Here is a 55,928-nt window from a genome sequence, read left to right on the forward strand (position 1 = left end):
GCATGTATTAGGCACGCCGCCAGCGTTCGTCCTGAGCCAGGATCAAACTCTCCATAGTAGAAAAGCTTAATTGTACTCATTGACTTGCTAGCGAGATTTTGCAATCTCATTTATAGTCGATTACTCGACTGTGCTTACTCACTCATTGTTCAGTTTTCAAAGATCAATTTCTTTCGTTTTATCTTCACCGTCTGTTTAGCGGCGACTTTTTAAATATACCACATTCACCCAGAACATTGCAAGTCTTTTTTTCTATAACATTTCCAGTCATTTGACGTCTGACTTGCTTGTCCTTGTTTTCAAGGGGCGAAATATAAAATAACACATATGGAGAGGGTAAGTCAAGAACGTACCCCCTATTTTTTTTGAGCTTGGTAGTTGCGGTTTCTTGCATATTTCGAAATTTCTTTGGGAGTCGCTAAGCGAGCATACATCCTGAAGATAACTTTATATCTGGATTCTATTGCCCCTTTAATTTCTTGATCAATTCTTTTGTCATTCAAATCAAATAGCATTTCGTCTAACTCTTTACGCAGTACATAATCTAATTCTCTGCATTCCCGTTCATTGAACAAAAATCCGAGCATACATCCATCCAAACCCCTCTCGACTGTAGAGATTAATGGCACTAACAGTAGAATCGAAAGAAGCAGCCAACTAAACCTTCGTTTGCCCGCCACCCTACTGCTTTACTGTTATGCTCAGATTTTGCCATTTTTATGACAGGCTTCTGAAAATATTTTACAGATGAACCAACCAGTAGGTGAGAGTGCTCTCAATGATTGCCGCGAGTAGCAAAAGAACGACGATTACAACAATAAGAGGTTTGGTTAAGGTTAGTACTTTTTTAAGTTCAGAACTGGCCGTTCTATTAGAAACAGGAACAAATATCTGCGCAGCACTTTTCCAAACCAACATGCCTAATTTAAGCCCATAAGCACAGGCTAGCAGAATAACTGGTATTTCGATGATTCCATGCGGAAGAATACCTTTGAGTACGATTGACAACGTGCTTTCATGCGTTTGCAGGGATAACACATAGCCTAGAATCATGCCATTTGCAACTAACATGAAGAGCGGCAGTACACCTAAGGGAAGTCCCAGAAAAATAATGGCCACAGATTTGATGGCATTATTCAGGAAAATTATAAAGAAAAACCACATCTGTGGATTATCTTTATTGCTGAGGGACTGGCTTATCGACTTAAGCCCTTCCAGCTGATCTTTCAAAAAGTGTGAAAATTGATCAGAATTTGCCCAACCTAAGTAAAAACTAACACCAAATACTAAAACTACGACGATGAAATAGTGCTTCATTTCTTTAAAATGCTGCAATAATGGTTTAAATGTCATTTCTGATTTCCTCCAATTTCGGAAGCATAAGTACTGTGTACGAGCATACATTATTTATTAAAGAGTATACAAGCCTTACCGTTCGTAGGGCATAAGGAGGTACAGGCTGTAAATGAACTATTTCTTTGTACTAAATGCTAGGAAATTAAAACAATATGTATTTATTGCTCTTGCCATCGTATTCGCAGCAGCTATTGTCTATTCGGAGCAAAGCAACGTGTCTGTCTTTTCTAATGCTGAGCCTTCGGCGATTTATAGTGTACAGACAGAGAAAAAGGTTATTGCGTTAACCTTCGATATTTCCTGGGGAGAGAAACGGGCAGAACCGATTCTAAACATTCTCAAGGATAAAGGGGTAAAAGACGCAACTTTCTTCCTCTCCTCGCCCTGGAGCAAAAGTCATCCAGAGATTGTAGAACAAATCAAGAAAGACGGCTTCGAAATCGGTAGTCACGGTAACAAACACGATAATTACAGCACACTTAGCGACGAAGAAATACGCAAACAAATAACGACAGCTCATGGTATTTTGACAGAATTAATCGGAAAAGAGCCCAACTTAATCCGAATGCCTAATGGGGATTTCGACAAACGCGTGCTCCGAATCGCCAATGATTTAGGTTATTCCGTTATCCAGTGGGATACAGATTCCCAGGATTGGCTCAACAAGGGTGTTGATACAATTATAAACCGCGTTATTACAAAGGCACATCCTGGAGATATTGTTTTACTGCATGCCAGTGACTCTTCCCAACAAACCCATGAGGCCTTACCCATTATCATTGATCAGTTAAGAGCAAAAGGTTATGAATTTGTCACCGTTAGCTCATTAATTAAACAAACCGAAGTTCAAACAACCCCTGTCGAAGACAGAACGATGAAACAACTCAATTAATCTCTACAAAAAAAGAGCTAATTCAATTAGCTCTTTTTGTTTTCTAATATTTTATGTAAAATCAGAATTTGCCATGCATTACATACCAAAAGTGGAGCTAACATGAAAAAACTGGAGGCAGCATTGTCTAATTTTAGCGCGGGAACAGCTTCAAGCACTGATACTGCACACATAAAGAATAAAGTTGGGATAAAGGCGTTGCGATTCGTTAACTTGACTTTCCAGTAAGCAACTCCGAGCGAAATAATCAGTATGATCAGTGGCAATACGGAGTAACTTAATACGGAACCATTTCCTTCAAAATTCGTCATTCTGAGATACACAAGGTCGATCAACACAACAATGACAATCGTTAGTTGTAAAAGGTCCCACACTGTCTTGGATTTAATAATCCCCGCGGCAATAAATCTGACAATCAGATAGGCGAAAAAGCCCATTTGACTTAGGACGCTAATCGTCGCTCCCCCAAGCAGCATATTTACCACATTAAAGCCAACGGCTGACAATCCCATCACAGAAAATTCTTTATCGGAAAATTGTAGACTTAACCCGATTCCTATAGATACAATCATTCCTAATAATAGTGTTGTCCAAAATAAATGAAACCATTTGCGAAGCGTCACGTGCATTCCCTCCATCATAGACTCTAATTGTTAATTGTACCAACGATTGAGATAAAAAGCCAATGATTTGCCCTTATAATCTGTCCCTAACCACGCATACTAACATTACTAAGCTAGGGAAGGGAGCTTTTTCTCATGATAATAAGAAGGTTAAGCCCGATGATGGTTCTACCGCTCATTACTATCGCTTTACTTCTTTCTTCGTGTGGGACTGATAAATCATCGCAGGGTCAATCACAGGCTGGTACGTATAAAGAACAAAAGACAATGATCCTTGATATTCTAAAGTCAGAAGACGGTAAGAAAGCAATCAGCGCGGCGAATCGCAGCATAATGAATGGTGATGTAGGGACGACAGGCATAGCTGGTCAATCTCAAATCAAACTGCTATCAGCCAACGAATCCTTGCAATTGCAAATGGCTGTAAAAGATGTACTAACAGCAAAAGAGAATAATATGTTCCTTACAGATATGATGAAGGATCCGAAATTTGCGGGAGATTTTGCAAAAGCTATTCAAAAAGAGACGAAACAAATGTTTAAAGAACTGTTAAAGGATCCAGAATATCAAAAATCACTTGTCGATGTGATGAAAAATCCTGACTACGAGAAAATGATGCTCGATGTCATGAAAACGGCAGCCTATCGCCAGCAAATGATGACCGTGATGGAAGAATCAATTCAGAGCCCTCTTTTCCGAGCACATATGGTTGATTTGCTTAAATCTGCTATTGTTCAACAAAGCAAGCCTGATGAAATGCCTACGGCAAAAGAAGCTAAAAAGAAAGATGACAGTGGCGGAGATAGCAAGGATAAGGGTAGTGGAGACGAGAAACAGAAGGATGAGAAGAGCGATTCCGAAGACAGCGATAAGAAGAAAAAGGAATCCGGCTCATCTGATTCACAGTAAGACACAAAAAAGGGCTAACGGAGGGAATCTCCGCAAGCCCTTTTGTATTACTTTTCTAACTTTTCGATAATATTCGCGGCCATATCAAGATAGATTTGCCCTGTTTTAGAGTCTTGTTTATAAACGGACGGTGAATAATCAATTTCTGAAATGTGATTATCAGGAGCGCCTAGTGGAATCTGAGCTAATAATTCACTGTGCAGATCATCCGCCAGCCTTGCCCCTCCACCTTTTCCAAACACGTAATCTTTGCTGCCACAATCTTTGCACTCGTAGTAGGACATATTCTCTACAATCCCTAGTACTTCATGGTTCGTTTGAATCGCCATCGCGCCTGCTCTAGCCGCTACAAAAGCCGCTGTTGCATGTGGTGTAGTAACGATTACTTCTTTACTTTGGGGAATTAGCTGATGCACATCAAGTGCAACATCCCCTGTACCAGGAGGAAGATCAAGAAGGATATACTCCACATCTCCCCAATTTACTTCGTTGAAGAAGTTACGCAGCATCTTCCCAAGCATCGGTCCCCGCCAAATAACTGGCGCATTATCTTGAACAAAGAACCCCATAGAAATAACTTTGACACCGAATTTCTCTACCGGCATGATGACATTATCGACAATCTTAGGCTGATCTTCAATACCCATCATATCTGGGATACTGAAGCCGTAAATATCCGCATCTATGATACCTACTTTTTTCCCTTGGCGAGCCAAAGCAACAGCTAAATTGACGGTAACAGTGGATTTACCAACGCCACCCTTACCACTTGCTACAGCGATAAACTGCACCTTGGATGCCTCACCCAATATGGGCTGATCAATAGGAGGTTGTACGGGTTTAGTGTCCTTAGGTTCCTTAGGTACATCTGATGTACTTGAGGTTGGTTTATATAGCTCTTCAATCTGATTTCGTTCATAGTCAGTCATCAATCTAAATCGAATATGTACTTGTGCTACCCCTAGCTTCTCTATAGCTTCACGAGTAAAGTTCTTCGCCGTTTCTTTGTAAGCTTCATCTTCTGTTGCAAGAATCAAACTTAGCGAGACACTCTCTTCTTTTATTAAAATATCCCGAACTAAATTCAGCTCGACAACACTCTTGTTATATCGAGGCTCTTGCAGAGGTTTTAAAGCATCTAATAGCTGCTCTTTATTTATCATAGCCACTCACCTTTTTTAAGAGATCGTAATTATATTAGTGGCCTTTATTATAACACATTATGATTCAGATCCCACTTTCTCACCTGCATAAAATCTCAGAACGCCCTGATAAATGGCTGCCGCCACCATTTTTTGATATTTCTCGTCAGCTAGCAGTCTTGCTTCATCCGGATTTGAAAGGAATCCTACTTCTATAAGTGCACTTGGAATTTTTAATGTTTTTAACAAGTAAACCGTTTTGTCTGCAGGCTTGGCGATACGATCTGTATTCTCCAAATTTCTTTTTAATTCAAGTTGAATTAGCGTAGCAAGATTGGAGTTGTTGGGATTATTCGTGTAGTAGAACGTTTGTGCCCCTTTCCACTTGGGAGAAGGAATGCTGTTCAAATGAACACTCAAAAACATATCTGCATTTTTCTCATTTATCATATCCGCGCGATTGTGGAGATCTTCTGTTTTTCTTTTGCTATACCCTTTCGTACCTGGATCGGCTAGATCTGTATCTGTTTCTCTGGTCATTACAACGAGCGCCCCTGCTTGCTGTAAGTAGTCGCGTAATTGCAAGGTAATGGCTAAATTGATATCTTTCTCAATTACACCCTCTTTACTCGAAGCACCTCCGTCTGGACCACCATGTCCGGCATCCAGAGCAATGGTTTTACCCGATAACGGTAAAGTCCAATCTGACCATGTTTTCGTCGCCGGAAGCTCATAGGCATAGATAAAAACCACGAGTGCTACCAGTAAAGTCGAAAGTGCTAGCTTGAGGCTACTGTGAAAAGTCAGCCAGACGACCAACCGCTTCTTCCTTTTACGCATAAAAAATCCACCTCTGTTCCCCATAGACTCTGTAACATCTATATGGGACAGGGTGGACAAATATACCTTACTTACACTTGATAATCGGGATCTCTCAGACCTTCTATTAAAACTTGAGCAACCTCTGGACGAGTAAACTCTGGTGGCGGACACTGACCATCTCTGAGAAGGCCGCGTACCTTTGTACCAGAGAGGTGCATATGATGTGACTTATCATGTGGACAAGTTTTGCTAGAGGCCATGTTACCGCATTTGGTACAGAAGAAGCTGTGCTCAAAGAATAAAGGAATGATCCCAATTTCATCTGGTGTAAAATCACTGAAAATCTCTTGTGCCTCATACGTACCGTAGTAGTCACCTACGCCCGCGTGGTCGCGTCCTACGATAAAATGGGTACATCCATAGTTTCTACGGACAATAGCATGCAGAATCGCCTCACGAGGCCCTGCATAACGCATAGCAGCCGGGTAAACGCCGAGGAACCTACGATCCTCCGGATAGTAGTTCTCGAGCAGAACAAGGTAGCTTTTCATTCGGACATCAGCGGAAATATCATCGGATTTGGTCTCACCAACCAGCGGGTTGAGAAATAGAGCATCCACAATCTCCATGGCTGATTTCTGAATATACTCGTGTGCACGATGAACCGGATTACGGGTTTGGAATCCAACAACCGTTTTCCAGCCCTTCTCAGCAAAAATACGACGCGTCTCTGATGGGTCAAAGTAGAACTCTTCGAACTTCTTCGGTTTCGGACGACTCAGCATCTGAATCGATCCACCGATATTGGTAGAGGAACGTGAGAATAACTTATCTACACCTGGGTGCGCTATATCGTTAGTTTTAAAAACTTTTACAGCTTCATTCACATGGTCAACCTTGTAAATACTAGTCGTTTCTAAAATGGCATAAGGTACGCCATCTTCTTCGCCAACAAGCACCACTTGTTCACCAACTGTAATGGATGCAGCAACTTCTGGGGGAATGGACAATGTAATTGGAATACTCCAAACCGTCCCGTCTGTTAAGCGCATAGTTTCAACAACTGTATTGTAATTTGCTTCATCAAGAAAACCGATTAGTGGGGAGAATGCACCTACTGCAATAAGATCAAGGTCAGAAATGGTCCATGAGTTTACACGAATTTGTTTCAAGGATGCAGCATGTTTGAGCAGCAAATCTCTTTGCTCTGCCGAAACCAAGCGATTAATTAATTCGCCACCATGTGGTTTGATCCCCGTCATTGACGTAATCCCCCCATCAATTCACTATTCTTATTTGTGGAGTCCGCATTCAGTTTTCTCAATATTTGCCCAACGACCTGCGCGTGGATCTTCACCTTCAGCTACTTGGCGTGTGCAATGCGTGCAGCCGATGCTAGGATAGTTACGGTCATGCAGCGGATTATATATTACATTATTCTCCCGAATGTAATTCCATACATCTTCTGATGTCCAGTTAGCCAACGGGTTGAACTTTATTAGACCAAATTTCACATCATATTCTACTTTCTTAGCATTAGCACGAGTTGGAGCTTGATCGCGGCGGATACCGGTAATCCATGCGTCGTAATTGCCAAGAATGTCTGTGAGCGGATCAACTTTACGAATGTTACAGCATTGATTTGCATCGCTTTTCCAAAGCTCATCGCCAAATTTCTCTGCTTGTTCATCGAGAGTAAGTTTCGGCAACACTTGAACAAACTTAGTACCGTAATGCTGCTCTAGACGATCTCTAGTTTCATACGTTTCTGGAAAGTGAACATTCGTGTCCAAGTAAAAAATATCTACGTTTGGATTAATTTTTTGAAGCATATCAACAAGGACAACATCTTCAGCACCAAAACTACATGCAAGTGTTAATCTGGGGAAAGTATCGACAGCTAATTTCAAAACAGCTTCCGCGGATTGGTTCTCATATTCTTCAGCAGCTTTTGTAACAAAGGCTTCTTTTTCGAAAAGATTCATTGGTATATGACCTCCATTATTAATTCCGAGTGTTATTGTATGATTTATACTCAATTATAGCTGAGTTATCTTTCCTGTCAATGACTTTTTGCCATTTTGGTATTAACTTAACCGAAATTGTACGTTTAAATGAAAATCATCTAGCAGTTCGATGATAAATGAGAATACTTTTCAACGAAAAAGATAAAACCCATATATAAAGAAAAAAAACCTTCCCGGCATACAGCCAGAAAGGTTTCTTTGGAGCGCCGAGGCGCAAAATCTTAACGTTTGGAGAATTGAGGAGCACGACGAGCGGCTTTCAATCCATATTTTTTACGCTCTTTCATACGGGAATCACGAGTTAGGAATCCAGCTTTTTTCAAGGATCCACGGTACTCAGGATCAGCCTTCAACAAAGCACGGGAGATACCGTGACGGATTGCTCCAGCTTGTCCGCTGATTCCACCACCATTAGCAAGAACCAAAACATCGTATTTACCGACAGTTTCTGTTAATGCCAAAGGTTGTTTAACGATAAGTTTCAAAGTTTCTAGACCGAAATACTCATCTAGATCACGTTTATTGATGATGATGCGTCCTTCACCCGGTACAAGGCGCACACGCGCTACCGAATGTTTACGACGACCCGTTCCATAATATTGAACTTGTGCCACGAAACGTTCCTCCTTATATTAACCGCGAAGATTCCAAACTTCTGGTTGTTGTGCTAAATGTGGGTGTTCTGCTCCACCGTATACTTTAAGCTTTGTTTTCATGCTGTCGCCAAGACGGTTCTTAGGAAGCATACCGTGAACGGCAAATTCGATCATACGATCAGGTTTGCTGTTAAGCAAGTCCTGAGCGGAAGTCACTTTCAAACCACCTTGGTACAAAGAGTGACGGTAGTACATTTTGTTTTGCATTTTCTTACCAGTAAGCTTAATTTGGGAAGCATTGATAACAACTACGAAATCACCAGTATCTACGTGTGGAGTAAACTCCGGTTTGTGCTTACCGCGGATAATGCTAGCAACTTCACTTGCAAGACGGCCAAGTGTTTGGCCTGCAGCGTCAACAATGTACCATTTACGCTCTACTTCATTTGGCTTCGCCATATATGTCGTGCGCATGCTGAATCCTCCTAAAAATATATCTCAATTACATAATTATTATAGTTAACTTACATAAACGATGGATGGTTGTAGCAGTTAAGGATCAGGGGCTGTGGGGTAGCCGATCACGAAACGCCAAGTTATATTTTACACGAAACCTAGCGAAGAATCAAGTCATGTTTTAAGCTTTTTTAATAGTCAACTTTCCATAACATTAACCCCATCGCTTCGGCAGTAGGTCCTGCTTCAGCCCGGTTTCTGGCTTCAAGAATGCGCTGCATATCGCTGCTAGGTCTCTTACCTTCACCAATCTGAATTAGCGTCCCTACAATGATCCTAACCATGTTATACAGGAAGCCGTTCCCCGTCACTATGATCCGAATCCTCTCAACCTGCCCCCCGCCGGTCAGCTCATCGGTTTCAAGCACCATACGAGCCTCGTAGAGGGTTCTCACCTTTACTTCCTTATCCGTTCTCACCGTGCAAAACGAAGTGAAATCATGCTCTCCTAGCAAGCAAGGGAGCGCCTCTCTCATGGCTTCCACATTTAAATGCGTAGGGTGATGGTATTCATAATTGCGGTGAAAGACATCAGGGAAGCGCACCGAGCGAATCGTATAGCAGTATGTCTTGCGTTTCGCGGCTTTGCGGGAGTGAAAAGAAGGGGGGACCTCTTCCGCTGTATGAGCGACGATGTCCTTGGGTAGTCTAGCGTTTAGTGCTAGACACCAACGTTCCACAGGTATCTTGGAATTCGTGGTAAAATTAATAACTTGTGCTTTTGCGTGAACACCCGCATCAGTGCGCCCGGATGAAGCCACTTTTACTTGCTCACCAGTCAACAGATAAACAGCTTGTTCTAACCGTTGCTGGATTGTATCCGCATTAGGTTGAATCTGAAAGCCTGAATATGCTGTGCCATCATAACTTATGGTAAACCGTAGATTTCTCAAGGCTTGTTCCTCCATGAGTCATCCTTCCTACCTCTATAGATCAGGTAAAAGACTGCAAAAAAAGGGCTTCACCAGAATCTATGATTCCGTCCACCCTTTCCCATCCGTCTTATGCGCGATCTACTAGCTCTAGGTATACCATTGGTGCTGCGTCACCGCGGCGTGGTCCCAGTTTAAGGATACGCGTGTATCCACCTGGACGCTCGGAGTAACGAGTAGCCAAATCGGAGAAAAGTTTTTGAATCGCATCTTGATTTTCGTTAGCAGCCTCTCTACGAACAAAAGCAGCAACCTGACGGCGTGCATGAAGATCTCCGCGTTTCGCAAGAGTGATTAACTTCTCAGCGATGGAACGAATTTCTTTTGCTTTAGCTTCTGTAGTTTGAATACGTTCATGTATGAACAAATCTGTAACCAGATCACGGAATAATGCTTTACGATTACTGGAATCGCGGTTCAACTTCCTGTAGTTCATTGAATTAACCTCCTTCTGACAAGACTATTCCTCGGTACGAAGCCCCAAACCAAGCTCTTCGAGCTTTTCTTGAACTTCTTCAAGAGATTTGCGACCTAAGTTCCGAACCTTCATCATGTCTTCTTCTGTTTTGGTAATTAGCTCTTGTACGGTGTTAATCCCTGCACGCTTGAGGCAGTTGTAAGAACGAACAGATAGATCCAGCTCTTCGATAGTCATCTCTAGAACTTTCTCTTTCTTATCCTCTTCTTTCTCCACCATAATCTCAGCATCTTTGGCTTCATCCGTCAAACCGACGAACAAGTTCAGATGTTCAGTTAAGATTTTGGCGCCCAAGCTTACTGCTTCTTCTGGTCTGATACTTCCATCGGTCCACACTTCGAGGGTCAACTTATCATAGTTCGTCACTTGGCCGACGCGAGTATTCTCGATACTGTAATTTACTCGGGTAATAGGCGTGTAGATCGAATCAATTGGAATCACACCAATTGGTTGCTCTTCATGCTTATTTTTGTCCGATTGGACGTAACCGCGTCCTCTGCCCGCATGAATCCTCATGTGAAGACGCGCATCCGGAGATAAGGTTGCAATATGCAGATCCGGGTTAAGAATCTCCACATCGCTATCACCGCGAATATCTGCCGCAGTAATATTACCTTCTCCTTCTGCATCAATTTCAAGCACTTTCTCCTCGTCGGAGTGAATTTTCAACGAAAGTCCTTTAAGGTTAAGGATAATTTCCGTTACATCCTCAAGCACGCCAGGAATCGTTGAAAACTCATGCAAAACGCCATCGATCTGGACAGAGGTTACTGCAGCCCCGGGTAAAGAGGACAGTAAAATACGACGTAGTGAGTTACCTAATGTTGTACCATAGCCACGCTCCAAAGGCTCTATGATAAATCTTCCATAAGCGCCGTCTTCACTTAAAGCTACAGTTTCTATTTTTGGCTTTTCGATTTCGATCATGAAATGTACCCTCCATTCAATACGTCGTTTCCCTCTGGATACTTCGCTTCAAAATTTCATAGTATGCCTATCCTTCAAACCATTATTCACGTTTTTAAGATAATTATACTACAAAGTAATCCTGAATTATACGCGACGACGTTTTGGAGGACGGCAGCCATTGTGAGGAACCGGAGTCACGTCTTTAATCAGGTTTACTTCAAGACCTGCTGCTTGCAAAGAGCGGATTGCTGCTTCGCGGCCAGCGCCTGGACCTTTAACCATAACTTCAACAGTTTTCAAGCCGTGCTCCATAGCTGCTTTAGCTGCTTTTTCAGCTGCCATTTGTGCCGCAAAAGGAGTACTTTTACGGGAACCTTTGAATCCAAGGTTTCCTGAAGATGCCCAGGAAATTGCGTTACCATGAGGATCCGTGATCGTTACGATCGTATTGTTAAATGTTGAACGGATGTGTGCTACTCCGGTCTCAATATTTTTACGGTCACGACGTTTCGTACGGACTACTTTTTTAGGTTTTGCCATTAGCTCTAACCCCCTTTATTATTTCTTCTTATTAGCTACTGTACGACGTGGACCTTTACGTGTACGAGCATTAGTTTTAGTACGTTGACCACGAACAGGAAGACCACGGCGGTGACGAAGACCACGGTAGGATCCGATTTCGATTAGACGTTTGATGTTTAGGGAAATCTCACGGCGAAGGTCGCCTTCTACTTTAAGGGTTTTGTCAATTACATCACGGATTTTGCTCACTTCATCTTCAGTCAGGTCGCGAACGCGAGTGCTGCCGTCAATACCTGTTGAAGCAATGATTTTCTGAGCAGTTGTAGTGCCGATACCGAAAATGTAAGTCAACGCGATTACTACTCGTTTGTCACGAGGTAAGTCAACTCCAGCTAAACGTGCCATCTACAGATTGCACCTCCTTTTAACCTTGTTTTTGTTTGTGCTTAGGTGTTTCACAAATTACCATAACATTACCTTTGCGGCGAATAACTTTGCATTTCTCGCAAATCGGTTTAACCGATGGTCTAACTTTCATTTTTAAGCCCTCCTTATCATCGTAAGCAACCATGTTGCGTTTTCTGTTAGAAAACTTGCTTCGTAAGCATACGCCTTGAGAGAGTAACTTACATGTAAGCCAAACATTTATTTAAAACGGTAGGTTATACGGCCTCTCGTTAAATCATAAGGCGATAATTCTACGGTAACCTTGTCACCAGGCAAAATGCGAATAAAGTGCATTCTAATTTTACCGGATACATGGGCTAGGATTTTATGACCATTTTCCAATTCAACCTTAAACATTGCATTCGGAAGAGGTTCAATCACTGTACCTTCTACTTCAATTACATCTTCTTTGGCCACAGTCATTCTCCTTTCTCTTGTGCTTCATCTTGCATAAGTTCAACGAATTTGGCAATTGCGAAGCGCAACTTTCCATTAGTAACACGACCTGTTTCCCTAATGCTTGACTCCACTTCACTACTAATCGTTTCTTGTATTTGAAGATGATTCAGGTTCTTCTTCTTCGGCTGATCGAATTTACGATGCACACCGTCTGCAAGCCAGACAAAGCGCTCATCAACAATTCCAATCACGACCGCATATTCTCCGGGATCTCTGCCGCGAAGCACCTTTACGATTTGACCCACCTTCGGAATCAACCTATCCACTCATCATCACCTACGATCTAGGCAAAGTTAATATTTCATAACCAACTGCCGTAATAGCAACCGTATGTTCAAAATGAGCGCACAAAGTACGATCCGCAGTGACGACAGTCCAATCGTCTTCGAGTGTTTGGACAAATCTTTCGCCAACGACCACCATGGGTTCAATAGCTAGGACCATGCCTGGTTTGAGACGAGGACCCTTGTCAGGTACACCGTAATTCGGAATTTGTGGTTCTTCGTGAAGATCCGTTCCGATACCGTGACCGACATACTCTATAACCACGGAGAAGCCTGCTTCTTCAATACAAGTTTGGATTGCATGCGACAACGTGTAGAGTCTAGCATCCGGTTTAGCTTCTGCTATGCCTCGATACAGTGATTGTTCCGTCACAGCTAACAGACGTTTCGCTGTTTCCGAAATTTCACCGACAGGATAAGTCCAAGCAGAATCTCCATGATAACCTTTATACTGAGCACCGATATCAATCGAGATGATATCACCCTCAACCAGCTTTCTTGGACCAGGAATACCATGAACTAATTCTTCGTTGACTGAAGCACATATGCTTCCAGGAAAACCATTATAACCTTTGAAAGATGGAATCGCTCCCTGACTGCGAATGTATTCCTCTGCGATCTGATCAAGTTCTTTCGTTGTAATGTTCGGACGAATTGCCCTTGCCAATAAGCGGTGCGTTTCGGCTACGATTCGACCAGCTTCTCGCATTAGGTCTAGTTCAACCTCGGACTTACAAATGATCATTACGCTAGACCTCGTAGCAGTGAACTAATTTGTTCGGTTACCGCATGAATGTCTTGTTCCCCGTTAACCTCACGCAATAATTCCCTCTTTTGGTAGTAATCCAGCAGCGGAGCGGTTTTGTTGATGTACTCATCTAAACGCGTTCCGACTTTCTCTTCCGTATCATCAGATCGTTGGTACAACTCACCTGAACATTTATCGCATACGCCTTCTTGCTTTGGTGGGTTGAAGATTACATGATACGTAGCACCACAGGATTTACAAATTCTTCGGCCAGTTAGTCGTGCAAGCAAAAAGCTGCGATCAACGGAAAGATTGATAACTACTTCAATCTTCTTGCCTAAGGAATCTACAATTTCAGCCAAAGCATCTGCCTGAGCAACAGTTCTCGGGAACCCGTCAAGCAGGAAACCTTTATCGCAGTCCGGTTGAGCAAGACGTTCTCTCACAATACCGTTCGTGATTTCATCAGGAACAAGAAGTCCCTTATCCACATAACCTTTGGCTTCAACACCAAGTGGTGTTCCTTGGCTCATCGCCAGGCGAAATGCATCTCCAGTTGAAATATGAGGAATTTGAAATTCACTTACGATCTTTTCAGCTTGCGTACCTTTGCCTGCACCAGGAGGCCCCATAAAAATTACGTTCAACTTTAAAACCTCCCATCGCACTCGGCATTACGAACAGCACAATAGGTGCCGATGTCGCAAAACTTGCCCCATCAGAACCTATTTGCTATTTATTGATAAACCCTTTGTAATGCCGTTTAATCAATTGGCTCTCGATTTGTTTCATCGTTTCAAGACCAACGCCTACTACGATAAGTAAAGATGTACCACCAATCCGAACCGAACTTGGCAAGCCTGCAAGACCTCCGAAAAGCATTGGAAGAATTGAGATTGCTGAGAGAAACAGAGCTCCAGAAAGAGTAATTCTAGTCATTACACGAGTCAGATAAACAGAAGTTGTTTTACCAGGTCTGATCCCCGGTATGTAGCCGCCATTTTTCTTCATCTGATCAGCCATTTGAACTGGATTAATTTGTACGAAGGTATAAAAGTATGTGAATCCAACAATCAACAGTACATACAAGACAATCGCCAATGGAGCAGTTTGGTTAATACTCAAGTTGGTAATAATCCATTCTGCAACGACATTACCTCTCCAATAACTTGCAATGGTTGGAGGAAACATTAATAGCGAAAGTGCGAAGATAACTGGGATTACACCAGCAGCATTCACTTTAAGTGGAATGTGCGTAGTTTGACCACCATACATTTTACGACCAACTACACGCTTAGCATATTGTACAGGGATCTTACGAACCCCTTGCTGTACAAAGATGACACCAGCGATAATCAGCACAACAACGATAGCAATAATGATCAGTTTCACGATATTCAGGAACAAAGCTCCTTCGGTCGCAAACAGTGTTTTGTAAATTTGCTGTATGCTAGTAGGAATCGCCGCGACGATACCTGCAAAGATGATAATGGAAATACCGTTGCCAATCCCAAATTCAGTGATTTGCTCTCCGAGCCACATCAAGAAAGCTGTACCAGCAGTAAGAACGATAGCGATCAAAGCAAATGTTGCGAAACCCGGATCAATAACGAGGCCGCTATATAAGCGGTTGAACCCGATAGAGAGACCAAAAGCTTGCACAATACCTAAAACGATCGTACCGTACCGAGTAACTTGCGTCATCTTCTTTCTACCAACATCGCCTTCTTTCGCCCATTGCGCAAAGCGTGGAACTACATCCATGGACAAAAGCTGAACGATGATAGAAGCTGTGATGTAAGGCATAATTCCCATCGCGAAGATGGAGAATTGGAAGAGCGCACCGCCGGAAAACGTGTTAAGCAAGCCAAAGACATCGCTTTGATTCGCTTGGTCTTGAAGTTTAAGAACATCTGTATTTATGTTAGGCACTGGAATGAACGCACCTAAGCGGTAGACGATTAACAAGATGAGTGTAAATACAATCCTTCTACGTAAATCCTCTACCTTGAAGATGTTGGCTATGGTACTGAACATTAAATCACCTCGGTTTGACCGCCGGCAGCTTGGATTTTCTCAATCGCTGATTGAGAGAACTTATTCGCTTTAACGGTTAATTTTACTGTGATTTCACCGTTTCCTAAAATCTTGATGCCATCTTTAGGAGCTTTAACAATACCAGTCTCCATCAATACTTCTGGAGTAACCTCAGTACCAGCTGCGAAATTGTTCAAATCTTCAAGGTTCACGATTGCGTACTCCGTACGGAAACGGTTCGTGAAACCACGTTTAGGTAAACGACGGTATAACGGGTTTTGTCCACCCTCGAATCCAGGACGAACGCCTCCACCGGAACGTGCGTTTTGACCTTTGTGTCCGCGAGTTGATGTTTTACCCATACCACTACTTGTTCCACGTCCAACACGTTTACGAGTTTTACGAGCACCAGTAGTAGAACTTAGTTCATGTAACTTCATCGTTGTACACCTCCTCTAGATCTTTATATCGTGCAATTATGCTTCGATTTCTTTAACTTCTACCAAATGGCTCACTTGATTAACCATACCTCTGATAGCAGCGTTGTCTTGGTGAAGAACAGTTTGGTGCAGCTTGCGCAGACCAAGAGTTTTCACAGTAACACGTTGCGTTTCAGGGCGGCCAATCAGGCTGCGTTTTAGGGTAATTTGTAATTGTTTCGCCATGTTTACCCCTCCTAACCTAGTAACTCTTGAACAGTTTTGCCACGAAGCTTTGCAACTTCTTCCGCTTTTTTCAAGCGGCTCAAGCCTTCAAGCGTTGCGTTAACCATGTTCATAGAGTTCGATGAACCCAGGGATTTTGTCAAAATGTCGCCGATACCAGCAAGTTCAAGTACTGCACGAACTGGTCCGCCTGCGATAACTCCTGTACCTTGGGAAGCTGGTTTAAGCAGAACGCGTCCTGCACCAAACTTACCAGTTACAAGGTGAGGAATCGAAGTGCCTACGATTGGAACATGAATCAAGTTCTTTTTCGCATCTTCAATACCTTTACGGATTGCATCAGGAACTTCGGAAGCTTTACCGATTCCTGCGCCAACCCAGCCATTGCCATCGCCAACGACAACAAGTGCGCTGAAGCTGAAACGACGTCCGCCTTTTACTACTTTAGCTACGCGATTAATATTAACGACTTTTTCTGTTAGCTCTAAAGTATTAGGATCTACACGCAAGTCTTTTACCTCCTTATATATGTTTTTCCTAGAATTCTAGTCCAGCTTCACGAGCTGCGTCGGCTAATGCTTGAACACGTCCATGATAAAGGTATCCACCGCGGTCAAAAACCACTTGGTTAAAACCTTTTTCTTTCGCGCGTTGAGCGATTAATGCACCAACTTTACGAGCAGCTTCTACGTTACCACCGTTACCAATATCACTTTTAAGATCTTTATCTTGAGTTGATGCTGCAACGATTGTTACACCCGTTGTATCATCGATCAATTGAGCATACATGTGTTTGGAAGAACGGAAAATATTCAAGCGCGGACGAACAGTTGTACCTTCAATTTTCTTACGAACACGAAGGTGTCTTTTCAAACGTGCTTTGTTTTTATCGCTTTTAGTAATCATCTATACTTACACTCCTTTCATCATCTTATGATGCGAGGCTTATGCTTACGTAGCAAGTTCTCTCGAGAGAACTTTTAGCTATTACTCGCGATCTTACGATCTTATTTCTTCTTACCAGCTTTACCTTCTTTACGAAGGATGCGCTCGCCTTCATACTTGATCCCTTTACCTTTATACGGCTCAGGCTCACGTACGGAGCGAACTTTAGCTGCCATAGCACCAACGCGTTCTTTATCAATACCGCGAACGATAATTTTTGTATTCGAAGGAACTTCGAACTCAATACCGCTCTCTGGAGTGATTTCAACTGGATGGGAGTACCCAACGTTGAGAACCAATTTGTCACCGCTTTTGTTAGCACGGTAACCTACGCCTACTAGATCCAAAGATTTCGCAAAGCCTTCCGTTACACCACTTACCATGTTGGCAACAACACTACGTGTTGTACCATGCAAAGCACGGTGGAGTTTGTTGTCGGAAGGACGCTCAACGGAAATCTCGTTTTCTAGAACACTTACTTTCATATCTTTATGAAGTTCACGGGACAAAGAACCTTTAGGGCCTTTAACCGTGATTTGAGTATTCTCTAGTGTTACATTTACACCACTTGGAATGGTGATTGGTTTACGACCAATACGAGACATGTTTGCACCTCCATTCAATTACAATTGTATTACCAAACGTAGCAGATAACCTCTCCGCCAGCTTTGGATTGACGAGCATCTTTATCCGTCATAACTCCTTTAGATGTGGAGATGATGGCAATCCCTAATCCGCCCAATACACGAGGGACTTCTTGTGATTTTGTATAAACGCGTAGACCTGGTTTACTAATTCTTTTCAAACCAGAGATAACACGCTCATTGTTTGAACCGTATTTCAGGAACAAACGGATGATACCTTGTTTGCTATCTTCAACATACTCAGCATCACGGATAAATCCTTCTTTTTTAAGGATTTCAGCGATTTCCCTCTTCACTTTTGACGCGGGAATTTCAACTGTTTCATGACGTACGATGTTCGCATTACGAATGCGAGTTAGCATATCTGCAATTGGATCTGACATGACCATTTTGTGTAAACCTCCTTCCCGAAAATAGGGTGATTACCAGCTTGCTTTTTTAACGCCTGGAATCTGACCTTTATGTGCTAATTCGCGGAAACAAATCCGACAAATTTTGAACTTGCGAAGCACTGAATGCGGACGTCCGCAGCGCTCACAACGTGTGTATGCTTGCACTTTAAACTTCGGGGTACGTTGTTGTTTGACTTTCATCGAAGTTTTTGCCACTTAATATAACACCTCCTGATAGGTACGACCTGGAACCTATTTTACGAAAGGCGCTCCGAGTTGTGTTAAAAGCTCGCGAGCTTCCTCGTCGGACTTAGCCGTTGTTACGATAACGATATCCATACCACGAACTTTATCAACCTTATCATACTCAATTTCAGGGAAAATGAGTTGTTCTTTCAAACCAAGCGTGTAGTTTCCACGACCATCAAATGCCTTGTTGGAAATACCACGGAAGTCACGTACACGTGGAAGTGATACGTTGAAAAGTTTATCCAAGAAATGATACATGCGCTCGCCGCGAAGTGTAACCTTCACACCGATTGGCATGTTCTCACGAAGTTTGAAACCCGCGATTGCTTTTTTGGATTTAGTTACAACTGGTTTTTGACCAGCGATTTTTTGAAGATCTTCTACTGCAGTGTCAAGTACTTTGGAGTTCGATACAGCCTCACCAACACCCATGTTGATAACGATCTTCTCGACTTTAGGAACTTGCATAACTGTTGAGTAGTTAAACTTTTGGATTAACGCTGGAGTAATTTCGTTCAAATAACGATCTTTCATTCTTACTGCCATGACTCATTGGCCTCCTTTCCATGCTTGTTTGTATTAATCGATAACTTCGCCGGATTTTTTCGCGATACGAACTTTCGTTCCGTTATCCAATACTTTGTATCCTACGCGAGTAGGTTTGCCGTTCTTAGGATCAATCAGCATCACGTTAGAAACGTGGATTGCAGCTTCTTGATTCAAGATACCGCCTTGTGGGTTTTGTTGGGATGGCTTCGCATGTTTCTTAACCATGTTTACACCTTCAACCAATACACGGTTTTGACGAGGATAAGCAGCGATTACACGGCCCTTCTTACCTTTGTCTTTACCAGTGATTACAAAAACCGTATCGTCTTTTTTCACGTGCAGTTTATTGTTATGAGATTCTAATCTCTTTTTAGTTCTTGGCATTAGCTTCTACACCTCCTGAGGTTTCCCGTTAGGAAAACAAACATCGTAACTGTTCTTAGATAACTTCTGGAGCCAAGGATACGATCTTCATGAAGTCTCTGTCACGAAGTTCGCGCGCTACTGGTCCAAAGATACGTGTACCACGTGGGCTTTTATCTTCTTTCACGATAACAGCCGCATTCTCATCGAATGAGATATATGAACCGTCTTTACGACGAGCTCCGCTCTTCGTACGAACGATAACTGCTTTAACAACGTCACCTTTTTTGACAACGCCACCTGGTGTTGCTTCTTTTACTGAACAGACGATCAAATCACCAATGTGACCAACGCGACGACCAGTACCACCCAAAACGCGGATACACATTAATTGTTTCGCACCTGAGTTGTCAGCGACAGCCAAACGAGTAAATGGTTGAATCATCGTAGTCCCTCCTTTCGAGGTTCATGTCTATAATATTAGATAACAACTGCAACTTCAATTACTTCAACCAGTCTCCAAGATTTATCTTTGGACAAAGGTCTAGTTTCACTGATTTTCACAGTGTCACCAATTTTAGCTTGGTTGTTTTCATCATGTGCTTTAAACTTCTTCGTATGTTTGATTCTCTTGTGATAGAGATCATGTTTTTTGTAAGTTTCAACAGCAACAACAATGGTTTTATCCATTTTATCACTGACAACTTTACCGATCAGGACTTTACGATCGTTACGTTCAGCCATCTAAGGAACCCTCCCTTCTAGATTTGGTTACCCAATCCCCAATTCTCTTTCACGCAAAATAGTCTTGGCACGAGCGATCTCTTTACGCAAATCACGAATTTGAGTCGGGTTGTCCAATTGACCAGTAGCTAGTTGAAAACGGAGGTTAAAGAGTTCTTCTTTAAAACCATTAACTTTTTGCTCAATTTCAGCAGTGGTTAAGTTCCGGAATTCACTACCCTTCATTTGCTTCACCGCCTACTTCTTCTCTTTTCACGAATTTCGTTTTGATTGGAAGCTTGTGAGCAGCAAGACGCATCGCTTCGCGAGCGACCTCTTCACTAACACCAGCAAGTTCAAACAAAATTTTACCCGGTTTTACTACAGCAACCCATTTCTCCACGTTACCTTTACCACTACCCATACGAACTTCAAGCGGTTTTTGTGTAACTGGTTTAGCTGGGAAGATTTTAATCCAAACTTTACCGCCACGTTTGATATAACGTGTCATGGCAATACGTGCTGCTTCGATTTGACGGTTGGAGACCCAAGCCGGTTCTACCGCTTGCAGACCATATTCGCCAAAAGCTACTTCCGTACCGCCTTTAGCGCGACCCTTCATGTTACCGCGGTGTTCTTTACGGTGTTTTACACGTTTAGGTACTAACATGATTTAAATTCCTCCTTCCGGCTGAGCCTTTTTCTTAGCTGGCGGAAGTACTTCTCCACGATAAATCCATACTTTTACACCGATACGTCCATAAGTAGTGGCTGCTTCAGCAGTACCATAGTCGATATCCGCACGAAGCGTATGAAGTGGAACAGTTCCTTCGCTATATCCTTCCGTACGAGCAATCTCAGCACCGCCAAGACGTCCGCTAGTTGCTACTTTAATACCTTTAGCGCCAGATCTCATTGTTCTTTGCATAGCTTGTTTCATCGCACGACGGAAAGAAACACGACGTTCCAATTGAAGTGCAACTGCTTCAGCTACTAGAATAGCATCAAGGTCAGGGCTTTTGATTTCAGAAATGTTGATGTGAACTTTTTTATTGGACATAGCAGCAATGTAGTTGCGAATAACTTCAACTTCAGCTCCGCCTTTACCAATAACCATTCCTGGTTTTGCAGTATGAATCGTAACGTTCACACGGTTAGCCGCGCGCTCGATATCGAATCGGGAAACTGCGGAATCTTTAAGTTTATTCTTCAAGTATTCGCGGATTTTGACATCTTCAAGCAACAGAGTTCCGAAATCTTTCTCTGCGAACCATTTGGACTCCCAATCACGAATAATACCAATTCTAAAGCCTACCGGGTTTACTTTCTGACCCACACGTTATCCCTCCTTATTTTTCAGATACCACGATTGTAATGTGGCTGGTACGTTTTTTGATCGCGCTAGCACGACCCATTGCACGTTGTTGGAACCTTTTCATTGTTGGTCCTTGGTTAACAAACGTCTCAGAAACCACTAGGTTATTAGGATCTAATGAGTAGTTATGCTCTGCATTGGCAATTGCGGAGTTTAGAAGTTTCTCCAAGATTGGAGAAGCTGCTTTAGGCGTATGACGCAGAATTGCGATCGCTTCACCTACCGCTTTTCCCCGAATCAAGTCAACAACTAGCTTTGCTTTACGAGGAGCAATCCGAGCGTGGTTCAATATTGCTTTAGCTTGCATGGTAGTACCTCCTCTCGGTTAAAAATTGAAATTAGCGTTTACCGGTTTTCTTATCGTCATCGTGACCTTTGTAAGTACGTGTTGGAGCAAATTCACCAAGCTTATGTCCAACCATATCTTCAGTTACGTATACAGGCACGTGTTTTCTTCCATCGTACACTCCGAAAGTGTGACCAACGAATTGCGGGTAAATTGTAGAACGACGGGACCACGTTTTGATAACCAGTTTTTTACTGGATGTGTTCAAGTCTTCTACTTTTTTCAGTAAGTATCCATCAATAAATGGACCCTTCTTTAAGCTGCGACCCATGGGTGTTCCTCCCTTCCTTGAACCTTAAGAGAATTCGTATATCCTAGATTACTTTGTACGACGACGTACAATGTATTTATCGGATGCTTTACCTTTTTTACGAGTTTTGAAGCCAAGCGTCGGTTTACCCCATGGAGACATAGGTGATTTACGTCCGATTGGTGCGCGTCCTTCACCACCACCGTGTGGGTGATCATTCGGGTTCATTACGACCCCACGAACTTGTGGACGATTGCCTTTCCAACGATTACGTCCTGCTTTACCGATTTTCACGAGTTCGTGATCTTCGTTACCAACAGAACCGATTGTTGCGCGGCAAACTTTAAGGACTTTACGAACTTCACCAGATGAAAGGCGAATAGTTACGTAAGTTTCTTCTTTACCAAGCAATTGAGCTTCTGTTCCAGCTGCACGAACTAACTGTGCACCTTTACCAGGTTTCAACTCAATGTTGTGGATAACTGTACCAACTGGAATGTTTTCCAATGGAAGAGCGTTACCTACTTTGATATCGGATTGCGGGCCAGATACGATGCGATCGTCCACTTTAAGACCTTTAGGAGCGATGATGTATCTTTTCTCGCCATCTGCATAATGGATCAATGCGATGTTCGCGGAACGGTTAGGATCGTACTCAACTGTAGCAACGCGTCCTGGTATTCCATCTTTATTGCGTTTGAAATCGATGATACGGTATTTACGCTTATGTCCACCACCGTGGTGACGAACCGTAATTTTACCTTGGTTATTACGACCAGCATGCTTGAACAGAGGAGCAAGCAACGATTTCTCTGGTGTTGATGTTGTGATTTCTTCAAAAGTAGAAACCGACATCGCACGTCGAGCTGGTGAGGTTGGTTTATATTTTTTAATTGGCACTCTGATTTCCTCCTAACTTTTAGAAATGGGTTATACCGATTCAAAGAATTCCAATTCTTTGCTTTCTGCGCTTAGGGACACGATAGCTTTTTTCCAGATGGAAGTGTAGCCGGAGTGTCTGCCATAACGTTTAGGCTTAGCTGGCATTCTCAATGTGTTTACATTTGTAACTTTTACTTTGAAGATTGCTTCGATAGCTTGTTTAATTTCTGTTTTGTTAGCGCGAAGATCCACTTCGAAAACATACTTTTTATTAGCCATTAGGTCGCTTGTACGCTCAGTGATGATCGGGCGCTTGATAATGTCGCGTGGATTTTTCATTGTGCAAGCACCTCCTCAACTTTCTGTACAGCTTCCTGCGTAATGATCAATTTGTCATACAACATGACATCACGAACATTTACGCCATTAGCAGCAACGAATTTCACACCTGGGATGTTACGAGCGGACAAAGCAACGTTGGAGTCGTTATCTACGCCTACAACCAATACTTTGCGATCAATTTTCAGGTTGTTCAAGATTGCTACAAATTCTTTCGTCTTAGGAGCATTCAATTGAAGCTGATCCAATACGATCAAGTTGTTATCAAGAACTTTCGAGGACAAAGCGGATTTAATCGCTAAACGACGAACTTTTCTTGGCAATTTGAAACCATAGCTGCGAGGAGTTGGTCCGAATACGGTACCGCCGCCTTTCCACTGTGGAGCACGAATACTACCTTGACGAGCACGGCCTGTTCCTTTTTGTTTCCAAGGTTTACGACCACCGCCGCGAACTTCCGAACGACCTTTTGTTTTGTGAGTTCCTTGACGCACAGCTGCTTGTTGCAATAGAACAGCTTCGTGAATCGCATGAACGTGAGGCTCAATTCCGAAAACAACGTCAGACAGTTCAACTTCTCCTACCTGAGCACCTGTTACATTATATAAAGCTACTTTTGGCATCTGTCTTCCTCCTTTCTTACTTTTTAACAGCAGACTTCACGCTAACGTAGCTGTTTTTAGGACCCGGAATGGAACCTTTAACTAGCAATACATTACGCTCAGCATCTACTTTAATGATTTGCAAATTTTGCAAAGTTACTGTTTCGTTACCCATGTGCCCTGGCAATTTCTTACCTTTAGGAACTCGGTTTGCTTGAATGGAACCCATCGAACCTGGTCCGCGGTGATAACGTGATCCGTGTGCCATTGGGCCCGTGGATTGGTTATGTCTTTTGATGTTACCTTGGAAACCTTTACCTTTGGAAGTACCCGTTACATCAACGAATTCGCCCTCTGTAAACAGATCTGCTTTCAGTTCTTGACCAACTTCATAGTCACCCAACTGAATGCCACGAATTTCTTTAACGTAGCGCTTAGGCGTTGCCCCTGCTTTTTTCGCATGGCCAAGCTCTGGTTTAATGATTCTGCTAGCTTTAACATCATCAAAACCGATTTGGATCGACTCATAACCGTCGTTGTCCACATCTTTCTTTTGCAGTACCACACACGGTCCCGCTTGAATGACAGTTACCGGAACTACATTACCCTCCGGAGTAAACAACTGTGTCATCCCAAGTTTTTTTCCTAAGATACCTTTCATCGTTGACACCTCATTTCCTTCCTAAACGTTCATTCTATAGTTGTTTTACAGTTTGATCTCGATGTCAACGCCAGACGGTAAGTCTAGACGCATCAGAGCATCAACTGTTTGTGGTGTTGGATTCACAATATCGATAAGACGCTTATGCGTACGCATTTCGAATTGCTCACGCGAATCCTTGTACTTGTGCACCGCACGAAGAATCGTGATGATTTGCTTCTCTGTCGGAAGCGGAATCGGACCGGATACACCTGCACCGGAACGCTTGGCAGTTTCCACGATTTTCTCAGCTGATTGATCAATGATTCTGTGATCATAAGCTTTCAAACGGATACGAATTTTTTGCTTTGCCATATAAGTCCCTCCTTCTATCGCCCAATTTAGTATCGGACATACTCCGCGAAAATTCTCCAACAGCCTTCCCCATGGCAAAGGGGCCAGGTGTGTCGGCAACCTTTCGCATCATCGCAACGTCACAGACCAACGTTTTATATTATATAAAATTTAAAAACGAATTGCAAGTTTATTTTTAGGCATTCGCATAAAAAAACACTCACCGCCAAAACGATGAGTGTTTCTTCTATATAAAGGGATTACTTTTGAATTGTAGCAACCGCGCCCGCACCAACAGTACGTCCGCCTTCACGAATCGCGAAGCGTGTTCCTTCTTCGATTGCGATTGGGTTGATCAGTTCAACTGTAACTGTGATGTTATCACCTGGCATAACCATTTCAGTACCTTCAGGAAGGTTGATGATACCTGTTACGTCAGTTGTACGGAAGTAGAACTGTGGACGGTAACCAGTGAAGAAAGGCTTGTGACGGCCACCCTCTTCTTTAGTTAGTACGTAGATTTGAGCTGTGAAGTTCGTGTGTGGTTTAACAGAACCTGGTTTCGCAAGAACTTGTCCACGCTCGATATCTTTACGGTCAACACCACGAAGAAGGGCACCGATGTTGTCACCAGCTTGAGCGGAGTCAAGCAATTTGCGGAACATCTCAACGCCTGTTACTACGCATTTGCGAGTTTCTTCAGCGATACCAACGATTTCAACTTCTTCTTGAACTTTAACAGTTCCACGCTCAACACGACCTGTAGCAACTGTTCCACGACCAGTGATGGAGAATACATCCTCAACAGGCATAAGGAACGGTTTGTCAGTTTGACGCTCAGGAGTTGGGATATAAGTGTCAACTTGTTCAAACAACTCAACAATTTTATCAGCCCAAGGACCATCTGGGTTTTGAAGAGCTTCACGAGCAGCACCGCGGATGATTGGAGTATCATCGCCTGGGAACTCATATTCGTTAAGAAGGTCGCGAACCTCCATCTCAACCAATTCAAGCAACTCTTCGTCTTCAACCATATCACATTTGTTAAGGAATACTACGATGTAAGGTACGCCTACTTGACGGGAAAGCAGGATGTGCTCACGCGTTTGCGGCATTGGGCCATCAGCTGCGGATACAACCAGAATCGCTCCGTCCATTTGAGCAGCACCAGTGATCATGTTTTTAACATAGTCAGCATGTCCTGGGCAGTCAACGTGTGCGTAGTGACGGTTAGGAGTTTCGTACTCAACGTGAGCTGTGGAGATTGTGATACCGCGCTCGCGCTCTTCTGGTGCTTTATCGATTTGGTCGAAAGCTACTGCAGCTCCACCGTATCTTTTGGACAATACAGTTGTGATAGCAGCTGTCAAAGTTGTTTTACCATGGTCAACGTGACCGATAGTACCGATGTTAACATGCGGTTTGTTACGTTCAAATTTAGCCTTTGCCATTTTAAACGATTCCTCCTTAGAGTGACTATTAGTTTTATATTAAGCGCCTTTGCCTTTTGCAATAATTTCTTCTGCAATGGACTTAGGTACTTCTTCATAATGTGAAAGTTCCATGGAGTAAACACCACGGCCTTGTGTTCTCGAACGAAGTGTTGTGGAGTATCCAAACATTTCAGACAAAGGCACCTTAGCACGGATGATTTGTGCACCATGACGGTTATCCATACCTTCGATACGTCCACGACGGGAGTTAAGGTCACCCATAACATCGCCCATGTACTCTTCTGGTACAGTAACTTCAACCTTCATGATTGGCTCAAGAAGAACCGGTTTACATTTTTCTTTTGCTGCTTTAAGTGCCATGGAACCCGCGATTTTGAACGCCATTTCATTGGAGTCAACATCATGGTAAGATCCATCAACAACTGTAGCTTTGATATCCACGAGCGGGAATCCTGCGATTACACCGTTTTTCATGGACTCTTCGATACCAGATTGAATAGGTGCGATATATTCTCTTGGAATAGATCCGCCCACTACTTTGCTCTCGAAAATGAAACCTGTACCAGCTTCTTGAGGTTCAAACTCAACCCAACAATGTCCGTATTGACCACGACCACCGGATTGACGTACGAATTTACCCTCAACTTTTGCTGCTGCACGGAACGTTTCACGATAAGCAACTTGTGGTTTACCTACATTGGTTTCTACTTTGAACTCGCGAAGCATACGGTCAACGAGGATCTCAAGGTGAAGCTCACCCATACCTGCGATGATCGTTTGTCCTGTTTCTTCGTCTGTGGAAGCACGGAAAGTAGGATCTTCTTCAGCAAGCTTTTGCAATGCGATACCCATTTTATCTTGGTCGGCTTTCGTTTTCGGCTCAACAGCAAGCTGGATAACCGGTTCAGGGAAGACCATTTTCTCAAGAATAACTGGATTTTTCTCATCACAAAGTGTATCACCAGTCGTTGTATCTTTCAATCCAACGGCCGCGGCGATGTCACCAGCGTATACAATGCTGATCTCTTGACGGCTGTTCGCATGCATTTGCAGGATACGACCAACGCGCTCACGCTTGCCTTTCGTTGCGTTAACAACGTAGGAACCGGAGTTCAAGGTACCAGAGTAAACACGGAAGAACGTAAGACGACCAACGAAAGGATCTGTCATGATTTTGAATGCAAGAGCTGAGAAAGGTTGATCATCAGCAGACTTACGAACCACTTCAGTACCATCGTCAAGAACACCTTTAATGTCAGGTACATCAAGTGGTGATGGAAGGTAGTTAATAACTGCATCCAACATCAATTGAACACCTTTGTTTCTGTAGGAAGACCCTACGATAACTGGGAAGATTTTCACTTCGCAGACACCTTTACGTAGAGCTGCTTTGATTTCGTCAACAGAAATCTCTTCACCTTCAAGATACTTCATTGTAAGCTCTTCATCAAGCTCAGCAACTTTCTCAATCAGTTCCAATCTTAATTCTGCGACTTGATCTTTGAACTCAGCAGGAATTTCGATTTTCTCGATATCTTTGCCAAGATCATCTTTGTACATATACGCTACTTCATCAACTAGGTCGATGATGCCTTTGAAATCACTTTCAGCACCGATCGGAAGTTGAATAGCAACAGCATTTGCACCAAGTTTTTGACGCATGGATTCAACTACTTGCAGGAAGTCTGCACCGATGATATCCATTTTGTTTACGTAAGCAATACGAGGAACGTTGTATTTATCAGCTTGTCTCCAAACTGTTTCCGATTGAGGCTCAACGCCCTCTTTCGCACTAAATACACCAACTGCTCCATCCAACACACGAAGGGAACGCTCTACCTCAACGGTAAAGTCAACGTGTCCCGGGGTATCGATGATATTGATGCGGTGACCTTCCCATTGCGCAGTTGTAGCGGCGGAAGTAATCGTGATTCCACGCTCTTGCTCTTGCTCCATCCAGTCCATCGTTGCTGCACCTTCGTGCACCTCACCGATTTTGTGAACTTTACCAGTATAGTACAGAATGCGCTCTGTTGTTGTCGTTTTACCAGCATCAATATGAGCCATGATCCCGATATTACGTGTGTTTTTTAAGGAGAACTCTCTAGCCATAGGTCGTTATGTCTCCTTTCTGTAATCAGTTTTTTTATTCTACCAACGATAATGAGCGAATGCTTTATTAGCTTCAGCCATTTTGTGTGTATCTTCACGTTTCTTAACGGAAGAACCTGTGCTGTTGCTAGCATCGATAATTTCGTAAGCTAATCTTTCTTCCATCGTCTTCTCACCGCGTAGGCGGGAGTAGTTTACCAACCAACGCAAACCTAATGTCGAACGACGGTCAGGTCTTACTTCGATAGGTACTTGATAGTTTGCTCCACCAACACGGCGAGCTTTAACTTCTAGTACTGGCATGATGTTTTTGATAGCTGTTTCAAACACTTCCATCGGCTCTTTACCTGTACGATCTTTCACGAGGTTAAAAGCGTTGTAAAGAATAGTTTGTGCTACCCCTCTTTTTCCATCAACCATAATACGATTGATAAGACGAGTAACGAGTTTGCTATTATAAATTGGATCTGGCAATACGTCTCTGCGAGTAACTGGACCTTTACGAGGCATAGTTATCCCCCTTTCTTATAAGAATCATCCCTGATTATTATTTCTTATTTTTTAACTTTCGGACGTTTTGTACCGTATTTGGAACGGGATTGCTTACGGTTGTTAACACCGGAAGTATCCAGCGCGCCACGCACGATGTGATAACGTACCCCTGGAAGATCTTTAATTCTACCTCCACGGATCAATACAACGCTGTGCTCTTGCAGGTTGTGACCGATACCTGGAATGTATGCTGTCACCTCTACACGGTTCGTTAAACGAACACGAGCATATTTACGAAGTGCGGAGTTAGGCTTCTTAGGAGTCATAGTACCTACACGCGTGCAGACACCACGTTTTTGAGGTGCACTCAAATCCGTTGCTTCTCTTTTCAAAGCGTTAAAACCTTTTTGCAAAGCTGGTGATTTAGACTTATCCACCTTCGCTTGACGACCTTTACGTACTAGTTGGTTAATTGTTGGCATATCGCCACCTCCTCCCTACATTCATAACATGATAATCTTCTTGCAAGCCCACAGATCCAGGCGAGTCATAAATGAGCAAAGAGAAAGTCTTTGCCAAGGGCAGCAGCAAAAAGTTATGAAAACTTATGTACGCCATCCCACTAACAAAAACGTCTTGAGCGTTTATTCATTTACAACAGCTGCTACCGCAGCTCCAACTTCAATTCCACATGCTTTACCTAGCATCTTCATAGAATCTACGTAGGTTATTGGCACACCCTTTTGATTACAGAGAGCTACCAGCTTTATCGTCAATCGCGGATCTGCATCTTTAGAAACAAAAACTTCAACAGCCCTGTCTTGCTCGACCGTTTTAGTGACTTTCTTCGTCCCTACACTTATATTCTTTGCCTGTTTGACTTTATCATAAGACATAAGGCACCCCCTCCAGAGAAAGGAAAGAATATCAACTTAGGCACACTACGATATATTAGCATTTTGGTCTTCTGGTGTCAAGGAAGAACTTTATATCTTTTGACATAATCATAGATTCATAAAAAAACCAAGAGGGACAGCACATAAGGCCATCCCTCTCAGATGAATAGTCGTTATTCAACGGCTACTGTTTCTTTTTCGAGATCCTCATCTTGCACGAGCACTTCGTTAGGGTCCGTAATACGGATGTTCCGGTAACGAGGCATACCCGTACCTGCAGGAATGAGTTTACCGATAATAACGTTCTCTTTCAGACCAAGCAATTGGTCGACCTTACCTTTGATTGCTGCATCCGTCAAGACACGCGTTGTTTCTTGGAAGGACGCTGCAGACAAGAAGGAATCAGTCTCAAGAGACGCTTTGGTGATACCGAGCAAGATAGGTCTTGCAACTGCTGGCTCATTGCCGGCAAACAAAGCTACCTTGTTAGCTGCTTCATATTCATGAATGTCTACGAAGGAACCTGGAAGCAGAGTTGTGTCTCCAGCATCAACGATACGGATTTTCCGTAACATTTGACGAACCATAACTTCAATATGCTTATCGTTAATTTCTACCCCTTGGTTACGGTAAACACGTTGAACCTCTTGCAGAATGTAGTTCTGCACGCCGCGGATACCTTTGATGCGAAGCATTTCTTTCGGATCAATAGACCCGTCTGTCAGCTCATCTCCGGCTTCAACTTGTTGGTTCAGGGATACACGTACACGGGAACCGTAAGGAACTGCATACACCTTAGATTCCGCTTCACCTTGGACTTCAATTTCACGACGATCTTTGGCTTCACGGATTTCTTTGACCACACCATCGATCTCAGAAATAATCGCTTGACCTTTCGGATTCCGAGCTTCGAAAAGCTCTTGAATACGCGGCAAACCTTGCGTAATATCATCTCCGGCAACACCACCGGTATGGAACGTACGCATCGTCAACTGTGTTCCTGGCTCACCGATGGATTGAGCAGCAATAATACCTACTGCCTCACCAATCTCAACAAATTGACCAGTTGCCAAGTTACGACCATAACATTTCTTACATACACCATGATCTGTGCGGCAGCTTAATACTGAACGAATTTGCAGTTTCTCGATGCCTGCTTCAATAATCGCGTCTGCAATTCCGGATTCGATGAGCTCATTGCGTTGAACAATGACTTCACCTGTTTTTGGATGACGAAGCGTTTCATAAGCATAACGTCCTTCAATACGGTCATAGAGATCTTCAATAACCTCTTTACCATCTTGAATTTTGCTTACCATGAACCCTTTATCTGTTCCGCAATCGTCCTCACGAACGATTACATCCTGTGCTACGTCAACGAGACGACGAGTCAAGTAACCCGAATCCGCTGTACGAAGTGCTGTATCGGCAAGACCTTTACGCGCTCCGTGTGTGGAAATAAAGTATTCCAAGATTGTCAGACCTTCACGGAAGTTCGATTTAATCGGCAACTCCATAATCTTACCGGATGGATTCGCCATCAAACCACGCATACCGCCAAGCTGTGTAATCTGTGATTTGTTACCCCGTGCTTTGGATTCAACCATCATGCTAATGGAGTTGTATTTATCAAGGGACTTCATCAGAATATCTGTGATTTCGTCCTTCGCTTTACTCCAGATCGCAATAACGCGGTCATAACGCTCTTCATCCGTAATCAAACCACGACGGTATTGGTTCGTAACTACGCGTACTTTCTCTTCACATTCTTTAAGAATGGCTACTTTTTCAGTAGGAACGACAACGTCAGAAACGGCTACAGTAATACCTGCTTTGGTGGAATACGTAAATCCAAGCTCTTTAATTTTATCAAGGATCATGGACGTTTGTGTTGTGTGATACTTACGGAAACACTCAGCAATAATCGATCCAAGATACTCTTTACCTACCGCTTTGTTCTCATCACGTTCCAACATGATAGCTCTTAGATCTGCACCTTTTTCAAATACAAAATGCGCATCTGGAATACCATTCAGCAGGTTCGTTTTGGTCGGCTCATTAATGAACGGGAAATCAGCAGGATAGATTTCGTTCATAATGATTTTACCAATTGTTGTGATCAACATTGCGTTCTGTTGTTTTTCAGTAAAACTTGTTTTATTCAAAGCTCTAGCAGGGATAGCAACACGAGCGTGAAGTGCCATTTTGCCCGATTGGTAGGAAGAAACTGCTTCGTGAACAGTTCTAATAATAGAACCTGCACCTTTAGCAAATTTGTTGTCCGTTGTTAAGTAGAAGCTTCCCAGAACCATATCCTGTGATGGCGTAACAACCGGCTTACCGTCTTTCGGATTCAAAATGTTACCTGATGCCAGCATCAATAACCGAGCTTCAGCTTGCGCTTCTGAAGACAATGGTACGTGAACGGCCATTTGGTCACCGTCGAAGTCAGCGTTGTAAGCTGTACATACGAGCGGATGAAGTTTAATAGCGCGACCTTCAACCAGAATCGGTTCAAAAGCTTGAATACCTAATCTATGCAACGTAGGGGCACGGTTCAGCAGAACCGGGTGCTCCTTAATAACTTCTTCTAGAACATCCCAAACATCTGGACTTACACGCTCAACTTTACGTTTCGCACTCTTAATGTTATGGGCCAAACCTTTATTCACAAGCTCTTTCATAACGAAAGGCTTGAACAATTCAAGCGCCATTTCCTTCGGAAGACCACATTGGTACATCTTCAGGTTAGGTCCTACTACGATAACGGAACGACCAGAGTAGTCAACACGTTTACCGAGCAAGTTTTGACGGAAACGCCCTTGTTTACCTTTCAGCATGTGGCTGAGGGATTTCAATGGACGGTTACCAGGACCTGTTACAGGACGACCGCGGCGACCATTGTCGATAAGAGCATCTACTGCTTCTTGCAGCATACGCTTCTCATTCTGAACGATGATGTCCGGTGCCCCGAGGTCAAGCAATCTTTTGAGACGGTTGTTACGGTTGATAACTCGGCGATAGAGATCATTCAAGTCAGAAGTCGCGAAGCGTCCACCGTCAAGCTGTACCATCGGACGAAGCTCCGGCGGGATGACAGGAAGTACATCTAGAATCATCCAACCTGGAAGGTTCTTCGAGTTACGGAAAGCTTCCATAACTTCCAAACGCTTGATCGCACGATTACGGCGTTGACCTTGCGCTGTTTTCAACTCTTCTTTGAGCGTATCAACTTCACGTTCGATATCGATATCGATCAGAAGCTTTTTGACGGCTTCAGCACCCATACCTGCTTGGAACGCATAGCCATACTTCTCACGGTAGCTACGGTATTCTTTTTCGGAAAGCAGCTGTTTTTTCTCCAAAGGTGTATCCCCTGGATCAGTTACCACATAGGAAGCGAAATAGATAATTTCCTCTAAAGATCTTGGAGACATATCTAACGCAAGGCCCATGCGGCTTGGGATGCCTTTAAAGTACCAGATATGGGATACAGGAGCAGCAAGCTCGATGTGACCCATACGCTCACGACGCACTTTTTGGCGGGTTACTTCAACACCACAACGGTCACAAACAACGCCCTTATAACGGACGCGTTTGTATTTACCGCAATGACATTCCCAATCTTTGGTTGGCCCGAAGATCTTTTCACAGAAAAGACCTTCTTTCTCAGGCTTTAAAGTTCTGTAGTTAATGGTTTCCGGCTTCTTTACTTCCCCACGGGACCAAGAGCGAATTTTATCGGGTGATGCCAAACCGATTTTCATAAACTCGAAGTTGTTAACGTCCATCAAGGAGCAACCCTCCTTTAAGAATTTAAACCCACTATGCAGTGAATCGATCTCGATCTATTGTGGCGTTCTTTATTCGTTGACTCCTAATTCAGAGCCCTCTAAATTTAGGTTTAATTTATCGCTAGTGACTTCGTCGTCATCATCGGCTTCTCGCATTTCGATCTCTTCTTCGTCGCCGGAAAGGATTTTGACATCCATACCTAAGCTTTGAAGCTCTTTGATCAAAACTTTGAATGATTCCGGAACACCCGGTTCTGGAACATTCTCGCCTTTAACGATGGACTCGTATGTTTTCACACGTCCTACGACGTCATCGGACTTCACTGTAAGAATTTCTTGCAGTGTATAGGCAGCACCGTAAGCCTCAAGTGCCCATACCTCCATCTCCCCGAAACGTTGTCCACCAAACTGTGCTTTACCACCCAGCGGCTGCTGAGTAACAAGGGAGTAAGGTCCTGTGGAACGGGCATGGATTTTATCATCAACCATGTGTGCCAATTTGATCATGTACATGACGCCAACTGTAACTTCGCGTTCGAACGATTCCCCTGTACGACCATCGTACAGAATCGTTTTACCGCTGCGCTGCATGCCGGCTTCTTCCATGGCATCAAATACGTCATACTCACGCGCTCCATCGAATACAGGCGTAGCTGCGTGGATACCAAGGTACTTGGAAGCCATACCTAAGTGAACTTCAAGTACTTGACCGATGTTCATCCGCGAAGGAACCCCTAGTGGATTCAGTACAACTTCAACTGGCGTACCATCTGGAAGGAAAGGCATATCTTCTTCAGGGAGAATACGTGCTACTACCCCTTTGTTACCATGACGTCCTGCCATTTTGTCGCCTTCGGAAATTTTCCGTTTTTGCGCAATATAGACACGTACGAGTTGGTTAACACCTGGAGGCAGCTCATCGCCGTTCTCACGAGTAAATACTTTAACATCAACAACAATACCATCTGTACCATGCGGTACACGAAGGGATGTATCACGAACTTCACGAGCTTTCTCTCCGAAGATTGCATGCAGCAATCTTTCTTCCGCAGTAAGTTCAGTTACACCTTTAGGTGTTACTTTACCAACAAGGATATCGCCAGCGCCGATCTCAGCACCGACACGGATGATTCCGCGCTCGTCAAGGTTTTTCAAGGCGTCTTCCCCAACGTTCGGGATGTCACGCGTAATTTCTTCAGGTCCAAGCTTCGTGTCACGTGCTTCTGACTCGTATTCCTCGATGTGAATGGATGTGTAGACATCTTCTTTCACAAGCTTTTGGCTTAATAAGATCGCATCCTCATAGTTGTAACCTTCCCAAGTCATGAAGGCTACGACAACGTTACGACCCAAAGCTAATTCGCCTTGTTCTGTCGATGGTCCATCAGCAAGAATATCTCCCGCTTTAATCAGTTGACCCTTTTTCACAATCGGGCGTTGATTGATGCACGTACCTTGGTTGGAACGCATAAATTTGTGAAGCTTATATTTGACGATATTACCGCTGACCAATTTGCCGTCTACCATTTCTTGGCGGCGCAGCCAAATTTCATTTGCAGCAGCTTTCTCAATAATTCCATCAAATTTGGAGACAATACATACTCCCGAGTCCTTAGCGACTTTGTGCTCCATACCAGTACCTACTAGAGGTGCTTTAGGAATCAAAAGAGGTACCGCTTGACGCTGCATGTTGGAACCCATCAACGCACGGTTGGAGTCATCGTTTTCAAGGAACGGAATTAACGCTGTCGCTACGGAAACAACTTGCTTCGGAGAAACGTCCATGTAGTCGACACGTTCAACCGGCAGCGTTAAGTTATCATCTTTGTAGCGTACGATAATCGCTGAATCAACGAATTTGTTGTCTTCTGTCAATTCGGCGTTTGCTTGCGCGATAACATAATTATCTTCTTCATCCGCAGTCAGGTAAGCGATTTGGTCAGTAATAGTTCCTGTCTTCGGATCTACCCAACGGTAAGGAGCTTCAATGAAGCCATACTCATTAATACGGGCAAAAGTAGACAAGGAGTTGATCAAACCAATGTTCGGTCCCTCTGGGGTCTCAATTGGACACATACGGCCATAGTGAGAGTGATGCACGTCACGAACTTCCATCCCCGCACGCTCTCTCGTCAAACCACCGGGTCCGAGTGCAGATAGACGTCTTTTGTGCGTCAACTCAGCAAGCGGGTTCGTTTGGTCCATAAACTGAGAAAGCTGGGAACTACCGAAGAACTCTTTGATCGACGCGATAACTGGTCGAATGTTGATCAAAGCTTGTGGCGTGATGACATTCGCATCCTGAATGGACATACGTTCACGAACAACACGTTCCATACGGGATAACCCAATACGGAATTGGTTTTGCAGCAATTCACCAACAGAACGAAGTCTACGGTTACCTAAGTGGTCAATATCATCCGTATTCCCGATGCCATGCAGCAAGTTGATGAAATAGTTAATGGATGAAATGATATCGGCAGGCGTGATGTTTTTAACTTGTTTGTCGATAACCCCGTTAGAGATTACTTTAACAACCTTGCCTTCTTCTGTTGGTGAGTACACATTAATGCACTGAACAGGGATTGTATCCGCGCCAGTTACACCTTTTGGAATCGTAAACTCTTTGTAGCCTGCTCCCTTTTCGATAAAAGGAAGGATTTCGTCTAACACACGACGATCCAGCAATTGTCCAGCTTCTGCGATGATTTCTCCAGTTTCGGTATCTACCAAAGTTTCAGCCAAACGCTGATTAAACAATCTATTTTTAATGTGTAATTTCTTGTTGATTTTGTAACGACCTACGTTAGCCAAATCATAACGCTTCGGATCAAAGAAACGAGCAACGATCAAGCTTCTTGCATTATCAAGCGTAGGTGGCTCACCCGGACGAAGACGCTCATAGATTTCGATCAACGCTTTTTCCGTAGAATCCGTGTTATCTTTATCGAGCGTATTGCGGATATATTCATTATCACCGAGCAAATCCAAAATCTCTGCATCCGTGCCGAATCCTAATGAACGTAGCAGTACCGTAACTGGAATTTTGCGCGTGCGATCGATACGAACATAGATAATATCCTTCGCATCTGTCTCAAGCTCCAACCAAGCCCCACGGTTCGGAATGACCGTCGCCGTGTAAGTTTTTTTGCCGTTTTTATCCACTTTCGTGCTATAATAAACACTGGGGGAACGAACGAGCTGGGAGACGATTACACGCTCCGCACCGTTAATAATGAACGTTCCCGTATCGGTCATAATAGGGAAATCCCCCATGAACACTTCTTGTTCCTTGACCTCTCCGGTTTCCTTATTAATCAAACGGACTTTGACTCTTAACGGCGCCGCATAGGTTACGTCGCGTTCTTTGGATTCATCAACAGAATACTTAGGATCTCCTAAGCTATAGTCAATAAACTCCAGTACTAGGTTACCTGTGAAATCTTGAATCGGAGAGATATCCTGAAACATCTCACGTAATCCTTCTTCCAAAAACCACTCATACGATTTTTGCTGGATTTCAATCAGGTTTGGAATGCCCAGCACCTCATTAATTCGTGCATAAGTCCTGCGTTTACGTCGTCCAAATTGAACAAGATGTCCCGCCAACTTTCATTCACCCCTCAACTCTACTCAATAAATAAAAAGAAGAAGAAAAACTTCGACCGACGTACACTCAGGACGCCTCCGTTATTGGAGCCCGTCCGAATTAAGCGACTGTATGGATGAAGATTTTTCCCTGTAATCAATAAGACTTTCCAAATATTTCTTCCCATCCTGTTAGAGTTTCCTAAAATTCAAACATTATACGTTATAAGTTCAAATTTTATTCATCCTGGAGGAAAAAAATACTTGACATTTTTGTTAACTAAAGACATGTGTCCCATCTTAATACTGACATTTTCTAATAATATCACATATGAAAAGTCAAGTCAAACTAATTTCCTCGATTGTGAGAAAACCTCTATCGAGGCCATTCCAGGATGAGTGACCGCTTTTAAGATGGTTCTATTGCCAAATAGAACGCATTTTTCAGTTAAACCGAAACTTGATCTTTCTATATGTGGGAGGATATGCCTTCCACTTGCAACTCACTCAAACTCATCTTGTTGCCTTGAGTATTTTGTAGCCTTTATCCTTGGATACTTCAACAACTTCGCTATAAAGAGACTCCAGTTTCTTCATCGCTGAAGGCGCACCTTGTTTTTTCTGAATGACAACCCAAATCGAACCGCCATCAACCAAACAATCATAAGCATCTGTAAAAATGCGATGCACAACTTCCTTGCCGGCGCGAATCGGCGGATTGGTGAGTACAGCGTCAAAACGCTGTTCTTTCACCTGCTCCAAAAGATCGCTCAGTAGAATCGACACATTGGTAATTCCATTTCGCCGCGCATTTTCAGTGCTTAACTCAATGGCCCGTTCATTAATGTCGACCATTGTCACATGCCCCTTCGGGCACATCACCGCTGCTGATAAGCCAATTGGACCATAACCACAACCGACATCAAGTACTTTGGCATCCTCTTTCAACTGCATTGTTTCAATTAAGTGTTTGCTTCCATAATCCACACCTTTTTTCGAAAAAACGCCAGCATCCGTCAGGAATGTGTACTTTTTGCCACGCAGTTCCTCTTGCGCCACATTGATATCATGCTTAACCGTAGGACGCTGCGTATAATAATGCTCTGACACGTTAAGATTCCCTCCTCATTTTTACCAATAGGAAAATCAAATAACTGCGAGCGTTCCTAAGGCTTTCCTAAGGGTAAAAGCTTAGGTAAAAAAACCTCTTGAAGGCAAGCTTCAAGAGGTTTCCTGAAAAGAAATTACTTAACTTCTACAGATGCGCCAGCTTCAGTAAGCTTAGCTTTAACAGCTTCTGCTTCTTCTGCGCTAACTTTTTCTTTAACTGCTTTTGGAGCTCCGTCAACTAGGTCTTTCGCTTCTTTCAGGCCAAGACCTGTGATTTCGCGAACTACTTTAATTACGTTGATTTTGGAAGCACCAGCGCTAGTCAAGATAACATCAAACTCAGTTTGAGCTTCTTCAACTGCTACTGCTGCGCCACCGCCAGCTGCTACTGGAGCTGCTGCTGTTACGCCAAACTCTTCTTCAATTGCTTTAACCAGGTCGTTCAATTCCAAGATTGTCATGCCTTTGATTGCTTCTAGGATCGTTGCATTTGTGCTCATGGTTAAACCTCCATTATCATTAATAAATTAGTTTGTTGTTGTAAATCGTTTCGTACACTGAAATTAAGCTTGACCTTCAGCTTCTTTTTTCTCAGCAACTGCTTTAACAGCAAGTGCAAAGTTACGAACAGGAGCTTGAAGAACGCTAAGCAACATGGAGAGCAAACCATCTCTGGATGGAAGTTCAGCAAGTGCTTTGATTTGATCGTATCCAACTACGCGGCCTTCGACCACGCCACCTTTTACGCTCAATTGATCGTTCTTTTTCGCAAATTCAGTCAAGATTTTCGCCGGAGCAACTAGATCGTCTTTGCTGAAAGCAATAGCGGTTGGACCTGTTAGGTACTCATCCAATCCTAGTTCAGCATTTGCCGATGCGCGTCTAGCCAACGAGTTCTTGAGAACTACGAATTCAATACCAGCTTCGCGCAAAGTTTTACGTAGCTGTGTTACTTGAGCTACGTTCAAACCACGGTAGTCAGCGATGATTGTAGAAGCACTAGCTTTGAACTTTTCAGTTACTTCAGCTACTGCTTGTTCTTTCTCTGCAAGAATTTTCGCGTTTGCCATAGTACACCTCACTTCTTATGCATTTATGTTTCAATATCACAAACAGTAGGAGCATCAGCATTCCTTATAAAATAAGAAATGCCTTCGTAGACGCTACGAAGGCATGATGTGTTCACTTTTTCCCTGATCTACAAAGAAATCGCTATATATATCATAACACCTCGGTAGGAAATTAAGCACGCGGCACCTACTGTCTACGGTTTGCATATTCATTTTTATGACCTTTGATAGAGTATCACGCCCAGCAACCGAAGTCAACTGGAAGCTATTACTTATCTGAAGGAGCTTACGTTTACTCGAACACTTGGTCCCATTGTGGAGGATACAGCAATGTTTTTCAGGTAAACACCTTTAGCAGCTGCTGGTTTCGCTCTTACAAGCGCATCAACCAATGCTTTGAAGTTTTCATTCAACTTGTCTGCATCGAAAGATACTTTACCAAGTGGAGCATGAATTTGTCCTGCTTTGTCAAGACGGTACTCGATTTTACCAGCTTTGATCTCCTGAACAGCTTTCGTCACGTCGAAAGTAACTGTTCCTGCTTTAGGGTTTGGCATTAAACCTTTACCCCCGAGGATACGACCCAGTTTACCAACTTCGCTCATCATGTCTGGAGTAGCTACGCAAACGTCGAACTCGAACCAACCTTGTTGAATTTTGTTGATCATGTCAGCATCACCAACAAAATCTGCACCAGCTGCTTCAGCTTCTTTCGCTTTCTCGCCTTTAGCAAATACAAGTACACGTTTCGTTTTACCAGTACCGTGTGGAAGTACTACTACACCACGAACAGCCTGATCTTGTTTTCTTGGGTCTACACCCAGACGAACTGCAACATCTACAGTTTCATCAAATTTAGCAGGAGCTGTTTTCTTAACAAGCTCGATTGCTTCTGACGGATCGTACAAAGTTTCAGCATTAACAAGCTGAGATACTTCGCGGTATTTCTTACCGTGTTTAGGCATAATCTAAATCCTCCTTAGTGGTATTAGCGGATAATCCTCCCACCGAGCGACCTCAAAGTTTTCCGAGAAAACTTCTACGTAAACCGCGGTTTACACAGTCGCATTCCTTGCGGAATTAATCTTCGATGACGATTCCCATGCTGCGAGCTGTACCTTCAACCATACGCATTGCAGCCTCAACGGATGCAGCATTCAGGTCAGGCATTTTTTGTTCTGCGATTTCACGAACTTTTGCGCGTTTCACAGTTGCAACTTTCTTTTTGTTTGGTTCACCGGATCCTTTTTCGATACCAGCAACGACGCGAAGAAGAACTGCAGCCGGAGGCGTTTTAGTGATGAATGTAAAGGAACGATCCTCGAATACTGTGATTTCAACCGGAATGATAAGGCCTACTTGATCAGCAGTACGAGCGTTAAACTCTTTACAGAAAGCCATAATGTTCACACCTGCTTGACCCAATGCTGGACCGATCGGTGGTGCTGGATTTGCTTTCGCAGCTTGAACTTGAAGCTTCACGATTTTAATAACCTTTTTTGCCATGATAGACACCTCCTGTTTATAATATAGATCCCACTAACGAAGGTCTATCCCGAGGAATAGACCTGGTAGAAACCCTTGGTTGTCTTGTGTTATAGCTTTTCCACTTGGTCGAAATCGAGCTCAAGCGGGGTCTCTCTACCAAACATGTTGACATGCACCTTAAGTTTACCCTTGTCAGCCACAATTTCTTCAACAGATCCGACAAAGTTTGCGAAAGGTCCCACCTTGACGCGTACGGTCTCTTTGAGTTCGAAGTCGATTTTCTCCTTCGGCTCTTCCATTCCCATATGCTTCAAAATAGATTCAACTTCCTCAGGTAATAATGCAGTCGGTTTAGAGCCGGATCCCGTAGAACCTACGAATCCAGTAACTCCTGGCGTATTACGTACTACGTACCAAGAATCATCCGTTTGAATCATTTCTACGAGGACATACCCTGGATAAACTTTACGCATGACGACTTTCTTCTTGCCGTCTTTGTTCACCAGTTCCTCTTCCATAGGCACAAGCACACGGAAGATCTTGTCCGTCATTTCCATGGATTCAACACGTTTCTCCAGGTTGGCTTTCACTTTGTTCTCATACCCTGAATAGGTATGTACGACGTACCATCTTTTTTCCATGAATAAATTCACCTATAGTCCTGTTTATTTAAAAACAAGGCGCAGCAACTCAGAAATTCCAAGATCCAGCACAAAAAAATAAATAGCAACAAAAGCTACAGTACCCAACACAACAAGCGTATAGGTAGTCATCTCTTTGCGACTTGGCCACTTGACCTTTTTGAGTTCTGTCCAACTGTCGGTGAAGAAGGAAAAAGTGGATCCGAAGCTTTGTCTCATTCTAGCCAAGAACCCCACAAACTACACCTCCAAAGAACTACCTAGTCTCGCGATGAGCAGTATGTTCATTGCAAAATTTGCAATATTTCTTCAACTCAATACGGTCGGGATTGTTGCGCTTATTTTTAGTGGATGCATAGTTTCTTTGTTTGCAATTTGTGCACGCTAATGTGATGATGACCCGCATGATGTACACCTCCTACAGACACGTTCTAATTAAAGCCCTTCGAAGCGCGTCAAAAAGAAAGCGACTTTTAGGGCTACCTGAAATACTTTATCACAACCCGTCACAGAGTGTCAAGGCAGAAGTCTCACAATTGCAAGAGTAATATCAGTATAGACGCTCTGACAGTATAATAAACCTCGCACAAAGAAAAGGCCCGCGCAGCCAAGACCAAGCAAGGCAGCGCGGGCATATTCTACAAATCTCTGACTTCTAAATAGCGTTCAAGCTTGCGTTTCACACGTTGAAGAGCATTGTCAATAGACTTGACATGACGATCAAGATCCACTGCTATCTCTTGGTAGGATCTCCCATCGAGATAGAGCATAAGAACCCTACGCTCCAAGTCGCTCAATATCTCTCCCATTTTATCTTCAAGTCCCGTAAATTCTTCTTGATTAATCACAAGCTCCTCAGGATCTGTGACCCTGGAACCGCTGATAACGTCAAGCAGCGTACGATCAGAATCTTCATCATAGATAGGCTTGTCCAGTGACACGTAGGAATTAAGAGGAATGTGTTTCTGACGTGTTGCTGTCTTAATCGCCGTGATGATCTGTCGGGTAATGCACAGTTCAGCAAAGGCTTTGAAAGAAGCAAGCTTGTCTCCTCGGAAGTCGCGGATAGATTTATATAAACCTATCATGCCTTCCTGCACAATATCTTCTCGGTCTGCACCTATCAAAAAATAAGAACGTGCTTTGGCACGCACGAAATTCTTATATTTGTTGATAAGATATTCCAACGCTTCGCTACTGCCTTCACGGACTGCCTCGACAATGTCTTCATCTGGCTTGAGGTCATAATCATACATTCTCAGTTCTTTGAGGTCGACACTCACCAACAATCCCTCCGGCCTGCAGGACTACCCAGATTCACATTAAAAGTTTAGGTTAAGTATACATGATGAAATCTCACACCGTCAACGGGGAAGCCCACCATTTCTAGCATTTGGAGGATTACTCCCCTCTTCGCCATCGTTCGAACTGCGCCTTCAATTCATTGCTCAGTTTGCCTTCAAACGGATTGCGCTTCGTTGTTGTTTCTGGCTCAATGCGATCTCGAACTTCTTTGCGATTCTGTTTGATTTTGATGAGAAGTTCACCAGCCGGCAATCGAAGAGCTCCTTTACCGAAAATAACGTGCTGCTCAATCATATCGGAGGTGGCCACATAGATTTGTTTACGTCTTCCCATCAAATTCGTAACCAATCGTTCGATCCGTTCATCCGCGGTTTCCTTCTCTTTGGTGTAAAGGACGTTCAACTTGCTCTGTACATACTTCTTCCCAAGTCCAGGTACCATGTAAGCATCAAAAACTAGGTATACCTTCATGCCAGAATAAGATTGGTACTCAGCCAGCATATGAATTAACTTATCGCGAGCACCTTCCAAGTCGGTATCCTTCAGCTTACTTAGTTCAGGCCATGCCCCTATGATATTGTAGCCGTCTACGATTAGAAACTCTTCCATCTGCTTTAACTCTTATTTCGTTGGCGAACCACTTCGTACATCAAGACTCCCGCGGCAACAGAGGCATTCAGAGAGTTAACATTCCCGGCCATCGGCAGTTTAACTAAGAAGTCACATCTCTCTTTAATTAACCTTCCAACACCTTTGCCCTCATTGCCAATGACAAGAGCTATCGGCATACTGAAATTCGCTTTATATACATCTTGTGCTGCAGTTACATCCGTGCCCGCTACCCAGACTCCTTGCTCTTTGAGCTGTTCAATAGTCTGGGAGATATTCGTTACTCTAGCAACAGGAACATACTCAACCGCTCCTGCTGATGTCTTGGAAACCGTTGCCGTTAGCCCAACAGAGCGCCTTTTGGGGATAATGACACCGTGAACACCCGTGCAATCCGCTGTTCGCAGAATCGAGCCCAAGTTATGCGGATCTTCAATCTCATCAAGAATGAGGATAAAAGGATCCTGTCCGAGTGCTTTGGCTTTAGCAAGAATATCTTCCACTTCTACGTACTCGTAAGCCGCTACTTGCGCTATAACCCCTTGGTGCTGAAGTCCTTCCACCATTTGATCAAGCTTACGCTTATCCGTAAATTGTACAAGAATCCCTAAATTTTTGGCCTCCGCTACAATCGGGCCAGCGAATTGCTTTTGCGCATTTTCGGCAATCCAAATTTTATTAATTGTTCGACCGGCACGAATTGCCTCCATCACGGAGTGTTTCCCGCCAATATATTCCTCATCCATTTCGTACTTCCTCCTAAAAATTCCTCGTTTAACATAACTTACATCTATTTTGGGCTAAACTTTATTCTTGTGAGCAAGAACAAAATCCAATATTTCCTTTAATCGCTCAAAAGATTGCTTGTAATACAAATATCCGATTAAGCACTCAAACGCGGTGCTATGCCGGTATTCAAGCACATCCGCGTTCTTGGCTGTCGTTCCTGATTTGGCATTGCGTCCACGCTTTACCATGTCAATCTCTTCTTCCGTCAGCATCGGCATCAGCGCATCCAATAGCTTGGATTGCGCCTTAGCCGACACATAGCCGGTGGATGCTTTGTGCAAATGATTGGGCCTATGGTTTCCACCAGAAATTACATATTGCCGAATGTAAACCTCATAAACAGCATCGCCAATATAGGCGAGTACAAGAGGATTCAGCAAATGAGGGCTCTTGGACGGCGGAAAAACGAACAGATTCGCAGCATCTGTAAAAGTTTCACTCATTTGCGGCGCCAACGAATTCCTTGTGGTGTATCCTCAAGGAATATCCCTTTCTCTGTGAGCAGATCACGGATTTCATCCGCACGTGCCCAGTTCTTCGACTTCCTCGCTTCCGTCCGGTCGACAATCAGCTGTTCAATCTCTTCGTCCAACAATTCGTCAGCTTGTTTCGACAAAATCCCCAACGTTTGATCAAAGATTTGCAGCTGATCTAAGAACATTTGCAAAGCAGCAGCATTCACCCGCTCCTGCTGCAGGTACAGGTTCGCTTCTGCAACGAGATCGAACACAGCTGTAATCGCATCCGGGGTATTAAAGTCGTCGTTCATCTTCTCAACGAACTGACTGGCAGTCGCCGCTATACGCTCCGTAAGAGCAGAATCGATCTCGCCTATTACTGAGGCTGTGGCCAAACGATGCTTCAGGTTGTCATTCGCATTTTGAATGCGCTCCAAAGCATTAGCCGCTTGCTTGAGGCTCTCATCGCTGAAGTTCAGCGGATTGCGGTAGTGGGCGGATAACATGAAGAAACGGAAAACTTCCGGTTTGATTTGCTTCACAAGATCGCGGATGAGAATGCCATTACCCAGCGATTTGGACATTTTTTCATTATCAATGTTAAGGAATGCATTGTGCAACCAGTAATTAGCCATTGGATGGCCAGTCACCGCTTCCGTTTGCGCGATCTCGCACTCATGATGCGGGAACGTCAGATCTTGCCCGCCGCCATGAATATCAATGGTTTCACCCAAATATTTGCGCACCATGGCGGAGCACTCGATATGCCAGCCTGGACGGCCTTGGCCCCAAGGGCTATCCCAATAAATCTCTCCCGGTTTCGCTGCTTTCCAAAGAACAAAGTCCTGCGGATTCTCTTTGCGGTCATCCACCTCAATACGGATTCCGTATTGGAGTTCCTCCAGATTTTGATGGGAAAGCTTACCGTATTCGGCGAATTTGGTTGTTCGGTAATAGACGTCGCCGCGTGCTTCATAAGCGTAATCCTTGTCAACTAAAGCAGCGATGAAATCGATGATTTCCTGAATATTTTCCGTCACGCGCGGGTTCAAAGTAGCCTCATGTACGCCAAGTACTTGGATATCTTCCAAGAAGGCGGCAATAAAAGTTTCTGCCAGCTCCGGAACGGTTACAGCCATTTCCTCGGCTTTACGAATCATTTTGTCATCCACATCGGTAAAGTTTGTAATATAAGTGACTTCATAGTTCTGCGACTCCAAAAAGCGTCGTACGACATCAAAGAAAATGACCGGTCTGCCATTTCCAATATGGATATAGTTATACACGGTTGGGCCGCACACATACATCTTCACTTTACCCGGTTCAAGGGGTACAAATTCTTCCTTCTTGCGTGTTAGTGTATTATACATTCTGAGCGTCATGTTCTCTCGCTCCTCCATTCTTAACCCGTTCTAGTTCTAACTGTCTTCGCAATTCATTAATCTGCTGCTGCATTTCCTGGAATATATCAACAATGGGATCCGGTAAATTGCCGTGGTCCAACCGATTCACCCGCACACCATCCCGTTTCACAAGCTTAGCAGGCATAGTTACAACGGTACTGTTCGAAGGAACCTCGTGAATGACCACCGCATTGGAGCCAATCCGTGAATTCTCGCCAACAAGGAAGGAGCCCAAAATCTTGGCGCCTGAACCAATAACTACATTATTGCCAATAGTTGGATGTCTCTTACCTTTTTCTTTCCCTGTCCCGCCCAGAGTTACCCCTTGATACAAAATAACATCGTCACCAATTTCGCAGGTTTCCCCAATGACGACACCCATCCCATGGTCAATAAACAATCTTTTGCCGATCGTCGCACCTGGATGAATCTCGATGCCTGTCATGAAACGGCTCCACTGGGAAACAACACGGGCAACTGTGAACATCTTCCTTTTATAAAACCAATGACCAATTCGATGTGCCCATATCGCGTGAAGGCCAGAGTACGTAAACACAACTTCAAACCAGCTGCGCGCAGCAGGGTCGTTGTCGAATACGGCTGAAATATCAGATCTGATCGTTTGCCACATGCTCTCACCTTCTTTTGTAGGAAATCATACGCCTGCGTATAATAAAAAGCCCCCGCAGCCATATGGCTGCAGAGGCGTGATTAATCGCGGTTCCACTCTGCTTGGTGACTCGGAAGTCTCCCAACTCAAAACCCGTAACGTGGGCATTTCGGCTGCGCCTACCCTACTCTGAGTCCGAGTATTCGGCGCGGCAGCTCCCAGGTGCATTTCCGATTAAAGGGAATGGATAACTCACAGCCGAAGCCTGACGGCTCCGATTATCCTCTCTGATAAATCCCTAAATAAACGTACTCTCCTGATCATTGCATTCCTTATTGAACTTAGTATAGCGAAAAGAACCCTGTATTACAATAAGTTCCGTAGTCGTGCAGCGACTTTTTCTTTTCCAAGCAGGTAAAGCGACACATTTAGGTCAGGTCCATGCACTTGTCCTGTCAGTGCGGAACGGATCGACATAAACAATTGCTTCCCTTTATAACCCGTATCCTTCTGAACTTGTTTCAACAAAGCAGGGATAGCCTCTACTGTGAAAGACTCTGCTTGCTCAACTTGCCCCAAGAGGCTGGTCAATACGACAGGTACATGCTCTTCTTTCAGTATAGCCGCTGCTTCCTCGTCGATAACAAGCTCTTCCTTGAAGAAGATGCTGGACAATTCGACAATTTCCGCCGCGAAGCGCATTCTCTCTTGATTGAGGCCTATAAGGGCCGTCACCCACGCCTGACCCGCTTCATCCAACTGCGGCTCGATGTATCCAGCCTTCTGCAGATGCGGCACACAAAGCTCGACAACGCGCGAGAGCGGAGCTTTTTTCAAATAGGCGTTGTTCATCCAGTTCAATTTATCCATATCAAACACAGCTGGACTCTTCGATACACGATCGAGGTCAAACTGGGCGATCAATTCTTCCTTCGTAAACATCTCTTCTTCGCCGCCAGGAGACCATCCAAGCAGAGCGATAAAGTTCACAACAGCTTCCGGTAAATAACCTAACTCCCGGTACTGCTCGATGAACTGGATAATTGACTCATCCCGCTTACTCATTTTCTTACGGTCCTGATTGAGAATCAGCGCCAAATGCGCGAATTCCGGAACAGGCATACCGAGAGCTTCGTACATCAGAATTTGTCTAGGCGTATTGGACAGATGCTCTTCCCCGCGAATAACCAAATTGATTTTCATCATGTGGTCATCTACGATAACAGCAAAGTTATACGTAGGAATCCCGTCAGGACGCGCAATAATAAAGTCACCGATTCCATTCGATTCAAACTCAACGTGCTCGCGAACTTTGTCTTCGAAGCCAATGATCCGGTCTGCTGGCACAAGGAAGCGAGTTGAAGGCTTACGGCCCTCCGCTTCAAAAGCGGCAATTTGCTCAGGCGTCAAGTGACGGCACTTCCCGGAGTAACCGCCCATCTCCCCGCGTGCTTCCTGCTCTGCCCGCTCCTGCTCTAAATCTGCTTCCGAACAGTAGCAAGGATACGCATGACCGCTCTGAAGAAGCTGATTGAGATGAGTCTGATAAATATCGAGTCTTTCCATCTGACGATAAGGACCGTACGGACCTCCGATATCTACGCTCTCATCCCACTCTAACCCAAGCCATCTTAGGCCATTCAATTGATCCTCGATGCCGGATTCTTTATGACGGGTTTGATCCGTATCTTCAAACCGCACAACGAATGCTCCGCCATGGCGACGCGCCAATAAATAATCAAAAAGTGCTGTACGAGCACCGCCTATATGTAAATGTCCCGTTGGACTTGGTGCATAGCGCACGCGTAAAGGTTGGTTCATGACTGTACCCTCTCTCCCCAATAATACCTGCTATTCTAGCACATCTCGAATTAAACAAACAACCGATTGTGCTGCAATTCCTTCGCCTCGGCCCGTGAAACCTAGCTGCTCGGTCGTTGTAGCTTTCACATTGACTTGGTCCGGCTTCGCTTCTAAGGCATCGGCAATAATCTCAACCATTTGCGGGATGTACGGTGCCATCTTAGGCTTCTGAGCAATAATCGTGGAATCAGTATTCCCCAGACGATATCCCTTATCTTTTGCAAGCTGCCATACGTGTTTCAAAAGAACCAAGCTGTCCGCATCCTTGAATTCCGCAGCTGTATCCGGGAAATGCTTCCCGATATCCCCTAAGCCCAGAGCGCCTAGAATCGCATCGCTAACTGCATGCAAAAGCACATCAGCATCGGAGTGGCCGAGCAGTCCCTTTTCATAAGGAATCGTCACGCCTCCGATAATGCACATGCGGCCTTCTACCAACTGATGAACATCAAATCCTTGTCCTACGCGAATCATTGTTGTTCCTCTCCCCTTACGTTCTGTAGTATCCATTCTGCCCATGGCAAATCTTCCGGTGTAGTTATCTTAATATTGTAATAGTCCCCTTCAACAACATGCACCGTTGTTCCTATACGCTCCACTAACATAGCATCGTCTGTGCCCATAAAATCATCCTGAAGGGCGCACTCATGCGCCTCCTGCAAAAGAGAAAGCCGAAAAGCTTGCGGGGTTTGGATGGCCCACAAGCTTCGTCTATCTGGTGTAGATTGTATTCGCTTTGCAGAATCTACGACCTTGATCGTATCCTTCACGGGAACCGCCAGCACGGCCGCGTCCTGCTCTTTTGCCTTTGACAGGCAATCGAACACATGTTCCCTTTTGACGAAAGGACGAACACCGTCATGCACAAGTACCCAAGCGGTATCCTGCTCAAGGGCTGCGAGACCCCTTCTGACGGAATCCTGACGCTCTGCCCCGCCTGCCAGCACATGAGTGACCTTGGAAAGCGCGTAGCTCTGTACATAGCCTGTACAGCGCTCTACGTCATTTCCGCCAACAACTAGAATGATTTCATTCACTTCATGTATGTTTTGAAATAATTGCAACGTATGTACCAGAATTGGCTTCTGTCCCAGTTGTAAATATTGTTTACTTTCCGCCGTTCCCATGCGCGAGCCTTTGCCCGCTGCCACGATGATAACCCCTAGCTTCCCCATAAGCCTAAGTCCTCCAACTCAACTGAGCGCCTTCTATTCGAAAGCTTTCTGCGTAAGCATAGACCCTAGGATAAACAACTCCGTGCTATGTTACATCTCCCTATCATACTGGTTTTATTGCGCTTTTTCCAATAATTTCGGTTTCGCGAAAATCATTCGGCCCGCCGAAGTTTGCAGCACACTCGTTACCATCACTTCCAGCGTCATGCCAATGAATTCACGACCGCCTTCCACCACAATCATCGTGCCATCGTCAAGATAAGCGACACCTTGTCCATGCTCTTTGCCATCTTTAATGACTTGAACAATAATTTCTTCACCCGGCAGAACAACAGGCTTTACGGCATTCGCCAAATCATTAATATTAAGCACTGAAACACCTTGCAATTCACAGACTTTATTCAGGTTAAAATCGTTCGTAATTACTTTTCCTTGCAGCACCTTCGCCAAACGCACCAACTTGCTGTCAACCTCGGATATCTCTTCAAAATCGCCTTCATAAATCAGCACTTTCACTTCGAGTTCTTTTTGAATTTTGTTCAAAATATCGAGTCCGCGCCGTCCGCGATTCCGCTTGAGTAGATCCGATGAGTCCGCAATATGCTGCAGCTCTTCCAGGACAAACTCCGGTATAACGAGAGTGCCTTCGATAAATCCTGTTTTGCAAATATCTGCAATGCGCCCGTCAATGATAACACTTGTATCGAGAATCTTATGTTCCTCGTAAGGACGATGTGTCTGCTTCTCTGGAGCGACTACCCGACTCATGGCAATAATCTGAACCAGCTCTTCCCGCTTGCTGTAACCAATCCGAAATCCCATAACGGCTAGAACCCCTGAGACGACGAAAGGTAAAATAGGGCTTGCCCACTTCACCTGATCAAGCACAGGGAAGACCAATACTGATATAAGCAGTCCGATTACTAGTCCTAGTGTACCTGAGAGCAGATCGGACACAGGAATGTCCGCAACGTTTCTTTCCCCTTTGACAAGCAGCTTCATCCCCTTGCCTGCAATCCATGCTGAAAGAATGAACATAACTAGCGCGCATAAACTATTGATGGCTATTGCTTTTCCTGAATCATTCATGACACCTGTTGTACTAAGAATTGCTTCACTCCATCCAAAACCTAAACTACCACCCATGATGGCCAAAATGAACTGTACCCATTTCCTCATCATAGATTCACCCCCTGCATCAACATATTGATATAGCTTCATTACAATTATGTTCCAATTTATCCATCGTTAATCACTTCTTCAGATGTAAAATTGAAATATTAAGGGGCTTCCATTATAATGAAATTGGAAGTTACCAACACACCCGAGGTGGATGGAATGAGCTCCTTGACTTTAAAGCAGTTTCAAGATCAAGTATCCGAATTGTTGCTCCGTCACCGAAGTCTGCTTGACGTCTTATCCAAATTTCAACAGTCCGGCGCAGCTGCCAACCGTTCCGTGGTTAAATCCATTACGGAATGTGGATGTATTCAGGTCAACGCAGCGAAGCAAGAGTACCATCCAGAGATGACTTTGAATGAGGCTAAGGATGTGCTGGGCACTCATGTATCCGGTCACCTGTGTGAACAATGCATCGAGGTTGTCAGTAGTGAGTTGGGCAGGAACTTGTTCTATATGTCCGCACTAAGCAACATTCTTGATGTTAACCTGGAACAAGTCGTTGAGAATGAATCCAAGAAATGCACAACACTAGGACTCTTCAACATGTCATGAAAATGAAGATGAACAAACAAAAAAGCATTTATTTTCTCTGAGATGATCAGAAGAAAATAAATGCTTTTTATTTTAGAAACTTGCTGATTAAACGTCGGACTTAACGGAATTCGAATCGTCTACACCGCGTCTTTTGTTCTTTCTGCGAAGACGGATGAAAAACCCATCAACGTTTTTTTTTAAGCCATAAAGCGCGTACAATAGAAGAGGTACGAAGATCATTTTGGAAATGGACTCAGGCCATTTAATTGCAATCAAGACAGCAACGGCAACGATAACTGGTGTAATCCAGATTGCTGCTTTAGGAATACCCGCTTTCTTGAAGTTCGGGTACTTCACTGTACTTACCATCAAGTAAGAAAGCATAATTGTACTTACCAAAAGCACATAGACATTAATTTCGTTCACAAACAACGCTAATGTACAAAGCACACCACCAGCAGCTGGAATCGGCAAACCGATGAAATAGCCAGGTGTACCAGCAACAACATTGAAGCGAGCCAAACGAAGTGCTCCACAAATGGGGAAGATCGCCGTGACGATCCAAGCAAATGCCGGACTGATCACACTCGGATCATTAAAAGCTACTACATACATGATAAAGGCAGGTGCTACACCGAAAGAAATAACGTCGGACAGCGAGTCTAGTTCTTTACCGAATTCACTCTGTGCATTCAATGCCCTTGCTACACGGCCATCAAGACCATCAAGCAGCATTGCAACAATGACAAGTACAGCTGCGATACCATGCTCACCACTGAAAGCGAGAATGATCGACAGAACACCTAGGAATAAGTTCCCTACTGTAAAAAGACTGGGAATTGATTTCGTTAACATATTTTTTTGTCCACCTCTGGATTTACTATGCCCTAAACTTGACTTTATAAAACCTCAACATTAGATACTTTATGATTGTATCCAGTTTAAATATGTCTGTCAATGAACACTTGTTCTTGAATTCTTTTGAGGCCCTCTTTAATTGCGCGCGCCCTCACTTCTCCGATTCCGTCAACTTCATCCAATTCTTCAATGGTCGCCATCATCATGTGCGGCAGGTAGCCAAATTTCTCTACAAGATTCGCAATAATGATCGAGGGAAGCCGCGGTATTTTCCCAAGAACCCTGAATCCTCGCGGGGAAACTGGTTCTTCAACGATTGAATTTGTATGCGGATAGCCGAGTAATCGAATGATTTGGTGCGGTTCTAGCAATTCGTCCGAAGATAACCGCTTCAAACCAGCTTGCATTTCTTTGACTCGGTCTTCGGATAATTCCCTTACATAATCTTTTACGAGCAAACGCGCTTCAAGTTCCGCATTGCCAACAAGTTCTTCCAATTGCATGCTAATTAATCGGCCTTCGTTCCCCAACTCGTTAATATAACGGTTGATTTCTGCCTTGATGCGCAGCACCATTTCAAAACGAGCAATGACATTGGTGACATCGTGCAGCGTAACTAGCTCTTCAAACTCCGACGCACTCAGGTTCGTCAGCGACTGATCCAAAACAACTTTGTACCGTTCCAACGTTTGGATAGCTTGATTAGCTTTCGTTAATATAACGCCTATATCTTTGAGCGCATAGCGCAAGTTGCCTTGATAAAGGGTGATAACATTGCGTCGTTGCGAAATCGAAACAACCAGCTTATTCGTTTGTTTCGCAACACGCTCAGCTGTCCGATGGCGGATTCCTGTTTCCGACGATGAGATCGAGGAATCCGGGATTAATTGTGTATTCGCATAGAGAATACGTTTGATATCCTCGCTGAGGATGATCGCTCCATCCATTTTGGCCAGCTCATATAAATAATTGGGTGAAAAATCACAATCGATCGAAAAGCCGCCGTCGACGATTTCCCTTACTTCCGCGCTATATCCAACAACAATAAGTCCGCCCGTTTTGGCGCGCAAAACATTCTCCAAACCGTCACGGAACGGTGTGCCAGGGGCTACCATTTGCAGCAATTGGCTCATGACGTCTCGCTTTATCTCTTCTTTACTCATATTGTCCTCCTGAAGGCTTGCAGGTTGAATGATTCAAGAGCTACTCCAGTGCCGCTTTCAATGCTTCCGACACCGTGTTCACCCCAATAATCTCCATACCGGGCGGATGCGTCCACCCCTTCAAACTTTTCTCTGGCATAATGACTCTGCGGAATCCTAACTTCTCCGCTTCCTTCACCCGTTGATCAATCCGGGATACACCGCGGACTTCTCCAGTCAACCCGATCTCACCGAACACGACGTCAAAAGGTCTCGTTGCGTGATCCCGGAAGCTGGATGCAATACTAATCGCAATGGCTAAATCTACAGCAGGCTCATCAAGCTTGACGCCGCCAGCCACGTTCAGATAAGCATCTTGATTCTGAAGGAACATCCCCATACGTTTCTCTAAAACGGCAATGATCAAAGAAAGTCGATTATGATCGACACCAGTCGCCATTCTTCTGGGAGATGGGAAATTCGTCGAAGAAACCAACGCCTGAATCTCTACGAGAACTGGACGCGTTCCTTCCATACTCGCAACCACGGTAGAGCCGGCAACACCGAGCGGCCTTTCGGACAGGAACAGTTCGGATGGGTTACTTACTTCGACAAGTCCTGCTTCTTGCATCTCAAAAATCCCGATTTCATTCGTAGACCCGAATCGATTCTTGACTGCGCGGAGCACGCGGTAGGAATGATGCCGCTCTCCTTCGAAGTAAAGGACGCAATCGACCATGTGCTCCAGCATCCTAGGTCCCGCAATGGCGCCTTCCTTCGTCACGTGGCCGACAAGGACCGTTGCAATACCTTTCCCCTTAGCTATTCTCATAAAGTGACCCGTACATTCCCGAACTTGCGAAACGGTTCCTGGGGCCGATGTAATGGCAGGATGGTAGACAGTCTGAATGGAGTCAATCACTAAGAAATCCGGTTCAATTTCTTGAATGGCTTCCTCAATAAGTTCCAGGTTCGTTTCACAAAGAACATAGAGCAGCGGAGATGATGCATTCAAGCGGTCCGCACGAAGTTTCGTCTGTTTAACAGACTCTTCCCCCGATATATAAAGCACTTTCTGATGTGCTTGCGTCAGCTCGAAAGAAGTTTGGAGCAATAACGTTGATTTCCCGATTCCCGGATCCCCACCTACGAGAATCAAAGATCCAGGCACAATACCTCCGCCTAAGACGCGATTCAGTTCTTTATTGCTGGTCACAACCCTAGGCTCTGGGCTACTTTCTATATGTATGATGGGGGTCGGTTTTTCTTTCGTGCGAGGGGCAGAAGAATTCATACCCTTTGTACGTACAACCGTTTCGACTTCTTCCACCATCGTGTTCCAAGATTGACAACCTGGGCATTTGCCCATCCATTTTGGCGATTCATAACCGCATTCTTGACAGCAAAATTTCGTTTTCTGTTTACTCATGACGTAAGTGACTCCTTAGATGTTTCAATTCAATATTTGGCTATCCTTACCAATAAAGTTTACCATTTTTACGAAGCCCATGAAAGGTCATCTGAAAATAAAAAAGCATTTTACTACACCCAGAACCGGATGCAGCAAAATGCTTCTTTGCTTGCTTTATTTAGCTGCTACGCCTTCGCCCTTCAGGACAACAAGCTCGCCCTCATTCTCATCAATCGTTAAGGAATCGCCCTTAGCGATATTGCCTCTGAGAAGTTCCTCAGATAGACGATCCTCAATATGCTTCTGGATCGCTCTGCGAAGTGGTCTTGCGCCGTAAGTCGGGTCATACCCTTCTTTGGCTAAGAATGCTTTGGCTTTGTCTGTCAGCAAGAAATCAACTTCTTGTTCTTTCAGACGTTTGCGAAGATCATCCGCCATCAGAGTAACGATTTCAGCGATATGCTTCTCATCCAAGGAGTGGAAGACGATGATTTCGTCGATCCGGTTCAGGAACTCAGGACGGAAGCTTTTCTTAAGCTCGCCCATCACTTTATCTTTCATGTTGGTATAATCTCTACCAGCATCAAGAGCAGCTGTGAAGCCAAGTGAGGAGTTTTTCTTAATCATATCCGCGCCTACGTTGGAAGTCATGATGATCAATGTGTTGCGGAAATCGACCGTACGTCCTTTGGAATCCGTCAAACGACCGTCTTCCAACACTTGCAGCAGAATATTGAAAACTTCTGGATGTGCTTTCTCGATCTCATCGAGCAATACAACCGAGTATGGTTTACGACGAACTTTCTCAGTCAGTTGGCCGCCTTCTTCATAGCCAACATACCCTGGAGGCGCTCCGACCAGACGAGAAGTCGAGTGTTTCTCCATGTATTCCGACATGTCGATCCGGACTACTGCGTTATCGTCACC

Annotated in this window: 73 protein-coding genes and 1 other annotated feature (1 of these 74 running past the window's edge); of the genes, 3 read left to right on the forward strand and 70 right to left on the reverse strand. The window is 44.0% G+C overall.

The features are described 5' to 3' along the window. Positions 1-356: 356 nt before the first annotated feature. Together AC58VC_RS36255 and AC58VC_RS36260 are read right to left on the reverse strand one after the other, a co-directional pair. Positions 357-587: a hypothetical protein gene (locus AC58VC_RS36255; RefSeq protein ID WP_056618222.1), complete on the reverse strand. Its 231-nt coding sequence runs from the start codon at positions 585-587 to the stop codon at positions 357-359. A gap of 154 nt (positions 588-741) precedes the next feature. Further along, the gene (locus AC58VC_RS36260; protein ID WP_497376365.1) at positions 742-1,353 is read right to left on the reverse strand and encodes a stage II sporulation protein M; all 612 of its coding nucleotides are present in this window, start codon (positions 1,351-1,353) and stop codon (positions 742-744) included. Between the two features lie 112 nt (positions 1,354-1,465). On the opposite strand from AC58VC_RS36260, the gene pdaB reads away from it, so the two are divergent. Then, a complete protein-coding gene (gene pdaB / locus AC58VC_RS36265; RefSeq protein WP_497376366.1) occupies positions 1,466-2,248 on the forward strand; it encodes a polysaccharide deacetylase family sporulation protein PdaB in 783 nt (260 codons plus the stop codon). Between the two features lie 26 nt (positions 2,249-2,274). Here the strand turns inward: pdaB and AC58VC_RS36270 are convergent, their stop codons facing one another. Beyond that, positions 2,275-2,871, reverse strand: coding sequence for a KinB-signaling pathway activation protein (locus AC58VC_RS36270; RefSeq protein WP_497376367.1), 597 nt, complete (start codon positions 2,869-2,871; stop codon positions 2,275-2,277). A 135-nt stretch (positions 2,872-3,006) separates the two neighbouring features. On the opposite strand from AC58VC_RS36270, the gene gerD reads away from it, so the two are divergent. Further along, positions 3,007-3,780, forward strand: coding sequence for a spore germination lipoprotein GerD (gerD, locus tag AC58VC_RS36275; protein WP_497376368.1), 774 nt, complete (start codon positions 3,007-3,009; stop codon positions 3,778-3,780). Between the two features lie 47 nt (positions 3,781-3,827). Here the strand turns inward: gerD and salA are convergent, their stop codons facing one another. From salA to AC58VC_RS36590, 63 genes are all read right to left on the reverse strand, one after another. Continuing rightward, positions 3,828-4,943, reverse strand: a complete 1,116-nt coding sequence (gene salA / locus AC58VC_RS36280) for an iron-sulfur carrier protein/transcriptional regulator SalA (protein WP_497376369.1) — start codon at positions 4,941-4,943, stop codon at positions 3,828-3,830. Positions 4,944-5,000: 57 nt separating this feature from the next. Next, positions 5,001-5,762 (reverse strand): N-acetylmuramoyl-L-alanine amidase CwlD, encoded by a 762-nt coding sequence (gene cwlD, locus AC58VC_RS36285; RefSeq protein WP_497376370.1) that lies wholly within the window; start codon positions 5,760-5,762, stop codon positions 5,001-5,003. Between the two features lie 71 nt (positions 5,763-5,833). Continuing rightward, positions 5,834-7,006, reverse strand: a complete 1,173-nt coding sequence (sat, locus tag AC58VC_RS36290; RefSeq protein ID WP_497376371.1) for a sulfate adenylyltransferase — start codon at positions 7,004-7,006, stop codon at positions 5,834-5,836. 30 nt (positions 7,007-7,036) lie between these two features. After that, positions 7,037-7,729 carry a phosphoadenylyl-sulfate reductase gene (locus tag AC58VC_RS36295; RefSeq protein WP_497376372.1) on the reverse strand — a complete coding sequence of 231 codons (693 nt, stop codon included), beginning with the start codon at positions 7,727-7,729 and terminating at the stop codon, positions 7,037-7,039. Between the two features lie 263 nt (positions 7,730-7,992). Further along, entirely contained in the window at positions 7,993-8,385 is a 393-nt protein-coding gene (rpsI, locus tag AC58VC_RS36300; protein ID WP_090826682.1) for a 30S ribosomal protein S9, read from the reverse strand. Positions 8,386-8,403: 18 nt separating this feature from the next. After that, on the reverse strand, positions 8,404-8,841 hold the full coding sequence (gene rplM, locus AC58VC_RS36305; RefSeq protein WP_315955985.1) for a 50S ribosomal protein L13: 438 nt from the start codon (positions 8,839-8,841) through the stop codon (positions 8,404-8,406). A gap of 173 nt (positions 8,842-9,014) precedes the next feature. After that, a complete protein-coding gene (gene truA / locus AC58VC_RS36310) occupies positions 9,015-9,776 on the reverse strand; it encodes a tRNA pseudouridine(38-40) synthase TruA (RefSeq protein ID WP_497376373.1) in 762 nt (253 codons plus the stop codon). 109 nt (positions 9,777-9,885) lie between these two features. Then, a complete protein-coding gene (rplQ, locus tag AC58VC_RS36315; RefSeq protein ID WP_057304263.1) occupies positions 9,886-10,251 on the reverse strand; it encodes a 50S ribosomal protein L17 in 366 nt (121 codons plus the stop codon). Positions 10,252-10,275: 24 nt separating this feature from the next. Further along, positions 10,276-11,220 (reverse strand): DNA-directed RNA polymerase subunit alpha, encoded by a 945-nt coding sequence (locus AC58VC_RS36320; RefSeq protein WP_029196443.1) that lies wholly within the window; start codon positions 11,218-11,220, stop codon positions 10,276-10,278. 126 nt (positions 11,221-11,346) lie between these two features. After that, a complete protein-coding gene (rpsK, locus tag AC58VC_RS36325) occupies positions 11,347-11,742 on the reverse strand; it encodes a 30S ribosomal protein S11 (protein ID WP_079417968.1) in 396 nt (131 codons plus the stop codon). 18 nt (positions 11,743-11,760) lie between these two features. Next, positions 11,761-12,129: a 30S ribosomal protein S13 gene (gene rpsM, locus AC58VC_RS36330; RefSeq protein WP_145669519.1), complete on the reverse strand. Its 369-nt coding sequence runs from the start codon at positions 12,127-12,129 to the stop codon at positions 11,761-11,763. Between the two features lie 19 nt (positions 12,130-12,148). After that, entirely contained in the window at positions 12,149-12,262 is a 114-nt protein-coding gene (rpmJ, locus tag AC58VC_RS36335; RefSeq protein WP_145669517.1) for a 50S ribosomal protein L36, read from the reverse strand. A gap of 107 nt (positions 12,263-12,369) precedes the next feature. Beyond that, positions 12,370-12,588, reverse strand: a complete 219-nt coding sequence (gene infA / locus AC58VC_RS36340; protein WP_009676800.1) for a translation initiation factor IF-1 — start codon at positions 12,586-12,588, stop codon at positions 12,370-12,372. 2 nt (positions 12,589-12,590) lie between these two features. Next, positions 12,591-12,896, reverse strand: coding sequence for a hypothetical protein (locus AC58VC_RS36345; protein WP_497376374.1), 306 nt, complete (start codon positions 12,894-12,896; stop codon positions 12,591-12,593). Between the two features lie 10 nt (positions 12,897-12,906). Then, entirely contained in the window at positions 12,907-13,659 is a 753-nt protein-coding gene (map, locus tag AC58VC_RS36350; protein ID WP_497376375.1) for a type I methionyl aminopeptidase, read from the reverse strand. Continuing rightward, the gene (locus tag AC58VC_RS36355; protein WP_167067689.1) at positions 13,659-14,309 is read right to left on the reverse strand and encodes an adenylate kinase; all 651 of its coding nucleotides are present in this window, start codon (positions 14,307-14,309) and stop codon (positions 13,659-13,661) included. Before AC58VC_RS36355 ends, map begins: the two co-directional genes overlap by 1 nt. An 85-nt stretch (positions 14,310-14,394) precedes the next feature. Continuing rightward, on the reverse strand, positions 14,395-15,699 hold the full coding sequence (gene secY, locus AC58VC_RS36360; protein ID WP_497376376.1) for a preprotein translocase subunit SecY: 1,305 nt from the start codon (positions 15,697-15,699) through the stop codon (positions 14,395-14,397). Next, positions 15,699-16,139: a 50S ribosomal protein L15 gene (rplO, locus tag AC58VC_RS36365; RefSeq protein ID WP_497376377.1), complete on the reverse strand. Its 441-nt coding sequence runs from the start codon at positions 16,137-16,139 to the stop codon at positions 15,699-15,701. Before rplO ends, secY begins: the two co-directional genes overlap by 1 nt. A gap of 36 nt (positions 16,140-16,175) precedes the next feature. After that, positions 16,176-16,364 (reverse strand): 50S ribosomal protein L30, encoded by a 189-nt coding sequence (gene rpmD, locus AC58VC_RS36370; RefSeq protein WP_079417994.1) that lies wholly within the window; start codon positions 16,362-16,364, stop codon positions 16,176-16,178. A gap of 11 nt (positions 16,365-16,375) precedes the next feature. Next, on the reverse strand, positions 16,376-16,873 hold the full coding sequence (gene rpsE, locus AC58VC_RS36375) for a 30S ribosomal protein S5 (RefSeq protein ID WP_029196451.1): 498 nt from the start codon (positions 16,871-16,873) through the stop codon (positions 16,376-16,378). 28 nt (positions 16,874-16,901) lie between these two features. Continuing rightward, a complete protein-coding gene (gene rplR, locus AC58VC_RS36380; RefSeq protein ID WP_145669503.1) occupies positions 16,902-17,270 on the reverse strand; it encodes a 50S ribosomal protein L18 in 369 nt (122 codons plus the stop codon). A gap of 101 nt (positions 17,271-17,371) precedes the next feature. Continuing rightward, a complete protein-coding gene (gene rplF, locus AC58VC_RS36385) occupies positions 17,372-17,914 on the reverse strand; it encodes a 50S ribosomal protein L6 (RefSeq protein ID WP_145669501.1) in 543 nt (180 codons plus the stop codon). 29 nt (positions 17,915-17,943) lie between these two features. Then, positions 17,944-18,342 carry a 30S ribosomal protein S8 gene (gene rpsH / locus AC58VC_RS36390; protein WP_056834171.1) on the reverse strand — a complete coding sequence of 133 codons (399 nt, stop codon included), beginning with the start codon at positions 18,340-18,342 and terminating at the stop codon, positions 17,944-17,946. Between the two features lie 33 nt (positions 18,343-18,375). Beyond that, on the reverse strand, positions 18,376-18,561 hold the full coding sequence (locus AC58VC_RS36395) for a type Z 30S ribosomal protein S14 (RefSeq protein WP_029196455.1): 186 nt from the start codon (positions 18,559-18,561) through the stop codon (positions 18,376-18,378). A gap of 36 nt (positions 18,562-18,597) precedes the next feature. After that, a complete protein-coding gene (gene rplE, locus AC58VC_RS36400; protein ID WP_497376378.1) occupies positions 18,598-19,140 on the reverse strand; it encodes a 50S ribosomal protein L5 in 543 nt (180 codons plus the stop codon). A 33-nt stretch (positions 19,141-19,173) separates the two neighbouring features. After that, on the reverse strand, positions 19,174-19,527 hold the full coding sequence (gene rplX, locus AC58VC_RS36405) for a 50S ribosomal protein L24 (RefSeq protein ID WP_497376379.1): 354 nt from the start codon (positions 19,525-19,527) through the stop codon (positions 19,174-19,176). Between the two features lie 55 nt (positions 19,528-19,582). Next, positions 19,583-19,951 (reverse strand): 50S ribosomal protein L14, encoded by a 369-nt coding sequence (rplN, locus tag AC58VC_RS36410; RefSeq protein ID WP_028557485.1) that lies wholly within the window; start codon positions 19,949-19,951, stop codon positions 19,583-19,585. Between the two features lie 35 nt (positions 19,952-19,986). After that, positions 19,987-20,250, reverse strand: coding sequence for a 30S ribosomal protein S17 (rpsQ, locus tag AC58VC_RS36415; RefSeq protein WP_079418009.1), 264 nt, complete (start codon positions 20,248-20,250; stop codon positions 19,987-19,989). A 27-nt stretch (positions 20,251-20,277) separates the two neighbouring features. Further along, complete coding sequence (gene rpmC / locus AC58VC_RS36420; protein WP_028557487.1) at positions 20,278-20,475, reverse strand: 50S ribosomal protein L29; 198 nt, start codon at positions 20,473-20,475, stop codon at positions 20,278-20,280. Beyond that, positions 20,465-20,899 (reverse strand): 50S ribosomal protein L16, encoded by a 435-nt coding sequence (rplP, locus tag AC58VC_RS36425; RefSeq protein ID WP_029196459.1) that lies wholly within the window; start codon positions 20,897-20,899, stop codon positions 20,465-20,467. The genes rpmC and rplP overlap by 11 nt, the downstream gene beginning before the upstream one ends. A gap of 3 nt (positions 20,900-20,902) precedes the next feature. Continuing rightward, a complete protein-coding gene (gene rpsC, locus AC58VC_RS36430) occupies positions 20,903-21,565 on the reverse strand; it encodes a 30S ribosomal protein S3 (protein WP_079418013.1) in 663 nt (220 codons plus the stop codon). Between the two features lie 13 nt (positions 21,566-21,578). Continuing rightward, positions 21,579-21,911: a 50S ribosomal protein L22 gene (gene rplV, locus AC58VC_RS36435; protein ID WP_145669494.1), complete on the reverse strand. Its 333-nt coding sequence runs from the start codon at positions 21,909-21,911 to the stop codon at positions 21,579-21,581. Positions 21,912-21,942: 31 nt separating this feature from the next. Next, positions 21,943-22,221: a 30S ribosomal protein S19 gene (gene rpsS, locus AC58VC_RS36440; protein ID WP_029196461.1), complete on the reverse strand. Its 279-nt coding sequence runs from the start codon at positions 22,219-22,221 to the stop codon at positions 21,943-21,945. Positions 22,222-22,269: 48 nt separating this feature from the next. Further along, positions 22,270-23,100 carry a 50S ribosomal protein L2 gene (rplB, locus tag AC58VC_RS36445; protein WP_161407566.1) on the reverse strand — a complete coding sequence of 277 codons (831 nt, stop codon included), beginning with the start codon at positions 23,098-23,100 and terminating at the stop codon, positions 22,270-22,272. 30 nt (positions 23,101-23,130) lie between these two features. Beyond that, complete coding sequence (gene rplW, locus AC58VC_RS36450) at positions 23,131-23,421, reverse strand: 50S ribosomal protein L23 (protein ID WP_127457540.1); 291 nt, start codon at positions 23,419-23,421, stop codon at positions 23,131-23,133. Further along, a complete protein-coding gene (gene rplD / locus AC58VC_RS36455; RefSeq protein ID WP_477498644.1) occupies positions 23,418-24,044 on the reverse strand; it encodes a 50S ribosomal protein L4 in 627 nt (208 codons plus the stop codon). Before rplD ends, rplW begins: the two co-directional genes overlap by 4 nt. Before the next feature lie 16 nt (positions 24,045-24,060). After that, positions 24,061-24,684 carry a 50S ribosomal protein L3 gene (gene rplC / locus AC58VC_RS36460; protein WP_029196463.1) on the reverse strand — a complete coding sequence of 208 codons (624 nt, stop codon included), beginning with the start codon at positions 24,682-24,684 and terminating at the stop codon, positions 24,061-24,063. A 45-nt stretch (positions 24,685-24,729) separates the two neighbouring features. Next, positions 24,730-25,038 carry a 30S ribosomal protein S10 gene (rpsJ, locus tag AC58VC_RS36465; protein WP_028557496.1) on the reverse strand — a complete coding sequence of 103 codons (309 nt, stop codon included), beginning with the start codon at positions 25,036-25,038 and terminating at the stop codon, positions 24,730-24,732. 239 nt (positions 25,039-25,277) lie between these two features. Beyond that, on the reverse strand, positions 25,278-26,468 hold the full coding sequence (gene tuf, locus AC58VC_RS36470; RefSeq protein WP_497376380.1) for an elongation factor Tu: 1,191 nt from the start codon (positions 26,466-26,468) through the stop codon (positions 25,278-25,280). 39 nt (positions 26,469-26,507) lie between these two features. Next, positions 26,508-28,583 carry an elongation factor G gene (fusA, locus tag AC58VC_RS36475; RefSeq protein ID WP_497376381.1) on the reverse strand — a complete coding sequence of 692 codons (2,076 nt, stop codon included), beginning with the start codon at positions 28,581-28,583 and terminating at the stop codon, positions 26,508-26,510. A gap of 39 nt (positions 28,584-28,622) precedes the next feature. Next, complete coding sequence (gene rpsG / locus AC58VC_RS36480) at positions 28,623-29,093, reverse strand: 30S ribosomal protein S7 (protein ID WP_189018540.1); 471 nt, start codon at positions 29,091-29,093, stop codon at positions 28,623-28,625. 44 nt (positions 29,094-29,137) lie between these two features. Then, complete coding sequence (gene rpsL / locus AC58VC_RS36485; RefSeq protein WP_028557500.1) at positions 29,138-29,557, reverse strand: 30S ribosomal protein S12; 420 nt, start codon at positions 29,555-29,557, stop codon at positions 29,138-29,140. A 162-nt stretch (positions 29,558-29,719) separates the two neighbouring features. Continuing rightward, complete coding sequence (locus AC58VC_RS36490; protein ID WP_145669483.1) at positions 29,720-29,971, reverse strand: ribosomal L7Ae/L30e/S12e/Gadd45 family protein; 252 nt, start codon at positions 29,969-29,971, stop codon at positions 29,720-29,722. Between the two features lie 173 nt (positions 29,972-30,144). Beyond that, a complete protein-coding gene (gene rpoC, locus AC58VC_RS36495; protein ID WP_497376382.1) occupies positions 30,145-33,765 on the reverse strand; it encodes a DNA-directed RNA polymerase subunit beta' in 3,621 nt (1,206 codons plus the stop codon). 69 nt (positions 33,766-33,834) lie between these two features. Continuing rightward, positions 33,835-37,374 carry a DNA-directed RNA polymerase subunit beta gene (gene rpoB / locus AC58VC_RS36500; RefSeq protein ID WP_497376383.1) on the reverse strand — a complete coding sequence of 1,180 codons (3,540 nt, stop codon included), beginning with the start codon at positions 37,372-37,374 and terminating at the stop codon, positions 33,835-33,837. Between the two features lie 492 nt (positions 37,375-37,866). After that, positions 37,867-38,463, reverse strand: coding sequence for a class I SAM-dependent methyltransferase (locus AC58VC_RS36505; RefSeq protein WP_497376384.1), 597 nt, complete (start codon positions 38,461-38,463; stop codon positions 37,867-37,869). Between the two features lie 134 nt (positions 38,464-38,597). Then, positions 38,598-38,963, reverse strand: coding sequence for a 50S ribosomal protein L7/L12 (gene rplL, locus AC58VC_RS36510; RefSeq protein ID WP_161407571.1), 366 nt, complete (start codon positions 38,961-38,963; stop codon positions 38,598-38,600). Between the two features lie 63 nt (positions 38,964-39,026). Further along, positions 39,027-39,533, reverse strand: a complete 507-nt coding sequence (gene rplJ / locus AC58VC_RS36515) for a 50S ribosomal protein L10 (protein WP_497376385.1) — start codon at positions 39,531-39,533, stop codon at positions 39,027-39,029. A gap of 64 nt (positions 39,534-39,597) precedes the next feature. Next, positions 39,598-39,751, reverse strand: a sequence feature (ribosomal protein L10 leader region). A 54-nt stretch (positions 39,752-39,805) separates the two neighbouring features. Continuing rightward, positions 39,806-40,498: a 50S ribosomal protein L1 gene (gene rplA / locus AC58VC_RS36520; RefSeq protein WP_127457551.1), complete on the reverse strand. Its 693-nt coding sequence runs from the start codon at positions 40,496-40,498 to the stop codon at positions 39,806-39,808. 115 nt (positions 40,499-40,613) lie between these two features. Further along, complete coding sequence (rplK, locus tag AC58VC_RS36525; protein ID WP_028557508.1) at positions 40,614-41,039, reverse strand: 50S ribosomal protein L11; 426 nt, start codon at positions 41,037-41,039, stop codon at positions 40,614-40,616. Between the two features lie 89 nt (positions 41,040-41,128). Further along, on the reverse strand, positions 41,129-41,662 hold the full coding sequence (gene nusG / locus AC58VC_RS36530) for a transcription termination/antitermination protein NusG (protein WP_029196473.1): 534 nt from the start codon (positions 41,660-41,662) through the stop codon (positions 41,129-41,131). 24 nt (positions 41,663-41,686) lie between these two features. After that, positions 41,687-41,899, reverse strand: a complete 213-nt coding sequence (gene secE, locus AC58VC_RS36535) for a preprotein translocase subunit SecE (RefSeq protein WP_167067728.1) — start codon at positions 41,897-41,899, stop codon at positions 41,687-41,689. Between the two features lie 19 nt (positions 41,900-41,918). After that, positions 41,919-42,068: a 50S ribosomal protein L33 gene (gene rpmG, locus AC58VC_RS36540; protein WP_079418041.1), complete on the reverse strand. Its 150-nt coding sequence runs from the start codon at positions 42,066-42,068 to the stop codon at positions 41,919-41,921. 232 nt (positions 42,069-42,300) lie between these two features. Next, the gene (gene sigH / locus AC58VC_RS36545; RefSeq protein WP_028557511.1) at positions 42,301-42,945 is read right to left on the reverse strand and encodes an RNA polymerase sporulation sigma factor SigH; all 645 of its coding nucleotides are present in this window, start codon (positions 42,943-42,945) and stop codon (positions 42,301-42,303) included. 118 nt (positions 42,946-43,063) lie between these two features. Continuing rightward, complete coding sequence (locus AC58VC_RS36550; RefSeq protein WP_497376386.1) at positions 43,064-43,576, reverse strand: NYN domain-containing protein; 513 nt, start codon at positions 43,574-43,576, stop codon at positions 43,064-43,066. Positions 43,577-43,581: 5 nt separating this feature from the next. Beyond that, positions 43,582-44,322, reverse strand: coding sequence for a 23S rRNA (guanosine(2251)-2'-O)-methyltransferase RlmB (rlmB, locus tag AC58VC_RS36555; RefSeq protein ID WP_161407573.1), 741 nt, complete (start codon positions 44,320-44,322; stop codon positions 43,582-43,584). A 54-nt stretch (positions 44,323-44,376) separates the two neighbouring features. After that, complete coding sequence (locus AC58VC_RS36560) at positions 44,377-44,808, reverse strand: Mini-ribonuclease 3 (protein ID WP_497376387.1); 432 nt, start codon at positions 44,806-44,808, stop codon at positions 44,377-44,379. Beyond that, positions 44,805-46,205, reverse strand: a complete 1,401-nt coding sequence (gene cysS, locus AC58VC_RS36565) for a cysteine--tRNA ligase (RefSeq protein ID WP_497376388.1) — start codon at positions 46,203-46,205, stop codon at positions 44,805-44,807. Before cysS ends, AC58VC_RS36560 begins: the two co-directional genes overlap by 4 nt. Then, positions 46,186-46,857: a serine O-acetyltransferase gene (gene cysE, locus AC58VC_RS36570; protein ID WP_161407576.1), complete on the reverse strand. Its 672-nt coding sequence runs from the start codon at positions 46,855-46,857 to the stop codon at positions 46,186-46,188. Before cysE ends, cysS begins: the two co-directional genes overlap by 20 nt. A 345-nt stretch (positions 46,858-47,202) precedes the next feature. Further along, on the reverse strand, positions 47,203-48,657 hold the full coding sequence (gltX, locus tag AC58VC_RS36575; RefSeq protein ID WP_497376389.1) for a glutamate--tRNA ligase: 1,455 nt from the start codon (positions 48,655-48,657) through the stop codon (positions 47,203-47,205). Between the two features lie 30 nt (positions 48,658-48,687). Then, positions 48,688-49,173 (reverse strand): 2-C-methyl-D-erythritol 2,4-cyclodiphosphate synthase, encoded by a 486-nt coding sequence (ispF, locus tag AC58VC_RS36580; RefSeq protein WP_497376390.1) that lies wholly within the window; start codon positions 49,171-49,173, stop codon positions 48,688-48,690. Then, complete coding sequence (gene ispD, locus AC58VC_RS36585) at positions 49,170-49,874, reverse strand: 2-C-methyl-D-erythritol 4-phosphate cytidylyltransferase (protein WP_497376391.1); 705 nt, start codon at positions 49,872-49,874, stop codon at positions 49,170-49,172. Before ispD ends, ispF begins: the two co-directional genes overlap by 4 nt. A gap of 114 nt (positions 49,875-49,988) precedes the next feature. Further along, on the reverse strand, positions 49,989-51,056 hold the full coding sequence (locus AC58VC_RS36590; protein ID WP_497376392.1) for a PIN/TRAM domain-containing protein: 1,068 nt from the start codon (positions 51,054-51,056) through the stop codon (positions 49,989-49,991). Positions 51,057-51,212: 156 nt separating this feature from the next. Between AC58VC_RS36590 and AC58VC_RS36595 the strand changes: the two genes are divergently transcribed. Then, positions 51,213-51,608 (forward strand): DUF1573 domain-containing protein, encoded by a 396-nt coding sequence (locus tag AC58VC_RS36595; RefSeq protein ID WP_127457569.1) that lies wholly within the window; start codon positions 51,213-51,215, stop codon positions 51,606-51,608. A gap of 87 nt (positions 51,609-51,695) precedes the next feature. Here AC58VC_RS36595 and pssA read toward each other — a convergent pair whose 3' ends face one another. The 4 genes from pssA to clpC form a co-directional block, all read right to left on the reverse strand. Next, the gene (pssA, locus tag AC58VC_RS36600; protein WP_161407580.1) at positions 51,696-52,445 is read right to left on the reverse strand and encodes a CDP-diacylglycerol--serine O-phosphatidyltransferase; all 750 of its coding nucleotides are present in this window, start codon (positions 52,443-52,445) and stop codon (positions 51,696-51,698) included. 86 nt (positions 52,446-52,531) lie between these two features. Next, positions 52,532-53,611 carry a DNA integrity scanning diadenylate cyclase DisA gene (gene disA / locus AC58VC_RS36605; RefSeq protein ID WP_497376393.1) on the reverse strand — a complete coding sequence of 360 codons (1,080 nt, stop codon included), beginning with the start codon at positions 53,609-53,611 and terminating at the stop codon, positions 52,532-52,534. Positions 53,612-53,651: 40 nt separating this feature from the next. Beyond that, complete coding sequence (gene radA, locus AC58VC_RS36610) at positions 53,652-55,019, reverse strand: DNA repair protein RadA (RefSeq protein ID WP_477498853.1); 1,368 nt, start codon at positions 55,017-55,019, stop codon at positions 53,652-53,654. A gap of 156 nt (positions 55,020-55,175) precedes the next feature. Further along, positions 55,176-55,928 carry the final stretch of an ATP-dependent protease ATP-binding subunit ClpC gene (gene clpC / locus AC58VC_RS36615; RefSeq protein ID WP_497376394.1) on the reverse strand. It continues 1,689 nt past the right edge of the window, so 753 of the gene's 2,442 nt are visible here — the last part of the coding sequence; the start codon falls outside the window, past its right edge — the gene reads right to left on this strand; its stop codon occupies positions 55,176-55,178.

The sequence above is a fragment of the Paenibacillus sp. J22R67 genome, from assembly GCF_059692175.1.

What these genes read in the sequence shown, in the direction of transcription:
- AC58VC_RS36255 (WP_056618222.1), bottom strand. Translation starts at nt 587, where the DNA reads ATGCTCGGATTTTTGTTCAATGAACGGGAATGCAGAGAATTAGATTAT.
- AC58VC_RS36260 (WP_497376365.1), bottom strand. Translation starts at nt 1,353, where the DNA reads ATGACATTTAAACCATTATTGCAGCATTTTAAAGAAATGAAGCACTAT.
- pdaB (WP_497376366.1), top strand. Translation starts at nt 1,466, where the DNA reads ATGAACTATTTCTTTGTACTAAATGCTAGGAAATTAAAACAATATGTA.
- gerD (WP_497376368.1), top strand. Translation starts at nt 3,007, where the DNA reads ATGATAATAAGAAGGTTAAGCCCGATGATGGTTCTACCGCTCATTACT.
- salA (WP_497376369.1), bottom strand. Translation starts at nt 4,943, where the DNA reads ATGATAAATAAAGAGCAGCTATTAGATGCTTTAAAACCTCTGCAAGAG.
- cwlD (WP_497376370.1), bottom strand. Translation starts at nt 5,762, where the DNA reads ATGCGTAAAAGGAAGAAGCGGTTGGTCGTCTGGCTGACTTTTCACAGT.
- sat (WP_497376371.1), bottom strand. Translation starts at nt 7,006, where the DNA reads ATGACGGGGATCAAACCACATGGTGGCGAATTAATTAATCGCTTGGTT.
- AC58VC_RS36295 (WP_497376372.1), bottom strand. Translation starts at nt 7,729, where the DNA reads ATGAATCTTTTCGAAAAAGAAGCCTTTGTTACAAAAGCTGCTGAAGAA.
- rplM (WP_315955985.1), bottom strand. Translation starts at nt 8,841, where the DNA reads ATGCGCACGACATATATGGCGAAGCCAAATGAAGTAGAGCGTAAATGG.
- rplQ (WP_057304263.1), bottom strand. Translation starts at nt 10,251, where the DNA reads ATGAACTACAGGAAGTTGAACCGCGATTCCAGTAATCGTAAAGCATTA.
- AC58VC_RS36320 (WP_029196443.1), bottom strand. Translation starts at nt 11,220, where the DNA reads ATGATCGAAATCGAAAAGCCAAAAATAGAAACTGTAGCTTTAAGTGAA.
- rpsK (WP_079417968.1), bottom strand. Translation starts at nt 11,742, where the DNA reads ATGGCAAAACCTAAAAAAGTAGTCCGTACGAAACGTCGTGACCGTAAA.
- rpsM (WP_145669519.1), bottom strand. Translation starts at nt 12,129, where the DNA reads ATGGCACGTTTAGCTGGAGTTGACTTACCTCGTGACAAACGAGTAGTA.
- rpmJ (WP_145669517.1), bottom strand. Translation starts at nt 12,262, where the DNA reads ATGAAAGTTAGACCATCGGTTAAACCGATTTGCGAGAAATGCAAAGTT.
- map (WP_497376375.1), bottom strand. Translation starts at nt 13,659, where the DNA reads ATGATCATTTGTAAGTCCGAGGTTGAACTAGACCTAATGCGAGAAGCT.
- secY (WP_497376376.1), bottom strand. Translation starts at nt 15,699, where the DNA reads ATGTTCAGTACCATAGCCAACATCTTCAAGGTAGAGGATTTACGTAGA.
- rplO (WP_497376377.1), bottom strand. Translation starts at nt 16,139, where the DNA reads ATGAAGTTACATGAACTAAGTTCTACTACTGGTGCTCGTAAAACTCGT.
- rpmD (WP_079417994.1), bottom strand. Translation starts at nt 16,364, where the DNA reads ATGGCGAAACAATTACAAATTACCCTAAAACGCAGCCTGATTGGCCGC.
- rplR (WP_145669503.1), bottom strand. Translation starts at nt 17,270, where the DNA reads ATGATTACTAAAAGCGATAAAAACAAAGCACGTTTGAAAAGACACCTT.
- rplF (WP_145669501.1), bottom strand. Translation starts at nt 17,914, where the DNA reads ATGTCTCGTATTGGTCGTAAACCAATCACCATTCCAAGTGGTGTAAAT.
- rpsH (WP_056834171.1), bottom strand. Translation starts at nt 18,342, where the DNA reads ATGGTCATGTCAGATCCAATTGCAGATATGCTAACTCGCATTCGTAAT.
- rplE (WP_497376378.1), bottom strand. Translation starts at nt 19,140, where the DNA reads ATGGCAGTAAGAATGAAAGATCGTTATTTGAACGAAATTACTCCAGCG.
- rplX (WP_497376379.1), bottom strand. Translation starts at nt 19,527, where the DNA reads ATGCCAAGAACTAAAAAGAGATTAGAATCTCATAACAATAAACTGCAC.
- rplN (WP_028557485.1), bottom strand. Translation starts at nt 19,951, where the DNA reads ATGATTCAACCATTTACTCGTTTGGCTGTCGCTGACAACTCAGGTGCG.
- rpsQ (WP_079418009.1), bottom strand. Translation starts at nt 20,250, where the DNA reads ATGGCTGAACGTAACGATCGTAAAGTCCTGATCGGTAAAGTTGTCAGT.
- rpmC (WP_028557487.1), bottom strand. Translation starts at nt 20,475, where the DNA reads ATGAAGGGTAGTGAATTCCGGAACTTAACCACTGCTGAAATTGAGCAA.
- rplP (WP_029196459.1), bottom strand. Translation starts at nt 20,899, where the DNA reads ATGTTAGTACCTAAACGTGTAAAACACCGTAAAGAACACCGCGGTAAC.
- rplV (WP_145669494.1), bottom strand. Translation starts at nt 21,911, where the DNA reads ATGCAAGCTAAAGCAATATTGAACCACGCTCGGATTGCTCCTCGTAAA.
- rpsS (WP_029196461.1), bottom strand. Translation starts at nt 22,221, where the DNA reads ATGGGTCGCAGCTTAAAGAAGGGTCCATTTATTGATGGATACTTACTG.
- rplW (WP_127457540.1), bottom strand. Translation starts at nt 23,421, where the DNA reads ATGAAAAATCCACGCGACATTATCAAGCGCCCGATCATCACTGAGCGT.
- rplD (WP_477498644.1), bottom strand. Translation starts at nt 24,044, where the DNA reads ATGCCAAAAGTAGCTTTATATAATGTAACAGGTGCTCAGGTAGGAGAA.
- rplC (WP_029196463.1), bottom strand. Translation starts at nt 24,684, where the DNA reads ATGAAAGGTATCTTAGGAAAAAAACTTGGGATGACACAGTTGTTTACT.
- rpsJ (WP_028557496.1), bottom strand. Translation starts at nt 25,038, where the DNA reads ATGGCAAAGCAAAAAATTCGTATCCGTTTGAAAGCTTATGATCACAGA.
- tuf (WP_497376380.1), bottom strand. Translation starts at nt 26,468, where the DNA reads ATGGCAAAGGCTAAATTTGAACGTAACAAACCGCATGTTAACATCGGT.
- fusA (WP_497376381.1), bottom strand. Translation starts at nt 28,583, where the DNA reads ATGGCTAGAGAGTTCTCCTTAAAAAACACACGTAATATCGGGATCATG.
- rpsG (WP_189018540.1), bottom strand. Translation starts at nt 29,093, where the DNA reads ATGCCTCGTAAAGGTCCAGTTACTCGCAGAGACGTATTGCCAGATCCA.
- rpsL (WP_028557500.1), bottom strand. Translation starts at nt 29,557, where the DNA reads ATGCCAACAATTAACCAACTAGTACGTAAAGGTCGTCAAGCGAAGGTG.
- AC58VC_RS36490 (WP_145669483.1), bottom strand. Translation starts at nt 29,971, where the DNA reads ATGTCTTATGATAAAGTCAAACAGGCAAAGAATATAAGTGTAGGGACG.
- rplL (WP_161407571.1), bottom strand. Translation starts at nt 38,963, where the DNA reads ATGAGCACAAATGCAACGATCCTAGAAGCAATCAAAGGCATGACAATC.
- rplJ (WP_497376385.1), bottom strand. Translation starts at nt 39,533, where the DNA reads ATGGCAAACGCGAAAATTCTTGCAGAGAAAGAACAAGCAGTAGCTGAA.
- rplA (WP_127457551.1), bottom strand. Translation starts at nt 40,498, where the DNA reads ATGCCTAAACACGGTAAGAAATACCGCGAAGTATCTCAGCTTGTTAAT.
- rplK (WP_028557508.1), bottom strand. Translation starts at nt 41,039, where the DNA reads ATGGCAAAAAAGGTTATTAAAATCGTGAAGCTTCAAGTTCAAGCTGCG.
- nusG (WP_029196473.1), bottom strand. Translation starts at nt 41,662, where the DNA reads ATGGAAAAAAGATGGTACGTCGTACATACCTATTCAGGGTATGAGAAC.
- rpmG (WP_079418041.1), bottom strand. Translation starts at nt 42,068, where the DNA reads ATGCGGGTCATCATCACATTAGCGTGCACAAATTGCAAACAAAGAAAC.
- AC58VC_RS36550 (WP_497376386.1), bottom strand. Translation starts at nt 43,576, where the DNA reads ATGGAAGAGTTTCTAATCGTAGACGGCTACAATATCATAGGGGCATGG.
- rlmB (WP_161407573.1), bottom strand. Translation starts at nt 44,322, where the DNA reads ATGGATGAGGAATATATTGGCGGGAAACACTCCGTGATGGAGGCAATT.
- AC58VC_RS36560 (WP_497376387.1), bottom strand. Translation starts at nt 44,808, where the DNA reads ATGAGTGAAACTTTTACAGATGCTGCGAATCTGTTCGTTTTTCCGCCG.
- cysS (WP_497376388.1), bottom strand. Translation starts at nt 46,205, where the DNA reads ATGACGCTCAGAATGTATAATACACTAACACGCAAGAAGGAAGAATTT.
- cysE (WP_161407576.1), bottom strand. Translation starts at nt 46,857, where the DNA reads ATGTGGCAAACGATCAGATCTGATATTTCAGCCGTATTCGACAACGAC.
- gltX (WP_497376389.1), bottom strand. Translation starts at nt 48,657, where the DNA reads ATGAACCAACCTTTACGCGTGCGCTATGCACCAAGTCCAACGGGACAT.
- ispF (WP_497376390.1), bottom strand. Translation starts at nt 49,173, where the DNA reads ATGATTCGCGTAGGACAAGGATTTGATGTTCATCAGTTGGTAGAAGGC.
- ispD (WP_497376391.1), bottom strand. Translation starts at nt 49,874, where the DNA reads ATGGGGAAGCTAGGGGTTATCATCGTGGCAGCGGGCAAAGGCTCGCGC.
- AC58VC_RS36590 (WP_497376392.1), bottom strand. Translation starts at nt 51,056, where the DNA reads ATGATGAGGAAATGGGTACAGTTCATTTTGGCCATCATGGGTGGTAGT.
- AC58VC_RS36595 (WP_127457569.1), top strand. Translation starts at nt 51,213, where the DNA reads ATGAGCTCCTTGACTTTAAAGCAGTTTCAAGATCAAGTATCCGAATTG.
- pssA (WP_161407580.1), bottom strand. Translation starts at nt 52,445, where the DNA reads ATGTTAACGAAATCAATTCCCAGTCTTTTTACAGTAGGGAACTTATTC.
- disA (WP_497376393.1), bottom strand. Translation starts at nt 53,611, where the DNA reads ATGAGTAAAGAAGAGATAAAGCGAGACGTCATGAGCCAATTGCTGCAA.
- radA (WP_477498853.1), bottom strand. Translation starts at nt 55,019, where the DNA reads ATGAGTAAACAGAAAACGAAATTTTGCTGTCAAGAATGCGGTTATGAA.